This is a genomic window from Streptomyces sp. NPDC017202 (genome assembly GCF_044331705.1).
In the GTDB taxonomy this organism is placed as follows: Bacteria; Actinomycetota; Actinomycetes; order Streptomycetales; family Streptomycetaceae; genus Streptomyces.
The window spans coordinates 57,672-114,767 of record NZ_JBIRNP010000021.1 but is presented as its reverse complement, the minus strand read 5'-3'; the positions used below and the strand labels follow the sequence as shown (position 1 = coordinate 114,767).

The 57,096-nt window shown below is 74.6% G+C and carries 46 protein-coding genes and 1 pseudogene (2 of these 47 running past the window's edge); 31 read left to right on the top strand and 16 right to left on the bottom strand.

The window, feature by feature from the left end; all coding sequences use genetic code 11:
* Positions 1–529, top strand: the 3' portion of a protein-coding gene (locus ACH4N1_RS29280; protein ID WP_398101839.1) for a glycerophosphodiester phosphodiesterase. It extends 233 nt beyond the left edge of the window; only the last 529 of its 762 coding nucleotides appear in the window; its start codon lies beyond the left edge, outside the window; the stop codon is at positions 527–529.
* Positions 530–571: 42 nt separating this feature from the next.
* Here ACH4N1_RS29280 and ACH4N1_RS29275 read toward each other — a convergent pair whose 3' ends face one another.
* Positions 572–1,111, bottom strand: a complete 540-nt coding sequence (locus ACH4N1_RS29275; protein WP_398101836.1) for a GNAT family N-acetyltransferase — start codon at positions 1,109–1,111, stop codon at positions 572–574.
* Between the two features lie 69 nt (positions 1,112–1,180).
* Here ACH4N1_RS29275 and ACH4N1_RS29270 point away from each other — a divergent pair, with 69 nt between their 5' ends.
* Both ACH4N1_RS29270 and ACH4N1_RS29265 read left to right on the top strand, forming a co-directional pair.
* The gene (locus ACH4N1_RS29270) at positions 1,181–1,573 is read left to right on the top strand and encodes a VOC family protein (protein ID WP_398101833.1); all 393 of its coding nucleotides are present in this window, start codon (positions 1,181–1,183) and stop codon (positions 1,571–1,573) included.
* Between the two features lie 73 nt (positions 1,574–1,646).
* Entirely contained in the window at positions 1,647–2,411 is a 765-nt protein-coding gene (locus ACH4N1_RS29265; RefSeq protein WP_398101830.1) for a VOC family protein, read from the top strand.
* Between the two features lie 162 nt (positions 2,412–2,573).
* Here ACH4N1_RS29265 and ACH4N1_RS29260 read toward each other — a convergent pair whose 3' ends face one another.
* Both ACH4N1_RS29260 and ACH4N1_RS29255 read right to left on the bottom strand, forming a co-directional pair.
* Positions 2,574–3,158 carry a MarR family winged helix-turn-helix transcriptional regulator gene (locus tag ACH4N1_RS29260; protein WP_398101889.1) on the bottom strand — a complete coding sequence of 195 codons (585 nt, stop codon included), beginning with the start codon at positions 3,156–3,158 and terminating at the stop codon, positions 2,574–2,576.
* Between the two features lie 209 nt (positions 3,159–3,367).
* Complete coding sequence (locus ACH4N1_RS29255) at positions 3,368–5,086, bottom strand: FUSC family protein (RefSeq protein WP_398101827.1); 1,719 nt, start codon at positions 5,084–5,086, stop codon at positions 3,368–3,370.
* Between the two features lie 176 nt (positions 5,087–5,262).
* On the opposite strand from ACH4N1_RS29255, the gene ACH4N1_RS29250 reads away from it, so the two are divergent.
* Together ACH4N1_RS29250 and ACH4N1_RS29245 are read left to right on the top strand one after the other, a co-directional pair.
* Positions 5,263–5,856, top strand: a complete 594-nt coding sequence (locus ACH4N1_RS29250; protein WP_398101824.1) for a DUF5134 domain-containing protein — start codon at positions 5,263–5,265, stop codon at positions 5,854–5,856.
* A 277-nt stretch (positions 5,857–6,133) separates the two neighbouring features.
* Positions 6,134–6,805 carry a phosphatase PAP2 family protein gene (locus ACH4N1_RS29245; protein WP_398101821.1) on the top strand — a complete coding sequence of 224 codons (672 nt, stop codon included), beginning with the start codon at positions 6,134–6,136 and terminating at the stop codon, positions 6,803–6,805.
* A gap of 381 nt (positions 6,806–7,186) precedes the next feature.
* On the opposite strand, the gene ACH4N1_RS29240 is transcribed toward ACH4N1_RS29245, so the two are convergent.
* Complete coding sequence (locus tag ACH4N1_RS29240; protein ID WP_398101818.1) at positions 7,187–7,447, bottom strand: DUF2630 family protein; 261 nt, start codon at positions 7,445–7,447, stop codon at positions 7,187–7,189.
* 323 nt (positions 7,448–7,770) lie between these two features.
* On the opposite strand from ACH4N1_RS29240, the gene ACH4N1_RS29235 reads away from it, so the two are divergent.
* The gene (locus ACH4N1_RS29235; RefSeq protein ID WP_398101815.1) at positions 7,771–8,544 is read left to right on the top strand and encodes a TetR/AcrR family transcriptional regulator; all 774 of its coding nucleotides are present in this window, start codon (positions 7,771–7,773) and stop codon (positions 8,542–8,544) included.
* Here ACH4N1_RS29235 and ACH4N1_RS29230 read toward each other — a convergent pair.
* On the bottom strand, positions 8,532–10,034 hold the full coding sequence (locus tag ACH4N1_RS29230; RefSeq protein WP_398101812.1) for an LVIVD repeat-containing protein: 1,503 nt from the start codon (positions 10,032–10,034) through the stop codon (positions 8,532–8,534). The two genes, ACH4N1_RS29235 and ACH4N1_RS29230, sit on opposite strands and share 13 nt — an antisense overlap.
* 200 nt (positions 10,035–10,234) lie before the next feature.
* Between ACH4N1_RS29230 and ACH4N1_RS29225 the strand changes: the two genes are divergently transcribed.
* Both ACH4N1_RS29225 and ACH4N1_RS29220 read left to right on the top strand, forming a co-directional pair.
* Positions 10,235–10,876 (top strand): DUF305 domain-containing protein, encoded by a 642-nt coding sequence (locus tag ACH4N1_RS29225; protein WP_398101809.1) that lies wholly within the window; start codon positions 10,235–10,237, stop codon positions 10,874–10,876.
* Positions 10,877–11,172: 296 nt separating this feature from the next.
* Positions 11,173–12,573, top strand: coding sequence for a nucleobase:cation symporter-2 family protein (locus tag ACH4N1_RS29220; protein WP_398101806.1), 1,401 nt, complete (start codon positions 11,173–11,175; stop codon positions 12,571–12,573).
* On the opposite strand, the gene ACH4N1_RS29215 is transcribed toward ACH4N1_RS29220, so the two are convergent.
* A complete protein-coding gene (locus ACH4N1_RS29215) occupies positions 12,493–12,846 on the bottom strand; it encodes an ArsR/SmtB family transcription factor (RefSeq protein WP_398101803.1) in 354 nt (117 codons plus the stop codon). The two genes, ACH4N1_RS29220 and ACH4N1_RS29215, sit on opposite strands and share 81 nt — an antisense overlap.
* Before the next feature lie 119 nt (positions 12,847–12,965).
* Here ACH4N1_RS29215 and ACH4N1_RS29210 point away from each other — a divergent pair, with 119 nt between their 5' ends.
* Positions 12,966–14,045: an NADH:flavin oxidoreductase/NADH oxidase gene (locus ACH4N1_RS29210; protein WP_398101800.1), complete on the top strand. Its 1,080-nt coding sequence runs from the start codon at positions 12,966–12,968 to the stop codon at positions 14,043–14,045.
* Between the two features lie 223 nt (positions 14,046–14,268).
* Here ACH4N1_RS29210 and ACH4N1_RS29205 read toward each other — a convergent pair whose 3' ends face one another.
* Complete coding sequence (locus ACH4N1_RS29205; RefSeq protein WP_398101797.1) at positions 14,269–15,657, bottom strand: PHB depolymerase family esterase; 1,389 nt, start codon at positions 15,655–15,657, stop codon at positions 14,269–14,271.
* Between the two features lie 316 nt (positions 15,658–15,973).
* On the opposite strand from ACH4N1_RS29205, the gene ACH4N1_RS29200 reads away from it, so the two are divergent.
* From ACH4N1_RS29200 to ACH4N1_RS29185, 4 genes and pseudogenes are all read left to right on the top strand, one after another.
* Positions 15,974–16,780: a pectate lyase gene (locus ACH4N1_RS29200; protein ID WP_398101794.1), complete on the top strand. Its 807-nt coding sequence runs from the start codon at positions 15,974–15,976 to the stop codon at positions 16,778–16,780.
* A 339-nt stretch (positions 16,781–17,119) separates the two neighbouring features.
* Positions 17,120–17,686: pseudogene (locus ACH4N1_RS29195) on the top strand (DNA alkylation response protein); the annotation flags it as partial.
* A gap of 160 nt (positions 17,687–17,846) precedes the next feature.
* Positions 17,847–18,890 carry a medium chain dehydrogenase/reductase family protein gene (locus ACH4N1_RS29190; protein WP_398101791.1) on the top strand — a complete coding sequence of 348 codons (1,044 nt, stop codon included), beginning with the start codon at positions 17,847–17,849 and terminating at the stop codon, positions 18,888–18,890.
* 281 nt (positions 18,891–19,171) lie between these two features.
* The gene (locus tag ACH4N1_RS29185; protein WP_398101886.1) at positions 19,172–19,753 is read left to right on the top strand and encodes an SRPBCC family protein; all 582 of its coding nucleotides are present in this window, start codon (positions 19,172–19,174) and stop codon (positions 19,751–19,753) included.
* Positions 19,754–19,768: 15 nt separating this feature from the next.
* On the opposite strand, the gene ACH4N1_RS29180 is transcribed toward ACH4N1_RS29185, so the two are convergent.
* Positions 19,769–20,341, bottom strand: coding sequence for a hypothetical protein (locus tag ACH4N1_RS29180; RefSeq protein WP_398101788.1), 573 nt, complete (start codon positions 20,339–20,341; stop codon positions 19,769–19,771).
* A gap of 278 nt (positions 20,342–20,619) precedes the next feature.
* Here ACH4N1_RS29180 and ACH4N1_RS29175 point away from each other — a divergent pair, with 278 nt between their 5' ends.
* From ACH4N1_RS29175 to ACH4N1_RS29160, 4 genes are all read left to right on the top strand, one after another.
* Complete coding sequence (locus ACH4N1_RS29175; protein ID WP_398101785.1) at positions 20,620–21,705, top strand: WD40/YVTN/BNR-like repeat-containing protein; 1,086 nt, start codon at positions 20,620–20,622, stop codon at positions 21,703–21,705.
* 73 nt (positions 21,706–21,778) lie between these two features.
* Positions 21,779–22,456: a uracil-DNA glycosylase gene (locus ACH4N1_RS29170; RefSeq protein ID WP_398101782.1), complete on the top strand. Its 678-nt coding sequence runs from the start codon at positions 21,779–21,781 to the stop codon at positions 22,454–22,456.
* Positions 22,453–23,460: an N-acetylglucosamine kinase gene (locus ACH4N1_RS29165; RefSeq protein WP_398101779.1), complete on the top strand. Its 1,008-nt coding sequence runs from the start codon at positions 22,453–22,455 to the stop codon at positions 23,458–23,460. Before ACH4N1_RS29170 ends, ACH4N1_RS29165 begins: the two co-directional genes overlap by 4 nt.
* Positions 23,461–23,618: 158 nt before the next feature.
* The gene (locus ACH4N1_RS29160; RefSeq protein WP_398101776.1) at positions 23,619–24,548 is read left to right on the top strand and encodes a sirohydrochlorin chelatase; all 930 of its coding nucleotides are present in this window, start codon (positions 23,619–23,621) and stop codon (positions 24,546–24,548) included.
* A gap of 303 nt (positions 24,549–24,851) precedes the next feature.
* On the opposite strand, the gene ACH4N1_RS29155 is transcribed toward ACH4N1_RS29160, so the two are convergent.
* Entirely contained in the window at positions 24,852–25,889 is a 1,038-nt protein-coding gene (locus ACH4N1_RS29155) for a lactonase family protein (protein WP_398101773.1), read from the bottom strand.
* Between the two features lie 184 nt (positions 25,890–26,073).
* Complete coding sequence (locus tag ACH4N1_RS29150; RefSeq protein WP_398101770.1) at positions 26,074–27,567, bottom strand: FUSC family protein; 1,494 nt, start codon at positions 27,565–27,567, stop codon at positions 26,074–26,076.
* Between the two features lie 269 nt (positions 27,568–27,836).
* On the opposite strand from ACH4N1_RS29150, the gene ACH4N1_RS29145 reads away from it, so the two are divergent.
* Positions 27,837–28,313 (top strand): Lrp/AsnC family transcriptional regulator, encoded by a 477-nt coding sequence (locus ACH4N1_RS29145; RefSeq protein WP_366058413.1) that lies wholly within the window; start codon positions 27,837–27,839, stop codon positions 28,311–28,313.
* Positions 28,314–28,544: 231 nt separating this feature from the next.
* Positions 28,545–28,736 carry a hypothetical protein gene (locus ACH4N1_RS29140; RefSeq protein ID WP_398101768.1) on the top strand — a complete coding sequence of 64 codons (192 nt, stop codon included), beginning with the start codon at positions 28,545–28,547 and terminating at the stop codon, positions 28,734–28,736.
* Positions 28,737–28,748: 12 nt separating this feature from the next.
* Here ACH4N1_RS29140 and ACH4N1_RS29135 read toward each other — a convergent pair whose 3' ends face one another.
* On the bottom strand, positions 28,749–29,537 hold the full coding sequence (locus tag ACH4N1_RS29135; RefSeq protein WP_398101765.1) for a LysR family substrate-binding domain-containing protein: 789 nt from the start codon (positions 29,535–29,537) through the stop codon (positions 28,749–28,751).
* 58 nt (positions 29,538–29,595) lie between these two features.
* Here ACH4N1_RS29135 and ACH4N1_RS29130 point away from each other — a divergent pair, with 58 nt between their 5' ends.
* The 9 genes from ACH4N1_RS29130 to ACH4N1_RS29090 all read left to right on the top strand — a co-directional run bounded on the left by ACH4N1_RS29130 (position 29,596) and on the right by ACH4N1_RS29090 (position 45,367).
* The gene (locus ACH4N1_RS29130) at positions 29,596–29,991 is read left to right on the top strand and encodes a DUF5997 family protein (protein WP_366058415.1); all 396 of its coding nucleotides are present in this window, start codon (positions 29,596–29,598) and stop codon (positions 29,989–29,991) included.
* A gap of 188 nt (positions 29,992–30,179) precedes the next feature.
* On the top strand, positions 30,180–30,569 hold the full coding sequence (locus tag ACH4N1_RS29125; RefSeq protein WP_363090272.1) for a cold shock domain-containing protein: 390 nt from the start codon (positions 30,180–30,182) through the stop codon (positions 30,567–30,569).
* Between the two features lie 264 nt (positions 30,570–30,833).
* Entirely contained in the window at positions 30,834–31,688 is an 855-nt protein-coding gene (locus ACH4N1_RS29120; protein WP_398101761.1) for a DUF4132 domain-containing protein, read from the top strand.
* Positions 31,685–36,736 carry a hypothetical protein gene (locus ACH4N1_RS29115; protein WP_398101759.1) on the top strand — a complete coding sequence of 1,684 codons (5,052 nt, stop codon included), beginning with the start codon at positions 31,685–31,687 and terminating at the stop codon, positions 36,734–36,736. The genes ACH4N1_RS29120 and ACH4N1_RS29115 overlap by 4 nt, the downstream gene beginning before the upstream one ends.
* Positions 36,737–36,771: 35 nt before the next feature.
* Complete coding sequence (locus tag ACH4N1_RS29110; protein ID WP_398101884.1) at positions 36,772–37,941, top strand: AAA family ATPase; 1,170 nt, start codon at positions 36,772–36,774, stop codon at positions 37,939–37,941.
* Positions 37,938–41,537: a DUF5682 family protein gene (locus ACH4N1_RS29105; RefSeq protein ID WP_398101881.1), complete on the top strand. Its 3,600-nt coding sequence runs from the start codon at positions 37,938–37,940 to the stop codon at positions 41,535–41,537. The genes ACH4N1_RS29110 and ACH4N1_RS29105 overlap by 4 nt, the downstream gene beginning before the upstream one ends.
* The gene (locus ACH4N1_RS29100; protein WP_398101757.1) at positions 41,534–43,447 is read left to right on the top strand and encodes a hypothetical protein; all 1,914 of its coding nucleotides are present in this window, start codon (positions 41,534–41,536) and stop codon (positions 43,445–43,447) included. The genes ACH4N1_RS29105 and ACH4N1_RS29100 overlap by 4 nt, the downstream gene beginning before the upstream one ends.
* A gap of 125 nt (positions 43,448–43,572) precedes the next feature.
* The gene (locus tag ACH4N1_RS29095) at positions 43,573–44,118 is read left to right on the top strand and encodes a DinB family protein (protein WP_398101754.1); all 546 of its coding nucleotides are present in this window, start codon (positions 43,573–43,575) and stop codon (positions 44,116–44,118) included.
* 475 nt (positions 44,119–44,593) lie between these two features.
* A complete protein-coding gene (locus tag ACH4N1_RS29090) occupies positions 44,594–45,367 on the top strand; it encodes a hypothetical protein (protein ID WP_398101751.1) in 774 nt (257 codons plus the stop codon).
* A 184-nt stretch (positions 45,368–45,551) separates the two neighbouring features.
* On the opposite strand, the gene ACH4N1_RS29085 is transcribed toward ACH4N1_RS29090, so the two are convergent.
* Entirely contained in the window at positions 45,552–47,777 is a 2,226-nt protein-coding gene (locus ACH4N1_RS29085; RefSeq protein WP_398101748.1) for a hypothetical protein, read from the bottom strand.
* A gap of 393 nt (positions 47,778–48,170) precedes the next feature.
* Between ACH4N1_RS29085 and ACH4N1_RS29080 the strand changes: the two genes are divergently transcribed.
* Positions 48,171–49,355, top strand: coding sequence for a type III polyketide synthase (locus tag ACH4N1_RS29080; protein ID WP_398101745.1), 1,185 nt, complete (start codon positions 48,171–48,173; stop codon positions 49,353–49,355).
* Positions 49,356–49,661: 306 nt separating this feature from the next.
* On the opposite strand, the gene ACH4N1_RS29075 is transcribed toward ACH4N1_RS29080, so the two are convergent.
* Together ACH4N1_RS29075 and ACH4N1_RS29070 are read right to left on the bottom strand one after the other, a co-directional pair.
* The gene (locus ACH4N1_RS29075; protein WP_398101742.1) at positions 49,662–51,806 is read right to left on the bottom strand and encodes a SpoIIE family protein phosphatase; all 2,145 of its coding nucleotides are present in this window, start codon (positions 51,804–51,806) and stop codon (positions 49,662–49,664) included.
* Positions 51,807–52,109: 303 nt separating this feature from the next.
* Entirely contained in the window at positions 52,110–52,532 is a 423-nt protein-coding gene (locus ACH4N1_RS29070; protein WP_398101739.1) for a secondary thiamine-phosphate synthase enzyme YjbQ, read from the bottom strand.
* Positions 52,533–52,752: 220 nt separating this feature from the next.
* Between ACH4N1_RS29070 and ACH4N1_RS29065 the strand changes: the two genes are divergently transcribed.
* Positions 52,753–53,838, top strand: coding sequence for an NAD(P)-binding domain-containing protein (locus tag ACH4N1_RS29065; protein ID WP_398101736.1), 1,086 nt, complete (start codon positions 52,753–52,755; stop codon positions 53,836–53,838).
* A gap of 15 nt (positions 53,839–53,853) precedes the next feature.
* On the opposite strand, the gene mltG is transcribed toward ACH4N1_RS29065, so the two are convergent.
* Both mltG and ACH4N1_RS29055 read right to left on the bottom strand, forming a co-directional pair.
* Positions 53,854–54,711, bottom strand: a complete 858-nt coding sequence (gene mltG / locus ACH4N1_RS29060; protein ID WP_398101733.1) for an endolytic transglycosylase MltG — start codon at positions 54,709–54,711, stop codon at positions 53,854–53,856.
* Between the two features lie 78 nt (positions 54,712–54,789).
* A complete protein-coding gene (locus ACH4N1_RS29055) occupies positions 54,790–56,601 on the bottom strand; it encodes an ABC transporter ATP-binding protein (RefSeq protein WP_398101731.1) in 1,812 nt (603 codons plus the stop codon).
* A 99-nt stretch (positions 56,602–56,700) separates the two neighbouring features.
* Between ACH4N1_RS29055 and ACH4N1_RS29050 the strand changes: the two genes are divergently transcribed.
* Positions 56,701–57,096 carry the 5' portion of a MarR family winged helix-turn-helix transcriptional regulator gene (locus ACH4N1_RS29050; protein WP_398101729.1) on the top strand. Its footprint extends 54 nt past the window's final position, so 396 of the gene's 450 nt are visible here — the first part of the coding sequence; it begins with the start codon at positions 56,701–56,703; the stop codon falls past the right edge of the window.

Genomic DNA, 57,096 nt, shown 5'->3' with positions numbered 1-57,096 from the left:
GCTCGGCGAACGGGTGCCGGTCTTCGAGGAGGTCCTGGCGGCGGTGTCGGTGCCCATCCAGGCCGAGATCAAGGACGTGCAGGCGGCGCGGGCGCTCGCCGAGGTAATGCGGGAGCGGGACCTGGTGGAGCGGGTGGAGGTGTCCTCGTTCCACGACGAGGCCGTCGCCGAGATCGCCCGGCTGGTTCCCGGCGTGCGCACGGCGCTCATCGACAGCCTCCACCCCGTCCGGGCCGATCCGGGCGGGCAGACCCCCCACGGCCTCGGCATCGCGGAACGCGCGGTGGCCGCCGGCGCCGCGACCGTGTGCCTGAAGCTGCGGCGGCTCACCCTGGAGATCGTCGAGGAGGTCCGCGGGCACGACCTGCGGATCATCGGCTGGGTGGTCAACACCCCGGACCAGCTGCGCCTGGCCCGGGCCTTCGGACTGGACGGCGTGACCACGGACCGGCCGGAGATCGCGGACGCCGGCCGGTCCGGGAGGGGGGACACCGGCCGGCTCGGGAGCGGGAACACCGGCCGGCCGTAGCTCCGGCGCCGTCGGGCACCCCGCCGTCTCACGGCCCGGGGCTCATCCGAGGGGCTTGACCAGCAGTTCGAACTGGAGGTCGTCGCGCTGCGGGATGCCGAAGCGCTCGTCGCCGTAGGGGAACGGCGTCATCCGGCCGGTACGCCGGTAGCCGCGCCGCTCGTACCAGGCGATGAGGTCGTCGCGCACCGAGATCACCGTCATGTGCATCTCGGTGACGCCCCATTCGGCGCGGGCCCGGCGCTCGGCCTCCTCCAGCACCGTCCGGCCGAGGCCGCCGCCCTGGACGGTGGGGCTGACCGCGAACATGCCGAAGTAGGCGTACTCACCGCGGTGTTCGAGCTGGCAGCAGGCGACGATCCGGCCGTCCCGCTCCACCGTGAGCACCCGGGCGTCGGGCGACTTGATGATCTCCCGGACACCCTCGGGGTCGGTGCGCTGCCCTTGCAGGATGTCCGCCTCCGTGGTCCAGCCGGCCCGGCTGGCGTCCCCGCGGTAGGCCGACTCGACGAGCGCGACCAGCGCGTCCACGTCGACGTCTGCGGCGTCACGGAAGCTGACGTCGGTGGCGGTGGTGTCCATGCGGGGTTCTCCGGATCTGTGGCGCGGCTGGGCACCGCCGAGCCTAACCGTCGCCTACGCTCCGGATGCATGGTGCATGTACTCAGCAGTCGAATCCTGCTCCGCCCCACCGATCCCGAGCGCTCCCGCGCCTTCTACGGGGAACAGCTGGGCCTCGCCGTGTACCGCGAGTTCGGTACGGGCCCGGAACGGGGCACCGTCTACTTCCTCGGCGGCGGGTTCCTGGAGGTCTCGGGGCGGGCTCAGACCCCGCCGGACCCCGCCGTACGGCTGTGGATGCAGGTCCCCGACGCGGCGGCGGCCCACGAGGAGCTGACGGAGGCGGGGGTGGAGATCGTCCGGCCGCCGGTGAAGGAGCCGTGGGGTCTGGTCGAGATGTGGATCGCCGACCCGGACGGGACGCCGATCGTGCTGGTGGAGGTGCCGGCCGACCATCCGCTGCGGTACCGGCCGGGCACCTGACCTCAGCGGATGCCGGGGAGCGGGCCCGGGTCTAGCGTGCTGAGGGGGTGCTCCCTCTGCCGGAAGGAACGCCATGAAGCTCGACGTGCCCGTGCCCGGTGGGCCCTGCTGGGCCGAGCTGGGCACCGACGACCTGGCGGCCGCCCAGCGGTTCTACACGGAGTTGTTCGGCTGGCGGTGCGAGACCGATCCGAGGGAGGAGGCGGGCGGCTACACCGTCGCGCACCTCGGGGACGCCGACGTCGCCGCGCTCACCCCCCTGTACCAGAAGAGTCAGCCGGTGGCCTGGAACGTGTCCTTCGGGGTCTCGGACGCCGACGTCACCGCGCGGATGATCGAGGAGGCCGGGGGCAAGGTGCTGGTCGGCCCGATGGACGTGTTCGACATGGGCCGTTTCGTCGTCGCCCTCGACCCCGGCGGCGCCGCCTTCCAGCTGTGGCAGGCGCACGCCTTCCCGGGGGCCGGCCTGTTCAACGCGCCCGGCTCGCTGGGCTGGGTGGAACTGCTGACCCGCGACACCGCGCGGGCGGAGGCGTTCTACACCACCGTGTTCGGGTGGACCGTGGCCACCTCCGAGTACTACACGCGGTGGGGTGTCGGCGGCCTCGACTTCGGCGGCATGATCGCGATGGACGACAAGTTCCCGCCCGAGGTGCCGCCGCACTGGCTGCCGTACTTCGCGGTGGCCGACGTGGACACCGCGGCCGCGACGGCCGGACGGGCGGACGGCACGGTGCTGATGGAGCCGACCTCGGTGCCGGACGGCCCGCGGATCGCAGTGCTGCGGGACCCGCGGGGAGCGTTGTTCGGCGTGTACCGGGCGGGCGACGAGCGCTGAGCCCGGCACGCCGCAGCGGGGCAGCCGCGGCGTCGGCCTCGGCCTCGGTGCGGGCGTCGGTCGCGGCGTCGGCCTCGGCCTCGGTGCGGGCGTCGGTCGCGGCGTCGGCCTCGGCCTCGGTGCGGGCGTCGGTCGCGGCGTCGGCCTCGGTCCCGGCTTGGGTCAGATGCGCAGCGCCTGCATGTGCCCCTCCAGCCGGCTGAGCAACTCCCCCAGCAGTACCGCGAGTTCGCCCTGCCGGTCGACGTCCAGGGCGGACAGTACGGCGCTCTCGTAGGCGAGTTGCTCGGGCATGATGCCGTCGACCAGCGCGCGGCCGGCCTCGGTGAGGCGGAGGTGGGCGACGCGGCGGTCCCGGGCGTCCCCGCGGCGCTCGACCAGACCGCGTTCGGTCAGGTGCTTGACGCGTTTGGTGACGGCGGCTCCGGAGGAGAACGTCTCCCGGACGAGTTCGCCGGGGGTCAGTTCGTGGCCGGTGCGGCGCAGCGCACCGAGCAGATCGAACTCCGCGCGGGTGAGCCCGGCACGCCGCAGCGGGGCGTCCTCGGCCTGCTGAAGGAGCGCGGCACAGCGGTTGACCCGCCCGATGATCTCCATGGGTGCGGTGTCCAGCTCGGGCCGCACGGCCTGCCACTGCCGCACCACGGAGGCGACGGTGTCACCACGGGCCGCGGCCCCGCGGGGGTCCGTGCCGTCCCCGGCGTCGGGCTGCCGACGTGCCCCGGTCCCCGGACCGGCAGCGGGCAGCCGCGCGGCTGCCCGGGCCGGCGGCTCCCGCACGTCGCCGCCTTCACCGGCCGGTTCCCCCCGAGCGGCACCGGCCCCGGCGGGACCGGCGGGACGCCGCCGGGTCGCACCGGCACGGCCCCCGCCGGCCTCCCGCCCCGGCGTCTCGTCGTGCCCGCCGGTCGGCCCACCCGCGTCGTCCCCGTCCACAGGCTGTCCCTGCGTCGCCGTCATGGCCGTACGTCCTCCGGTCTCGCCTCGTTGTGCCCGGTCAGGTGGAGTCCCTGACGCCGGACCGTCGCGGCGAGCGTACGGTGTCCGTTCTGTTCGGCCGTGACGACCCGCTCCTGCGGCAGGGCACGCTGCCACCACTCGCCGCTCGCGGCGTCGGCGGTGGCGCGCAGATCGACCAGTGCGGCGGCGAGGCCGCGGCGGGCGGACTCCAGTGCCGCCGGGGCGGGGTCCGGCCGGGCGAGGAGGCGGGCGGCGGTGTCGCGGGCGCGCTCGGCGGCCGTCAGGGCGTGTTCGAGGCGGTCGCCGGAGCGGCGGTTGGTGACGGTGACGGCGGCGACGAAGCCGACCAGCGCGCCGACGAGGGTGTCCACGACCCGTTCGGTGATCAGCGTGCCCGTGTCCTCGTACCGGGCGAACTCGGTGATGAGCAGTGCCATCGGGGTCACGCAGACGCTGCCGAGCCAGTAGTTGCGGCTGATCAGCGCCTCCGCGCCGAAGTTCAGGGCGAGGCAGACGAGGACCAGGGCGGCCTGGTGGAGGTGGGCGAGCGGGACGATCGCGGCGAAGGCGAGGACGCCGACGAGGTTGCCGACGACGCGCTGGACTCCGCGGCTCCAGGTGAGGGTGACGTTGGCCTGGTAGAGGGAGGCGGCGGTGACCAGGGCCCAGTAGGGCCGGCCGACACCGAGTGCGAGGGAGGCGTAACCGGCCAGGGCGCAGCCGAGGGCGGTGCGCACGGCGAGCGGGGAGAGGGGGCCGAGACGCCGCCACAACGACGTTCGCGGCGCGGCCAGTTGGCTGTCCACCCCGAGGAGCTCGTCGTCGTCCACCAGGTCGTCGGGGCGCGGGACGGCCCCCGTGCCGCGCAGTGCGCGGGCCCAGTCGCGCAGTCGTACCGGGTCGGTGTCGGCGGGCGCGGCGAGGGCCACCTCGGCGCGGACCACGAGCCGCTCCAGCGCGCGTCCGGTGTCCCCGTCGCGGGCCGACAGCAGTGTCTGCCACGCGGCGTGCACGGCGGCGGCCGCGGCGGCGCGGGTACGGGCGTGCCCCTCGCCGGTGCCGCGGGTGGCGGCGTACGCGGCGGCGGCGTTCAGCGCCTGCGCGGTGGCACGGCGCTCCGGGCCGTGCGGACGCAGCAGGCCCGGCGCCATGCCGACGGTCCAGGACCACGCGCCCGCGAGGAGTGCGAGACCGAGGTGGCCGGGGATCCGACCGAGGGTCTGCGGAGCGAACAGCGCGGCGGAGCTGATGAAGGTGAGGATCACGTTGCCGGGCGGCCCGATCCGGGTGGCGTCGCAGAGTGTCTTCTGCGCGGCCGCGAGGAGGGCGCCGACGGTGACGAGGACGACGGCGTCGGTGGTGAGGGCGGCCGCGAGCAGTGCGACGGCGAGCCCGCCCGTCATGCCCAGCACCACCAGGGCCAGGACGCGGGCGCGGGCGGCGTAGGGGCGGTTGTGGGCGTACAGCGCGCACAGGGATCCGGCCATGGTGTACATCGCCAGGTCGAGGCGGCCGAGGGCCAGCAGGATCAGGTTGGGCGGGGCGACGGCGGCGACGACGCTGACCGCGGGCTTGAACCAGATGTCGGAAGGGCGCCCGAGCCTCAGTACCCCGGCCAGCGGGAGACGGACACGGGAGCCGGTCCGGTGGCGGGGACGGGGGGCGGGACGGGGGTGGCCGCCGGGTCGCTGGGGGGTCGTGCTGCTCGAACTCACTCTCATCAATTTAGCAGGTGTTTTACCTGTAAATGACATGCCGTGACATCGTCGGGCCGCCCCTCTCACCCTCTGCGCTCCGTCGAATGCTCCCCGTGCACCTCCTTGCGCTCGCGTGCGCACCGCGTGCCGCGGGCATCGCCTTCCTGGACCGTCCGTCGAGCGGGGAGGTACGCGTGCACGGACCGGCATCGCCCGGCTGGCTGCTGGTCGCCGTGTGTGCGGCCACCGGCGCCTACTGCCTGCTGCGGATGCGGAGCAGTGACGAGAGGCAGCGCCGGGCCGCGGGCGACGAGGCGCTGATGGGTTTCGGGATGGCCGTGATGGCCGTGCCGGGCACCGCGTTCACCCCGCCGGCATGGGTCTGGCCGGTGTACGCGACGGTCTTCGGCGGGGCCGCGCTGCGGGCCCTGTGGGCGGCCCGGACGGGCTCGCACCACCTGCACCACCTGGTGGGCGCCGCGGCCATGGTCTACATGGCGGCCGCGATGGCGGCGTCCCCCGCGGCGGGCCACGGGCACGGCGGCTCCGGGGTGCCCGCGCTCACGGGCGGCCTGCTGGTCTACTTCGCGGCGTACGTCCTCGTCTCCGGTGCACGGCTGCTGCCGGTGGCCGGGGTGCCGGGCGGCGCCGGCACGGTCGCGGGGGGCACGAAGGCGGGGAACGGTACCGGGGGACGTGCCGTGGCGTGGGGCGACCGGCCCGAGCTGGCGCGTGCCTGCCGGCTGTCGATGGGGATCGGGATGCTGGCCATGCTGCCGGCCTTCTGAGGCGCCGGCCCCGCGGGGGAGGACCGGGGCGCGTTCGGCCCCGCCCCCGGCCCGCGGGCCCACGTTTCGCGGCGGATGCACCGGCTGCCGACGGACCCGGCCCGGCTCACCGCGGCCCGCCGGCTGCGGCTGACGGCGGCGGCTGACGGCGGCGGCCTCACCGGCCCGGTGCCTCCGGCACCGGTGACGCCGGCGCCGGCGCCGCGGGCACTCGGCCGAGACGGTCCGGCCGGCGGGTGGTTGGCTTGGCACCCCGCAGTTCGGCAAGGATCACTTCATGCACCATCACTCCGTCGACTCCCCGCCCGCCCCGTCGCCGTACCGCACCGCCGTCCGCACGGCGATCGCCCTGGGCCTGTGCTCGCTCGTGCTGCTGATCCTGGTGGCCGCCCGGTGGCACCCTCTGATCTCCGCCGACGGAGACATCTCGCGCACGACCCACCGCTGGGCGGTCGCCGATCCCGACGTCACCCACGCCAGCCGCATCCTGACGGACTGGGTCTGGGACCCGCTGACGATGCGACTGCTGTGCGCGGCGGTGGCCGTGTGGCTGGTGTGGCGCCGCTCGGCGTGGTGGACGGCGGTGTGGCTGATCACGGTGTCGGTGGTCGGCACCGCTCTGCAACAGGGGCTCAAGGCCGCGGTCGACCGCGAGCGCCCGGTCTGGACCGACCCCGTCGACTCCGCCCACTACGCGGCCTACCCCTCCGGCCACGCCCTCACGGCCACCGTGGTCCTGGGCCTGCTCCTGTGGCTCCTGCACCGCCACGGCGCGGGCCCCGTCCTGTGGCGTACGGCGGTGGCGGTGGCCGTCGTCTCGGTGGCGGGCGTCGGACTGACCCGCGTCTGGCTGGGGGTCCACTGGCCCACGGACGTCCTCGGCGGCTGGCTCCTGGGTGCGATGCTGGTGTGCCTGGCGATCGCGGCGCACGTGAGGTGGCGGCCGTGACCCGCCGGACGGCCGCGGCCCCCGTACGGTGACGGCCGTGCGCGTGCCACGGCCCGCGAGGGCGTGCGCGTCCGTGTGTTCCCGGACGCGGACCCTCCGGAGGCGCACCCCGGGGACCTGCCTCTTTCCCGCGATCGACTCCACGGCTTCCACCGTGCTGTCCGACTTCTCCGGCACCTTCTTCCGCATCGAGTCCGCCGAGTCGTGACTGCGGGCCGTGCTCGACGCGACCGGTGCCGGGCCGACGGTGTCGAGCTGCCGGTGCCGATTCGCCGGAGGGCGAGCCGCTGGAAACGGCTCGGGCGCCGGAGGAGGCCGGTGTGCCGCCCGGCGGGGCCTTCCCGGTGCGGATGCCCGAGGAGCCGGCGGCCCCGTGGTGGGTCAGCCCCGGTAGCCCTCCACCTGCGACGAGGACCGCACCCGCGCCTCGTCCGGGTTCTCCCCGAACTCGGCCTTGGCACACCGCTGGCGCAGCAGGTCCCCGCACTGGTCGAGGGCGCGTTCCGGTTCGCCGAGCCGCTGGTGTTCGGTGGCGTCGTCGATCCGGCCGGCCGCCAGGTCCTCCCGCAGCCTGCGCTCGTCCTCGACCATCGTCGTGATCCGGGTGAGGATCTCCCGGTCCTGTCCGCTGCCGGCTGCCATCGCGGTGCGCCCTCTCCTCGGCTCGGCACTGCCGCCCACTGCAGGGACGGCCGGGTCGTGAGGCGACCGGTGGAGCGAGGGGGTGCGCGGAGAGTACGGAACCGCGGAGCGAAATGGAGGGAGAGGGAGGGAGATGAAGGGGAACCGAAGGGCGAGACCCCAGAAAAGGTGCCTCAGGAAACCATCGGGCGGGAAGTGCGCCCACTCTGGACGATCCCCCGCGTCGCCCAGAGCAGGCGGCTCCCGGCGCGCCTCCGCAACGGAGCCGGCCGGGCTGCGTTGAGTATAGTTGGCTGGCAGCCAGTCAACGCAGGAGTTACAGGATGTCCCCGCGCAGCGCCTCGGTCAATGAAGAATTGCGTCGGCGTTCCCGGGAGCGGCTCCTCCAGGCGGCCGTAGAGCTGGTCAGCGAGCGCGGGTACGAGGCGACGACGCTCGGCGCCATCGCGGACCGGGCGGGATCGGCCCGCGGTCTGGTGTCGTACTACTTTCCGGGCAAGCGCCAGTTGGTGCAGTCGGCCGTGCACCGGCTGATGCACCGCACGCTGGAGGAGGCGCTGGAGCGCGAGCCGCGGGTCGAGGACGGCCGGGAGCGGATGGCGCGGGCCGTCGACGCGATCCTGGGGCTGGCCCGGGACCGGACGGTGCTGATGCGCCAGCACATGGCGGGACTGCTCCAGGCGGAGGGGTTCGTGCAGTGCCCCGAGCAGCGGCGGCTGGCCGAGCTGCTGCGGGACACCGTGGTCCGGCACGGCTCGTCGGACGTCGACGCCGATTACCCGATGCTGCGCTCCCTGCTCATGGGCGCCGTCTACGCGATGGTGCTGCCGAACGTGGGAATGCCCCTGACGCCGCTGCGGGCCGAGCTGTTCACGCGGTACCGGCTGGACTGGGCCCAGGGGGTCCCGCCGGACACCGAGGCGCCCGGCGGGACGTGTGACACCGATTTCTCACGCTTCTTCGCGACGGGCCGGCCGACCGCGTCCGATCCGGGGCCCGCGGATCCGCCGGATCCGCCGGAACCGGCGGACCGGACGGGGCCCACGGAACAGACGGAGCCCGCGGGCGGGCCGAAAGCCGTCGATCAGTCGAAGTAGTCCGGCTGCGTCTGGACGTTCAGCTCACGCAGTCGCACGTGCTTCGCCGGGTCCGTGCGCCGGTCGTCGATCTTCAGCACGTCGAAGCCCTTGGCGATGTCGTTCGAGTAGATGTAGCCGTTGTAGTAGTACGCCGACCAGGGGCCGGCGGTCGTCAGCCGCTCGGTGTCGACCGGGCCGCGCTCGAAGTAGGCGATCTCCTTCGGGTGGGCGGAGTCGGTGAAGTCCCAGACGGAGACGCCGCCCTGGTACCAGGCCTGGACCATGATGTCCTTGCCCTTGACCGGGATCAGCGAGCCGTTGTGCGCCACGCAGACCTCGGTCGGGGCCTGGGGACGGTCGATCTTGAAGTAGCTGCGGAAGACGAGCTTGCGCTTGTCGCCCTTGCCGGCGATGTCGTAGATGCCGTCGGCGCCCTTGTCCGGGCCGATCTCCGCGGTGCAGGTGGCCGCGCCGCCGCCGCCCAGCTCGTCGGTGAAGACGACCTTGTTCGCCTTCTGGTTGAAGGTCGCCGAGTGCCAGAACGCGAAGTTCACGTTGTCCTGGACCTGGTCGATGACCTTCGGGTTCTCCGGGTCCTTGATCGAGAACAGGATGCCGTCGCCCATGCAGGCGCCCGCCGCCAGGTCCTTCTCCGGCAGCACGGTGATGTCGTGGCATCCGGTCGTCTTGGAGACGCCGGGGTTGGTGGGCCCGCCCGGGTTGCCGCCGCCGTCCGGCCCCTCACCCGGGAACAGCACCGGGAAGTTCACGATCGCGGCCTTCTCCGGCGCCTTGCGCGGCACCTTGATGATCGAGATGCCGTCGTGCGGGGGCTGGCAGTCGGGGTAGGCCGCGTTGGGCGAGTACGACGAGACGTAGACGTAGACGTTCTTGCGCTCGGGCACCAGCGTGTGGGTGTGCGAACCGCAGGCGGTCTCGACGGCGGCGACGTACTTCGGGTTCGCCTTGTCGCTGATGTCGAAGACCTTCATGCCCTCCCACGAGGACTTCTCGGTCGCGGGCTGCGTGGTGCTGTTGCAACTGCTGTCGCTGCGCGAGGAGTCGGTGGACAGGAACAGCAGGTCGCCGGAGACGGAGACGTCGTTCTGCGAGCCGGGGCACAGCACCTGGGAGACCGTCTTCGGGGCCTTCGGGTCGCTGATGTCGAAGACGCGGAAGCCGTCGTAGTTGCCGGAGAAGGCGTACTTGCCCTGGAAGGCCAGGTCCGTGTTGGTGCCGGGCAGCAGGTCCTTGGGGATGTTGGCGAGGTGCTCGATGTTGGCGGAGTGGACGATCTCGTCCTGGCCCGGTATCTCGCCGTCGGCGATCGCCTCGGCCACGTCGGCCTGCGCCTTCCGGGACACCTCGCGCTCCACGGCCGGGCCGTCCCCCGGGTCGGGGGTCGCGGCGGCCGGCACCGCCGAGAGCAGCGTGGCCAGGAGTCCGGCACAGGCCGCGACAACTCCCAGCCGTCTGTGCCGCGTTCGGGATTCGTTCAACAGGGTCACTGCGTCCTCCCTAGTCGCCGTCCGCAGGGAACGGTTCACGGTCCCCCGAAGTATCGTCTTCATCATGCACAGATCAATAGTCGGCAACGCACTTGTCATGAATGTTTTCGATCAGTGAGGCGCAGACTCGTACCAGGACGGTCCCGGATCGTCCGTCCGCCCATGGCCGGTTCTGAACTCGCCAGCACCTGGAGGTCGTTGTGCCCGTCCGCCGTGCGTCCCTTGCCGCAGCCGCGCTGTTCGCCCTGGCCCTGACGGGCTGCGACGCCGGGTCGGACTCCGGGTCGGGCGCGGCCGCCGGGCCGTCGGTGATCGTGCCGGGGAAGCCGGGGGAGCCCAACCGGACGCTCTCCGCGCAGGACGCGGCGGAGCAGCGCGTCGACGACGACACCCCCAACCGTGCGGACATCGACTTCGCCCGGATGATGATCGAGCACCACCGCCAGGCCCTGGAGATGACCGGACTCGCCGCGGAACAGGGCGAGTCGGCGAAGGTCAAGGCGCTCGCCTCCCGGATCACCGCCGCACAGGGCCCGGAGATCGAGGCCATGGAGAGCTGGCTGGCGACCTACGACGAGGAGGGCGGCGGCGCGGGTGGCGGACACAAGCACGCCACGATGCCCGGGATGGCGACCGAGACGCAGCTGAAGAAGCTGCGGGCGGCGAGCGGCAAGGCCTTCGACCAGCTCTTCCTGACCTTGATGATCACTCACCACGAGGGGGCCGTCACCATGGCCGCGGACGTCAAGGCGCAGGGGAACAACGTACGGATCGAGGAGATGGCCGACGACGTCGTCGCGGAGCAGACGACGGAGATCACGCGGATGCGCGCGATGCTCTGACGCCCACTTCGCGGGAACTCCGCCGCACGGCGTGCCGGGCGGGCCGGGGCGGCACGGGGCGCCCGACCGGGGCGGGACGTGGCGAAGCTCCCGGACCGGGCCGCGCTACGCCGCGCCGCACTGCGCTCCGGAGCGGGGCCGACGCGGATCGGTGTAAGGGACACACAGCGGCAACGTCCGCGAAATCAACAAACTGTTCAAGCCTCGTACGGTCTCGTGCTGTCCGGATGTCGCCCCTCCACTCCCCCACACCCACACCCACACCCCCCGTCTCCCGCCGCCGCCCTGGAGTGCCCATGGCCACGACCACGCCCGTTCATCCCGTCGACGAGGTGCCACCCGCACGGCAGTTGGCCGCATTCGGCCTCCAGCACGTGCTCGCGATGTACGCGGGCGCGGTCGCCGTGCCGCTGATCGTGGGCGGCGCGATGAAGCTGTCACCCGCCGACCTGGCGTATCTGATCACCGCCGATCTGCTGGTGTGCGGCATAGCCACGCTCGTCCAGTGCGTGGGCTTCTGGCGCTTCGGCGTACGGCTGCCGATCATGCAGGGCTGTACCTTCGCGGCGGTGTCGCCGATGGTGCTGATCGGAACGACGGGCGGCGGGCTGCCCGCGATCTACGGCTCGGTGATCGTGGCCGGGCTGGCGATCGTGCTGCTGGCGCCCGTGTTCGGCAGGCTGCTGAGGTTCTTCCCGCCGCTCGTCACCGGCACGGTCATCCTGGTCATCGGTGTCTCCCTGCTGCCGGTCGCGGGCAACTGGGCGGCGGGCGGGGCCGGTTCGGCGGACTTCGGGGAGCCGGAGAACATCGCGCTCGCCGCGTTCGTGCTGGCGGTGGTGCTGGGCGTGCAGCGGTTCGCGCCGGCCTTCCTGAGCCGGATCGCGGTGCTGGTCGGCATCGTGGTGGGTCTCGCGGTCGCCGTCCCGTTCGGTTTCACCGACTTCGGCGGGGTCGCCGACGCCGACTGGGTCGGCATCAGCACGCCGTTCCACTTCGGGGCTCCCGTCTTCGAGGCGTCGGCGATCGTCTCCATGCTGGTCGTGGCGCTGGTGTCCATGACGGAGACGACGGGTGACTTCATCGCGGTCGGCGAGATGACCGGCCGCAGGGTCGACCCGCGCTCCCTCTCCGACGGCCTGCGCGCCGACGGCCTGTCGACCGTGCTGGGCGGCGTCTTCAACACCTTCCCCTACACGGCGTACGCGCAGAACGTGGGGCTGGTGGGCATGACCCGGGTGCGCAGCCGCTGGGTCGTGGCCACCGCCGGCGGAATCCTCGTCCTGCTCGGCCTGCTGCCCAAGCTGGGCGCGGTGGTGGCGGCGGTTCCGGCGCCGGTTCTCGGCGGTGCGGGCCTCGTGATGTTCGGGACCGTCGCGGCGAGCGGGCTGCGGACGCTGGCCGAGGTCGACTTCGAGGGCAACCACAACCTGACCGTGGTGGCCGTGTCGGTGGCGATGGGCGTGCTGCCGGTGGGCGTACCGACGGTCTACGAGAAGTTCCCCGACTGGTTCCAGACCGTGATGAACAGCGGTATCAGCGCGGGCTGCGTGACCGCGATCGTCCTGAACCTGCTGTTCAACCACCTTCCCCGAAGGGGTGGTCCGAGCGCCGGTTCACCCCGCGCGAAGACGCCGGGCCTCGCGGTCGGCGGCGTCGAGGACGGTGTCGAGAAGCCCCGGGAAGAGGTCGTCTAGGTCGTCCTTGCGCAGGCCGTTCATCTTGGCAGTGCCCCGGTAGACCTGCCGGAGGACGCCGGCTTCGCGCAGCACCCGGAAGTGGTGCGTGGTGGTCGACTTGGTGACCGGCAGGTCGAAGTGGGAACAGGAGAGCTCGTCGCCGTCGGCGGCGAGCTCCCGCACGATCCGCAGGCGCATCCGATCGGAGAGCGCGTGCAGCACGGCCTCCAGCCGGATCTCCTCGCGCGCCGGATGCGGAAGATCACGGCTGCTCACTGCGGGGGAGGTCACGGCGGCTCCACTTCGTCGGGAATCCCCATGGTACGAGATCCATCGTAGTTTGACACTCGACGTACTACGATGCCTATCGTATAAGTCGACCACCGGCCCCGTGACGAATGGAGTCCGCCGTGAGCGCGCTCTTCCAGCCCTACTCCCTGCGCGACGTGACGATCCCCAACCGGGTGTGGATGCCGCCCATGTGCCAGTACTCGGCCGCCCCCGAGGGCCCGCTGACCGGCGTCGCCACCGACTGGCACCTCGCGCACTACGCGGCCCGCGCGACGGGGGGCACCGGCCTGATCATCGTCGAGGCCACCGCCGTGTCCCCGGAGGGCCGCATCTCGCCGTACGACCTCGGCATCTGGAACGACACCCAGGTCGAGGCGTTCCGGCGGATCACCCGGTTCCTCGTCGGGCAGGGCACCGTCCCCGCGATCCAGCTCGCCCACGCCGGCCGCAAGGCCTCCACCGACCGGCCCTGGAAGGGCGGGGCGCCCGTGGGGCCGGAGGCGCACGGATGGCAGCCGGTGGGCCCGAGCCCGGTCCCCTTCGCCGCGACCCACCCGGTGCCGAGCGAACTGACCGCTCATCACATCGCGGAGATCGTGGGCGAGTTCCAGGACGCGGCGCGGCGTGCTCTCGCCGCCGGCTTCGAGATCGCCGAGATCCACGGCGCCCACGGCTACCTGATCGGCAACTTCCTCTCCCCGCACTCCAACCACCGCACCGACGAGTACGGCGGCTCCTACGAGAACCGCACCCGGTTCGCGCTGGAGGTCGTCGACGCCGTACGGGCCGTGTGGCCCGACGACAAGCCGCTGTTCTTCCGCATCTCCGCGACCGACTGGCTGGAGGAGGACGGCTGGACCCCCGACGAGACGGTCCGCTTCGCCCGTGAGCTGCACGCGCACGGCGTGGACCTGCTCGACGTGTCCACCGGCGGCAACGCCTCGGGCGCGCACATCCCGGTCGGTCCGGGCTACCAGGTCCCGTTCGCCGCGCGGGTGAAGGCCGAGACGCCGATGCCGGTCGCCGCGGTGGGTCTGATCACCGACGCGGGACAGGCCGAGAAGATCCTGGTCAACGGCGAGGCCGACGCGGTGCTGCTCGGCCGCGAGCTGCTGCGCAACCCCTCCTGGGCACGGCAGGCGGCCCGCGAGAGGGGCGCCGAGGTGCGGGTGCCCGACCAGTACCACCGGTCGGTGTGAGCCCTGGGCCCGGGTGCCCCGGGCACCGCGGCGCTCGTGGCACCCGGCGCCGCGGCGGTGAAGACACGGGCCCGTCTCCCGTCGGCGAACAGCCTCACCACGCCGTCGGCCGTCCTCCGCGCCCCTCCGTACCGCCGGGGGCGGGGCCCCGGTCGCGACGACGTGGCGTCGCCGCGACCGCTCTCCCGCCCCCGGACTCACGCACCGCCCGCGGCGAGCGGCATCAGCCCGGTGCGCACTGCGTCCCGTTCAGCGTGAAGGCGGAGGGCGCCCGGCTGTCGCCCGTGTGGCTCGCCTGGTAGCCGAGGGTGACGCTCGCATTCGGCGCGAGCGTGCCGTTGTACGACGCGTTCGTGGCCGTCACCGCCCCGGAGGCCGGGGTGTAGGTGGCGCCCCAGCCGTTGGTGACGGTCTGTCCGGCGGGCAGGGTGAAGCCGAGCCGCCAGCCGTTCACCGTCGAGGTGCCGGTGTTGGTGAGGGTCACCGAGGCGGTCAGACCGGTGTTCCACGCGCTGGTGGACACGGTCACCCTGCAGGAGTCCGTGGGCTGGGGGTCCGGTCCGGGCCCGCCGCCGGCGTCCAGGCCGAAGAAGGTGAGCACCCGGGCGGCCATGCCCCACGCGTAGAGGTTGTGGCCGACGCCCTGGAGACTGATGGCCTCCACCGGGGCCCGGTCACCGGTGCCGCCGTAGCGGGTGCGGGTCCAGCCGGTCTGCGGCGAGTCGGTGGCGGACGGGGTCTGGCCGATCCCCCGCACCTCGGTCCACTGCTTGATCTCCTCGCCGAAGTTGGGGTAGCGCAGCACGTCGTCCTCGGTGCCGTGCCACAGCTGCATGCGCGGCCGGGGCCCGGTGTAGCCGGGATGGGCGCCTCGCACCAGGTCGCCCCACTGCTGCGGGGTGCGGACGACGGTGCCGCCGGAGCAGGCGCTGTTCCATTCGGAGCCGTCGGTGGTGGCGAAGCAGCCGAACGGGACCCCGGCGAACGCGGCGCCCGCCGCGAACACGTCGGGATAGTCTCCGAGCAGGACGTTGGTCATCATCGCGCCGGAGGAGATGCCGGTGGCGAACACGCGCGAGGTGTCGGCGGAGTAGGCGGCGCTCACCCAGTCGATCATCGACTTGATCCCGACGGGGTCGCTGCCCCCGTCACGGCGGAGCGCCTGCGGCGAGGAGACGTCGAAGCACTTGCTGCTCCGGGTGACGGACGGGTAGACGATCACGAAGCCGTACCGGTCGGCGAGTTGGGCGTACTCGGTGCCCGAGTGCATGGCCGGGCCGGAGCCCCCGCACCAGTGCACGGCGACGAGGACGGCGGGGTGGGCGGTGACGCCGGCCGGCGCGTACACGTACATCCGCAGGTCGCTGGGGTTGGCGCCGAAGCCGGTGACCTCGGTGAGGATAGCGGGCGGGACCGCCGCCGGCACGGAGGGCGGCCGGGCGGAGGCGGTGGGGGCGGCGAGCAGGACGCCGGTGAGCAGGAGCAGCACCGCGAGTACCGAACGCAGCGCTCTCCTGAGGGATTCGGGGGTGATCACGCCGGTCCCTTCTGTTGACGGCTCGTCGTGCACGGAAGGAGGGTTCAGCGGGCGGAGTTCGTCCGGACCCCGCATAGTGGCATGGACATGCCTTCCATGGAAGCGCTCCCACGGCCTCGTTCCGCAGAGCCCCACCGGTCGGCCGTCACCGTCGGACGACTTCCGCCGTCTTCTGCGCGGGGCGTTGACTAGAAAGCGCTTGCCCTCTACGTTCCGTTCAGAAGTGTGGACGAGCCGCTCGCCGTGACCCGCGAGGCTCCACGCTGCTCGAGCAGTATGTTCAACATCAAGAACAGAGTTCACATATACGAATCACGTGTCGTTCCGGCGACGTCCGGCGCGACCACCGGAGAACTTCGACCATCCCCCACCTGGAAGAAGGCATCGGGACATGACTTCCCCAGCACACACACGCCCCCGCGGGCGCGCCCTGACGGGCTCACTGGCCGCCGTCGGCCTCGCGGTTGGCATGATCATGGCTAGTGGGGCGCTCACTCCGGCGAGCGCGGCCACCTGGCCCACCGCGAACGGCAGCCAGGCCGTCTCCGCCACCATCTCGGTCTCCGGCACCAAGGACTACGGGATGAAGCGCCTGTACGGCACGGGCGACCTGGGCAGCGGCAGCCAGGACGAGGACCAGGGCCCCATCCTGGAGCTGGCCGCCGGCGCGGTCCTCAAGAACGTCATCATCGGCGCCCCCGCGGCCGACGGCATCCACTGCAAGGGCAGCTGCACGCTCCAGAACGTCTGGTGGGAGGACGTCGGCGAGGACGCGGCGACCTTCCGCGGCTCGTCGTCGTCCAACGTCTACAACGTCGTCGGGGGCGGGGCGAAGGAAGCCAGCGACAAGGTCTTCCAGTTCAACGGCGCCGGGACGCTGAACGTCTCCAACTTCGCCGTCAAGAACTTCGGCACCTTCATCCGCTCGTGCGGCAACTGCTCCACGCAGTACAAGCGGACGATCAACCTCAACACCATCGAGGCCACCTACAAGGGCGGCAAGCTCGTCGGCATCAACACCAACTACGGTGACAGCGCGACCCTGCGGGGCATCACGATCGTCGGGGACACCAGCAAGAAGATCGTCCCCTGCCAGAAGTACATCGGCAACGACGACGGCGACGAGCCGACGACGAACGGCTCGGGCCCCGACGGCACGTACTGCAAGTACTCCAGCTCGGACGTCGTCTACAAGTAGGCCGAGCATCCCGCAGACCGGGCGTTCCCCCCACGGGCGGCCGGAGGAGGCGCCCCGCACGCGCCCCCTCCGGCCGTCACGCGCGTTCGCACGCGTTCACGCGTGCGAACGGCCATCTCCCGTTGGAACCCGACGCGGGCGGCGCGCAGCGCGGCGCCGGGCCGGTTCGCCGGCGGCAGTTCGGGGGGGCAGGGCCGGGTCGGCGAGGAGGTGGCGCACGACGGCCGCGAAGGCGGTGAAGCGGTCGGCGGGCCGATCGGCCCGCTCGAGGTGCGCGAGCAGGGCCCGGCCCCGGGCGGCCCACTCCCCCAACGACCTCAGAAGCGCCGCCAGTTCCCCGGCGGAGGTGTCCGGGCGGCATGCGGCGACGCGGGCCAGCGGGTCTTCCGGCGGATCGCGACGGCCGTCGGCACGTACCGGGTCGTCGAGCGGGAGCCGGCCTGCCCGGCGGAGGCCCTGGAACGCCTCGGCGGCAACGGCCACGGGGAGGAGTCCGGCACGCCCCGGCACCACCGTGAGGCTCCCCCCGCCGTCGATCCGGGAGGGCTCGGGCAACGTCAACGCCCTCGACACCTCGGGGCATCGGCCCGCGAACCCGCCACCGCGGACGTCTTCTTCGCCGAACTCGCCCTGGCCCACGGGGCGGATGCCCGGCCGAACGCGGCGACGGCCGGGCTCAGTTCCGGGCTCGGCGAGGTCACGCGGGCGGGAGCCCGGCGGCTCGTGGAGCGCACGGCCCTCACCCTCCCGGCGCCCTTCCTGGTCCGGCACGTGCCGCCCGCGGTCTCCGACGCCTTCCGCGCGACCCGGCTCGGCGACGCCCGGGGGCACCCCTTCGGCACCCTGCCCGACGGCGCCGGCCTGGACGGGACGCCGGGGCGGGCGCCGTCGCCCGCCGACGGCTGACGGCTGACGGCTGACGGCTGACGAGGGTCCGGGGCCCAGGGGCAGCGGAGGCCGCACGGGGGCAGCTTCAGTTAGAGGGTGTCACGAAAGCGATTGACACCCCCCTTCGCATGAGTTACAACTTATAACGAACACGAAAGCACGTAACTCAGCGGACCGCATGGAGGTCGTCGTGAACGCCGAAGAACTCGTCGAGGTCGTCCTGCCCGGCAAGGTGGAGCCCGAGGGGCTGCACCTGCGACACGGCGTCGTGCCCGCCCCCGGCCCGGGACAGGTCGTCGTCCGGATGGAGGCGACCGGGATCTCCTTCGCCGAGCAGCAGATGCGGCGCGGCCGGTACTACGACCAGCCGCCGTTCCCCTTCGTGCCCGGCTACGACCTGGTCGGCACCGTCCTGGCGTCCGGCGCGGGCGTCGAGCCGGGCCTCGCCGGCCTGCGGGTGGCCGCGCTGGTGAAGGTCGGCGGCTGGGCCAGCCACGTGCTCGTCGACGCGGCGGACGTGGTGCCGGTGCCCGCCGGGGTGGGCGCGGCGGAGGCGGAGACGCTGGTGGTCAACGGCATCACCGCCTGGCAGATGCTGCACCGCAGGGCACGGGTCCGCGCGGGCCAGACCGTTCTGGTGCACGGGGCCAACGGCGGTGTCGGCTCGGTACTGGTCCAGCTCGCCCGGGCGGCGGGCGCCAGGGTGATCGGGACCGCCTCCGCCCGCCACCACGCCGCCCTGCGGGACAAGGGCGTGGAGCCCGTCGACTACCGCACCGACGACGTCCCCGCGCGTGTCCGCGCCCTCGCCCCCGGCGGGGTGGACGCCGTCTTCGACCACGTGGGCGGCCCCGGCATCGTCGACTCCTGGCGCCTCCTCGCCCCGGGCGGCACGCTCGTCTCCTACGGCAGCGCCTCCACCCGGGACGACGAGGGCTCGGGCCGGCTCCCCGTGCTCAAGCTGCTCGGCCGGGTGTGGCTGTGGAACGCCCTGCCCAACGGGCGCCACGCCTTCTTCTTCAACGTGTGGGCCGGACGGGCCCTGTCCCGCGACCGGTTCCGGGCCCGGCTGCGCGCCGACCTCGCCCAGGTCTTCGCCGCCCTCGAGCGCGGCGAGGTCACCGCCCAGATCGCCGCCCGGCTGCCGCTCGCCCAGGTCGCCGACGCCCTGCGGCTGGCCGAGTCCGGGACCGTCGCCGGGAAGGTCGTACTCACCCCGTAGCAGCCCGGAAAGACCCTGCTCACCCCCTAGCAGCCCGCACCCGCGGCCGAGCGCCGCCGCCGTCCGCCCGGACGGCGCGCTCCACCGTCGCGCGACCGCCTCGGGCACGCGGCGCCCCACCCGATCCACCGAACGAAGGAAACCCCGTGATCAGCACGCGTTCCAGGACCTCGACGAAGTCCCGGGCCCCGCTCCAGGACCAGCCGCCGTCCTCCGCCACGCGCTCCCGAAGGGGCTCGCGCCGGGCCGCCGCGGTCGCCGTCCCGCTCGCCCTCGCCGGTGTGCTCGGGACGACGACCGCCCCGGCCGCCGAGTCCGCGCGGTCGACCCCGTCGGCCCCCGCCCGGACCGCGCACCGGGACGGGTGCCGCGGGCAGGGCGTGGACGACTCCGCCCTGATCCGGTACGAGTCCGACATCGTGATCGACGCGCCGATGAGCACCGTGTGGAAGCTCCAGACCGACGTGGAGCGCTGGCCGTCCCGGCAGCCCCCCGTCACCGGCTCGGAGCGCCTCGACACCGGCCCGCTGCGCCGGGGTTCGCGGTTCCACTGGACGACGCCGGTGCCCGCCACCCCGACGACCCCCGCCACCACCCTCGGCATCACGTCCACGGTCCAGGAGATCCGGCGGGGGCACTGCGTGCTGTGGCGCGGCCCGGCGGTCGGCGAGGGGCTGCGCATCGACGAGGGAATCCACCTGTGGACCTTCACGAAGGTCGGGGGCCGCGTCCACGTCCACACCGAGGGGACCTGGACCGGCTCCCAGGTCGAGGCGGACGTGCCCACCGCCACCGCCGCTCTCGGCGGGGGTCTGGAGACATGGCTGCACGACCTCAAGGCCACGGCCGAGGCGCGCTCCTGACGCCGGACGGCCCGCTCAGCCCGCGGGCCGTCCCCGCACCGCGTCGAACAGGGCCCACTCCACGGCCCAGCGCTCGATCCGACGGCGCTCCAGCCGGCCGCGCAGGTACCGGCCGCCGGCGCACGGCAGGACCCCCACGGTCACGCCCGCCAGGCCGCCGACGAGCCAGGCCCGCACCCGGGCCTGGGCGGCGGTGGCGGGCTCCGTGACCGGACGGCCCCGGCGGTCCGTCCACACCGTCACCGTGGTGCCGGCGGCGCTGCCCGGAGCCACCCTGACCTGACCGGTGCGGGCGGAGCCGTCGGGCGCGGTCCAGCCGGCCTCGGCCCAGACCCGTTCGCCGGAGTGCGCGGTGGCCCTTCCGGGCGCCCGCTCGGTGAGGCGTCCCGCGACCGGCCGCCACTCGGCGCGCTCCCGGGCCAGACCCTGCTCGACGGAGCGGGCGGCCGTCCAGCCGGCCAGCACGCCGCACACGACGGTCAGCACCCAGGCGCCGAGCACCACCCAGGCCTCCACCGTGTCGGAGCGCCGTTTGAGCGGATTGCGCCGCCAGCGCCACAGCCACACTCCCGGACCACGGAACGCCATCGAAGGCTTCCTCCTCATGAGCGCGTGAACATCCCGGCCGCCCTCCCATACGGGCCCGGCGGTCCGGATGCTCAGGACGAGTCCTCCGTCCCGACGGTGCCACGGACGCGGCGGGCGCGCGGGACTCCCGCCGAAGGTGGCCGACACCTTGCGGTCCCGGACCGTCGCCGCCGCGGTGACCTGCGGCGACGGCCGCTCCAGGGGTGACTGTCAGTGGCCGGGTGCAGACTGGCCGGTGGCTGGGACAAGGACGTCACAGCACAACGGAGGTGACCGGCATGACCGAGGTACTGCTCGCCGTGGGCACGCGCAAGGGCCTGTTCATCGGACGGAGGCGCGGGAGCGGCTGGGAGTTCGACGCGTCCCCCTGCTTCAACGCACAGGCGATCTACTCGGTCGCGATCGACACCCGGGGCGGCCGCACGCGGCTCCTCGCCGGCGGGGACAGCGCCCACTGGGGCCCGTCGGTGTTCCACTCCGACGACCTCGGCCGGACCTGGACCGAACCGGCGAAACCGGCCGTCAGGTTCCCCCAGGACACCGGGGCTTCGCTGGAGCGGGTGTGGCAGCTGCACCCGGCCGCCGGCGAGCCGGACGTGGTGTACGCGGGCACGGAACCGGCCGCGCTGTACCGCTCCGAGGACCGCGGGGAGAGTTTCGAGCTGGTCCGTCCGCTGTGGGAGCACCCGACGCGCTCCCGATGGGTGCCGGGCGGCGGCGGTGAGGGCCTGCACACGGTGCTCACCGACCGGCGGGACCCACGGGCGGTGACGGTGGCCGTGTCCACGGCCGGCGTGTTCCGCACCACCGACGGCGGCGCGAGCTGGGCGCCTTCCAACTCCGGTGTCTCCGCGGTGTTCCTGCCGGATCCGAACCCGGAGTTCGGCCAGTGCGTGCACAAGGTCGCGCGGGACGCGGCCGACCCGGACCGGCTGTACCTGCAGAACCACTGGGGGGTGTACCGCAGCGACGACGCGGGCGCCCACTGGACGGACATCGGCGCCGGCCTGCCGTCCACCTTCGGCTTCGCCGCCGCCGCGCACCCCCACCGCGCGGACACGGCGTACGTCTTCCCCATCAACGCCGACGCGGACCGGGTGCCCGCCGACCACCGCTGCCGGGTCTACCGCACGACGGACGCGGGCAAGAGCTGGGAGCCGCTGTCGGCCGGTCTGCCGCAGGAGGACCACTACGGCACCGTGCTGCGCGACGCGCTCTGCACGGACGACGCGGACCCGGCGGGCGTGTACTTCGGCAACCGCAACGGCGAGGTGTTCGCCTCGGCCGACGACGGCGACAGCTGGCGGCAGTTGGCCTCGCACCTGCCGGACGTGCTCTGTGTGAGGGCCGCGGTGGTCGGATGAGGCCGACGGGTGAAGCGCGGGGTCCTGGCCACCGGTTGATCGCCGCCGCCCGTACGGCAGTAGGGTGACGCCCGTGGCACCACGACCCTTGCATGAGATCGTCGAACCGGGCTGGGCGAAGGCCCTCGAACCCGTGGCCGGACGGATCGCCGAGATGGGCGACTTCCTGCGCGCGGAGATCGCCGCCGGGCGCACCTACCTCCCCGCCGGGCCCAACGTCCTGCGGGCCTTCCAGCAGCCCTTCGACGAGGTCCGCGTCCTGATCGTCGGACAGGACCCCTACCCGACGCCGGGCCACGCGGTGGGCCTGTCCTTCTCGGTGGCACCCGAGGTACGGCCGCTGCCCGGCAGCCTCGTCAACATCTACCGGGAGCTGAACACCGACCTGGGACTGCCCCAGCCGTCCAGCGGCGACCTGACACCGTGGACGCGGCAGGGGGTGCTGCTGCTCAACAGGGCGCTCACCACGGCCCCGCGCAAACCCGCGGCCCATCGCGGCAAGGGCTGGGAGGAGGTCACCGAGCAGGCGATCCGGGCGCTCGCCGCCCGCGGCAAGCCGCTGGTGTCGATCCTGTGGGGCCGCGACGCCCGCAACCTGCGTCCGCTCCTCGGCGACCTGCCCTCGGTGGAGTCGGCGCACCCCTCCCCCATGTCGGCGGACCGGGGCTTCTTCGGTTCCCGGCCGTTCAGCCGGGCCAACGACCTGCTGATCCGGCAGGGCGGTCAACCCGTGGACTGGCGCCTGCCGTGACCTCCCCCGCGGTTCCGGAACCCTCTCCCGGCGTCCTCGCCGTGGACTCGGGCGGTTCCGGACTGCGGGTGGCCCTCGCCACGCCCGACGGCGGCGCACCCGTCGTACGGTCGTCACGAAGTCCCGTGCGCACCGGCGCGCGGGGCATCGACCCCGAGCATCTGATGGCACAACTGGTGCCCATGGTGCGGTCGTTGGTGGCGGAGACCGGAGTGTCCCGGCCGGTCACGGCGGTGGTCGGCGCCGCCGGTCTCGCCACCCTCGGCGGCGCGCTGCGGGCCGAACTGCCGGGCGCGCTGGCGCGGGAGTTCGGGGTGGGCACCACCGCCCTGGCCGCCGACGCCGTCACCGCCTACGCCGGCGCCCTCGGCACCGGGCCGGGCGTCGTGCTGGCCGCCGGGACCGGACTGATCGCGATCGGCACGGACCTGACGTCCTGGCAGCGCGCCGACGGGTGGGGTCATCTGCTGGGCGACTGCGGTGGCGGCGCGTGGATCGGGCGGGCCGGCCTGGAGGCCGCCCTGCGCGCCCACGACGGCCGGTCCGGCGGTTCCGCCGCCCTCCTGGCCGGCGCCGAGGAGCAGTTCGGACCGGTGCCGGGTCTGCCCGGTCTGCTCTACCCGCGCCCCGACCGCGCCGCCGTCCTCGCCGCCTTCGCGCCCCGCGTGGCCGCCTGCGCGCCGGCCGACCCGGTCGCCGCGGACATCCTGCGCGCGGCGGCCCGGCACATGGCCGACTCGGCCGCCGCGGTCTGCCCGCCGGACGCCGGACCCCGCCCCCGCGTCGCCGTCACCGGCGGCCTCGTGGAACTGGGCGACCCCCTCCTCGTACCGCTGGCGGAGGAACTGGCGCGGCGGCTGCCGTACGCCCGGCGGGTGGCGGCCGCCGGCGATCCGCTGGACGGCGCCGTCCGCATCGCCCTCGCGCTCACGGCCGGCACGCTCGGCCTGCCGGTCGACGGGACCATGCTCTGCGTGGCCCCGCGGGTGAACGGCGCGTCATGACGGAAAAGGGGAATTGAACCCTTCAGGGGCAAGTCGCCCGCAACACACGCCGATCACTTCTGATCCGTACGTAACTCATCAGACAAAACCGGACGGATACCGCTCACCTGCACCCTCCCCGAACAGGGGAGCCCAGGAAGCCAGTAACATGCGGCGCCATGAGCTCCCCCACTGGGCCCGCGTCCGGCCTCCCTGTACGAATGCCGCGCCCCCGCCAGCCCGGGCGGCACCGCCGACCCGAGCCCCTGGCGGCTCCCGAGGGCGCGCCCGCGCTCGTTCTCGCGGTGCCGGGTACGCCGAGCGCCGCCACCCGCGGCCTCGCCGAGGAAGTCGTGAGCATCGCCCGCTCCGAGCTTCCCGGCCTCGACGCGCGCATCGGGTACCTCGACGGGGACGACGCCGAATTCCCCAGCCTCCAGTCCGTCCTGGCGCACGCCGCCGACGAGCGCACCGCCCGCTACGAGCAGGCCCTCGCCGCCGGGGTGGACGCCAAGGAGCCCGACGGCCCGGTCGCCGTCGTCGTACCGCTGCTGGCCGGGCCGGACAGCGCGCTGCTGCGCCAGGTCCGCCAGGCCGTCATGGAGAGCCGCGTCGCGGCCGACCTGACCGACGCGCTCGGCCCGCACCCGCTGCTCGCCGAGGCGCTGCACGTGCGGCTGTCCGAGGCCGGTCTGGCCCGCGCCGACCGCGCCCGCCTGTTCACCGTCGCCACGGCCGCGGACGGCATCATCCTCGCCACCGTGGGCGGCGAGGAGGCCGTGCAGGCCGCCGGCATCACCGGCATGCTGCTCGCGGCGCGCCTCGCCGTGCCGGTGATGGCGGCGGCCCTCGACCAGGAGGGTTCCATCGCCTCCGTGGCCGAGCAGCTGCGCGGCTCCGGCTCCCAGCAGCTGGCCCTGGCGCCGTACCTCATCGGTCCGGAGATCGACTCCACCCTGCTGGAGGAGGCGGCCAGGGAGGCGGAGTGCGCGTCCGCCGACGCGCTCGGCCCGTACCCGGCCATCGGCAAGCTCGCCCTGGCCAAGTACACGACGGCGCTGGGGATCGCGCCGCAGCAGCCGCAGGGCACGCCTGCCCGCCAGTCGTAAGTGACGCGGGCGCGAGCCCGTACGACCTGCACGGACGCCGAAAGGGCCCGCTCCCGACCGGGGAGCGGGCCCTTCGTCGTGCCTGCGGGCCGGGGTGCGGAGCCGACGAGTGGGCCCCGGGCTCCTGGCGGGTTCGGGGAATAGGGTCTTTCGTTTGGATGAGGCCGGATCAGGGAGCGGGGTCCGGTGCCGTTCATCGCAAGGCGGAGGAGGGAGTCAGGGCGGAGCCCTGGCGACCGACGACAACGCGGCGAGGGGCGGCACCGGGGCCCGCGAGCCCGGCATGATCCAAACCGAGAGGCCCTAGCCGAAGACCACGCAGGACGCCGCCGGCACCGGGATCGAGCCGCCGCGGCGGGGCAGGCCGGTCGACGGGTCGAGGGCGAACCAGGTCACGTCGCCGGAGTGCTCGTTGGCGACGTACAGGAAGCCGGCGGACTCGGTGAGCGCCCGCGGCCAGCGGCCCGCGCAGGGCACGGTGCCGATGAGGCGCAGTGCCTCTCCGCCGCCCTCGACGGCGAACACCGACAGCACGTCCTCGCCGCGGGTGGCCGTCCACACGAACCGTCCGTCGGGCGAGACGACGATGCCGGACGGGTGGGCGTCCCCGGCGGGCGCGCCCGGCAGCACGGGCACCTCCGCCAGCGGCTTCAGCGAGCCGTCCGGGGCGTCCCAGCGGCAGACGGTCACGGTCGGGGTGAGTTCGTTGACGACGTACGCGTGGCCGCCGTCCGGATGGAAGGCCAGGTGACGGGGGCCGGAGCCGGGGCGCAGGGCGAACTCCCGGTGCAGGACCGGCCTGCCGTCGCGGAGGTCGCACACCCGCACCGAGTCCGTCCCGAGGTCCACGCTGACCAGCCGGCGTCCGCTCGGGTCGGCCTGGACCTGATGGGCGTGCGGCCCCTGCTGGCGCGGGGTGTGGGGGCCGGAGCCGCTGTGGTGGAGCACGCCGGAGGGCACCGGGGCGAGGGTGCCGTCGGGCCGGACGGGCACGGCGGTGACACTGCCGGATCCGTAGTCGGCGGTCACGACGTGGCCGTCGAACACGGTGAGGTGGGTGGGACCGCCGCCGACCGGCACGGCCGGTCCGGCCTGCTCCGGGACCTCCCCGGCCAGGCTGTACGCGGCCACCGCGCCCTCGGCGGTCTCACTGACGGCGTAGAGCGTGCCGCCGCCCGGCGACAGGGTCAGGTACGAGGGATCGGGAAGGCCGTCCACGCTGCTCAGGACGGTCAGTGCGCCGTCGCTCGGGTCCACGGCCGCCGCCACGATCCCGGGGCCTCCGGCCGCCGTGAACGACCCGATGAACGCCCGCCGGGGCCGCCTGCCGACGTCTGCCACCGCTGTCCCCTCTCGTGCCGCCGTTGTCCGGGGTGACGGTAGCAGCCGATGACGTGCGGTCTAGACCAAGGCGGTGCGGATGACACGGCAGCGTGCCGCGGGGTTTCGCCGGGCGACGCGAGCCGTGGTCGGGGCCGGAACGCCGGCCTGCCGGGCGTGGCGGGGGAGGCGGCGCCGCGGACGTTCAGGCTCCCACCAGCGGTGAGCCCGACGGGGTGCGCAGGGGGTGGGCCAGTTCCGCCAGGGCTCGTTCCAGGCCGTGCAGGTGGGCCAGGGCGGGTCCGGCCGCGGAGGGGGGCTCGGCGGGGGTGAGGTGTTCCGTGCCCCCGTCGGTCAGGGCCTCCACCGCGGCCTGGACGCGCCAGCAGGCGGCGGCGAGGCGGGCGTCGTGGGAGGCCTCCGGGTCGGCGGCGACGGCGACGAGTCCGCGGACCTCGCGTGCGCAGTCGTCGAGCAGGTCGAGGACGCGGCGGGCGCGTGCCTTGCGGCCGAGCATCGGGTTCAGCGGGTGGGTGAGCGGGGCGACGGAGAGCCGGACCCGGCCGAGGAGCTGTTCCAGTTCGGCGACGCGCGCGCCGGGGTCGGCGGCGGGGTCGCCGGCGAGGCGGGCGGCGGCTTCGGCGGTGCCGGTGTGGACGCAGCGCAGCGCGCGCTGGATCCAGGCGTCGGTGACGGCGTGGGTGGTGACGGGGAGCACGAACAGCACCGCCAGCCCCGCGCCGAGCGCGCCCACGCCGGTCTCGGCGAGGCGGACCGCCAGCAGGCCGGGGGTGAGCACGCCGAGGAGCCCGTAGAGCAGTTCGGCGAGCAGGGTCACCCAGAGCATCATCCAGGTGTAGGAGACGGCGGCCGTGTAGAAGATGCCGAAGACGCAGACGGCGACGAGGGCGGCCGTGGGGGCGCCGGCGCCGTGCACGGGGGCGGCGACGAGGAGGCCGAGGCCGATGCCGATCACCGTGCCGAGCACCCGGCGGAAGCCGCGTACCAGGGTCTCTCCGCGGGAGGTGGTGTTGACGAAGATCCACCACGTGGCGCCGACGGCCCAGTACCAGCGTTCCCCGGACACCGACTGGCCCACGAGGAGCGCGAAGCCCGCGCCGGCCGTCGCCTGGACGGCCTGCCGGGTGGTGATCCGGGCGAGGCCCCGGCCGCCCGGCGGGGCGGGCACGGCGGCCGGGGGCAGGCGGCGCTCGTAGCACCACAGGCCGAAGCGCACGGCCGCCGCGCCGAGGACGGAGAGGACGACGGCCGCGGCCAGCTTGGGGAGCCGTCCCCCGGTCGCGTGCAGGAACTGGGCGACGAAGAACATCATGAACGCGAACACGCCCAGGCTGTGGCCGCGCGGCCCCCACCGGCGGGCGTACACGCCCGCGCCGGTGACGGCCAGGAAGGTCAGGTCGCGGGCCAGGGGCTGGTCGTGCAGGAGGGCCGCGGCGGCCAGGACGGGCAGGCCGACGGCGGGCAGCAGCGCGGTGGTGACCGCCTGGCCGCGCACGGTGGCGTCGGTGACGGTGAACAGGGCGAGCAGCGCGGCGAGCCCGCCGGTGACGGCACCGACCAGGGAGTGCCCCGCCAGGCCGCAGAGCACGACGGCCAGCCCGATGCCGAGGACGGCCCGCGTGGCGAACCGCAGCCGCACCCGCCCCGGATCCGGAGCCGTGAACACCCTCTTCAGCACTTCTCGCCCCCAACGGTCAGCCGTGAACACCGGCATGAAAAAGGCGCCGCGGGATCCGCAGCGCCATCGACGGCACCATGACAGCATCCGTGCCGCCGCTGGCTCAAGTGGCCGGAAATCGACTGGTCCATTGGCCCACCGACTGCTCCTCAGGGAGGACCATGGAAGGGCCAACGGACCAGGAACGGCCGGTCCGCCCGGAATGCGCCCGCCTGGGCCATTGGTACAGTCGTCCGCGATCACCGATGAACACGAGGAGTCCGGGCACCATGGCCGTCGACCAGCTCGACACCCGCATCCTGCGCCTGCTGCTCGAGCAGCCCCGCACCAGCGTGCGGGAGTACGCGCGCATCCTCGGCGTGGCTCGCGGCACGCTCCAGGCCCGCCTCGACCGGCTGGAGCGCGAGGGCGTGATCACCGGCTCGGGCCCGTCCCTCTCCCCCTCCGCCCTGGGCCACCCCGTGCTCGCGTTCGTGCACATCGAGGTCACCCAGGGCCACCTCGACGACGTCGGCGACGCGCTGGCCGCCGTGCCGGAGATCGTGGAGGTGTTCTCGATCACCGGCGGCGGTGATCTCCTCACCCGGGTGGTGGCCCGCGACAACGCCCACCTGGAGGACGTGATCCAGAAGCTGATCAGCCTGCCCGGCGTGGTCCGCACCCGCACCGAGGTGGCGCTGCGCGAGCGGGTGCCGTACCGCCTGCTGCCGCTGGTGGAGTCGATCGGCCGCACGGTCGGCGGCTGACGGCGGCGGCTCCTCGCCGATCCCGTCCGCACCGTTGACACCCTCCGCCGCCCCCTCTGCCGCCCGGTCGATCTTCCGCACACTGTCCGTGGTACCGAACACCGTGGACCTCGGAGGAGCAGCACATGGCACCGCCCCTCACCAGACGGACCCTTCTGCGGAACGCCCGCGTCCCCGGCGGCCTCGTCCCGTACGCCGGCCCGGGTCGTCTTCGGCGGCACCGACTCGGGGGTGGCCGACCCCGCGAGGGCGGACGGCACCACGCTGCTCGACGAGGTCTGGGCGAGGGCGGCCTTCGGCGGGAAGGGAGCGCTGGTGGGCCGGGTGCGGAGCGTGGCGGCCGCCTGGGTCGCCGCGGGGCTGCTCGGGCGGGCCGACGGGGAGCGGGGGGACACCGCGCGGAGCGCGACCTTCGTGCCGTGACGCCCGGTACCGCTACGAGCGGCGGCGGGGCCTGCCGCCGGTGCCGCGCCGGCCGCCGCCGCCCTTGGCGCCACCGGCGCGCCCCCGGGCGGCTCCGCCCGAGCCGGTCTTTCCCGAGCCGGCCTTGCGCGGGGCGCCGCCGGTCCTCGGCTTGGGACGCTCGGCCTTCGGCTCGGCCGACGGCGGCTGGGCCCGGCCACGAGTGCTGTTGACCGTGCGGCCGCGGACGATGCCGATGAAGTCCTCGACCAGGTCGGTGGTGGCGTCCTGCGGCCAGGCGAGGGCGACGCCGGACTGCGGGGCGTCGACGAGGGTCCGGTAGGTGAGGTCGCGGCGGTGGTGCAGCCGGGCCAGCGACTGGGGCACGACCAGCACGCCGATGTTCGCCGCGACCAGCTCGATCGCGTCGGCCGTGGTCGCCGGGCGCTCGAAGGCGGGCTCCCCCGGGAGCCGCTCCCAGTCGAGGACGTCGTCCAGCGGGTGGACGACCACCTCGTCGGCGAGGTCGTCGAGCGTCACCTCGTCGGCCGCCGTGATCACGTGGTCCTTGGGGACCACGACCACCGTGGTCTCGGTGTAGAGGGGGATCGCGCTGAACACCGTACGGTCCACCGGGAGCCGGACGAAGGCCGCGTCGGCGGTGCCCTCGCGCAGCATTGCGGGAGCCTCGGCGGGCGTCGCCTGAAGGAGGACGAGGGGGACGTCGGGCAGGCGCTCCTGCCAGGTCCGCGCCCACTTGGCGGGGGTCACTCCGGGGACGTACGCGAGCCGGAACGAGGGGGAATCCGCCGAGTCGGTCATCCCGCCAGGTTACCGGCTGTGGTCGGCGGCCCGGTTCGCGGCCGATACCCTGGACGGCATGACGTCGCACCAGAGCACCCAGACGATGAAGCCCGCGACCGCGGCGAAGAAGCTGGGTGTGTACCTCCCCGCCACCCCCGCCGAGTTCCAGGAGGGTGTCGTCACGCGCGCCGAGCTGAACGAGCTCCAGGCGAACCCGCCGGAGTGGCTGCGCGCCCTGCGGGAGAAGGGCCCGCACCCTCGTCCGGTGGTGGCGGCCAAACTCGGCGTGTCCATCGCCGGACTGGCGCGCGGCGGCGTCACGGAGGCGCTGACCACCGAGCAGATCCAGGAGATCAAGGACGCCGGGCCCGAATGGCTGGCGAAGGAGCGCGCGACCCAGGCCGAGGTCCGCAAGGAGGCGGCGCGCCTGCGGCAGCGCGACGCCGAGAAGGCCGCCGGCGCGGAGTCCTGACCCGCTCGCCGGGAAGACCGCCGACCGGAACCCGCTCGCCGGGAAGGCCGCCGGCCGGAGTTCCGATCCGCCTCCCGTACGGCGTCGGAGCCCGCCCCGTGCGCCGTGGTGGTCGCCCCCGACCGTCGGGGTGACTACGATCTGGTGAGGTTCACCGACGTGGGTGTGCGAGGTCGCTGGGGGTTGGGATGGTTGCTGGTCGTGTAGTGCGCTTCGACAGCCAGCGGGGTTACGGGTTCATCGCGCCCGACGACGGCGGTGAGGACGTGTTCCTGCACGTCAACGACATGCTGATGCCCGAGTCGCAGGTCCGCCGGGGCATCGTCGTGGAGTTCGAGATCGAGGACGGCGAGCGCGGCCCGAAGGCCTCCGGGGTACGGCTCGCGCGCGGGGCGGACGGCAAGCCGCTCGCGGCCGACGACGACGTCCTGTGCGACGTGCTCAGCACGGAGGAGTTCACCCGCGACGTCACCGAGGCCCTGCTGACGGCGGCGCCCTCGCTGACCGCCGAGCAGATCCTCCAGGTGCGCTCCGGGCTGGCCCAGTTCGCGAAGAACCACGGCTGGGTCGAGGGCTGACCTCCCCCGCCGGCCCCCGCCGGTGCACCTCCCGTGACCGGCCCGTGGCCGCGTGCCGCCCGTTTCCGCTTCCCCTTCTTCCGCTTCCCCTTCCACCCGGTGGTTCGAGGGCGTGCGGTGCGGCGGCCGTCTCGGCGGCGGTGATCGAGGCACCCGGTCCCGGGAGAACGGTCGCCGGAACGCCGGCCACTCGTCGCGGACCCGTTGTCAGTGGCCTGATCTAGAGTTCCCGTCACTTGATCACTGCGGGTGCGGGAGGCACACATGGGGTGGGTGTCGGCCGGCGGCTACGAAGTCGCCCTCGACGACGGCAAGGTGGTGTGCCGCAACGCGGCGGGGCGACGGCTGAAGTCCGTGCCGCCCAAGATCGCCGACGATCCGGCCGTGGTGGGCCTGCGTCAGCTCGTCGAATGGCTGGAACGGCACGAACAGCGGTGCCTGACCGACGTCGAGCGCTGGATGGTGCGCTCGCTGCCGGTGCCGTTCGCCGTTCTCGCGCGGGTGTGGCCCGACCCGGCGTGGCAGGCCGCCCTGCGCGACCTCGTCGTCACCGGGGAGGACGGCGAGGTGGCCGGATTCCTGCGGGACGCCGACCCCGAGCGCGGCCTCGGCCTCGTCGACCTCGACGGCGACACCGTCCGCATCACCCCCGGCCTCGTCCGCCTCCCGCACCCGGTGCTCCTCGAAGACCTGGAGGACCTCAGGGAGTTCGCCGTCGAACTCGGCGTCGAGCAGCGCGCCCAGCAGCTGTTCCGCGAGGTCTGGCACCGGCCCGCAACGCTCGACGCGGAGGGCACCTCCGTCGAGGAGTACGCCGGCGGCGCCTTCAAGGAACTGCGCTTCCTGCACGGCAGGGCCGCCCAGCTCGGTTACCGCGTGCGCGGCGGCAACGCCGTCTGCTCCGTCCTGGAGGACGGCCGGGGTGTCGAGGCCCGGGTGTGGATCGGCGACTACGAGGGCTACGAGGAGACGGAGACCGGCCCCCTCACCTTCACCGACCCCGCCGGCCGGGCGCTGAGGCTCGGTCAGGTGGGGCCGGTGGCCTGGTCGGAAGGCATGCGCATGGCGGCCTCGCTGTACGCCGGGCGGAACATCGAGGACGAGGAGCAGGCGGCATGACGACGTACGACGAGACGGCTTCCGCGGCGCTGCTCGACGCCGGCGCGATCCTGCCGCCGGGCACGACCGGCCGGGAGGACGCCGACGTCCTCACCGTGCGCACGTACACGCACCCCGCCCTGGACGAGCGCAGGATCGTGCGGCTGGTGCCGGGCACGCTCGGCGAGGCGGAGGACCTGGCGCTGGACTTCCTCGGCCTGGTCCGGGAGCCGGAGACGCCGCAGGTCGGGCAGATACGCCGGGAGACGCTCGGCTTCCCCGCCTGGGCCCTGGTCAACGACCCGGCGAACGGCCACCACGCGCTGGCCCTCGTCAAGGACGTCGAACGGCTCGCACGGCAGGCCAAGTCCCGCCCCGGCCACGCCAAGGAGGGCTTCGAGGCGCTCGGCGAACGGCTCGGCCGGGCCGTGCCGCACTTCCTGCCCACCTTCTACGAGCAGGCCGCCCGCGTCTTCCTCCAGCACGAGAACACCACGTACGCCGCCGCGTTCTTCGGCAAGGCGCGCGAGGCCGAGCGGGTGCACGCGCTGGCCGTCGACGAGGAACGGCAGCGCGCCGTGTTCCTGGAGTTCGCGTTCGCCGGGGCGCTCACGGTGAAGGCGCTCAAGGAGCACGTCAAGGCCCTCGCGGCGCGCCTGAGCCCCGCCGACGCCTGGAGCCAGTTCCGGCAGCTGACGGTGGAGCGCTGCGCGGCCGGCATGCCGCCGTACGCCTCGCTCCCGCAGGACGCGCGCGGGCTGATCAAGGCCGCGGGCCTGGACCGGGTCGGCGAGGAGTGCGCGCTGGTCGCCGACCTGATCGCCTCCCCGGCGGCGGTCCGGGCGCCCGCGTCCTTCTGGAACACCTACCGGGCGACGCTGGTGCTGCTCGCCCGGGAGCAGCCCGCCGTGCGGGCCCGGCTGCTGGAGATCATGCCGGCCGGCCTGGGCCGCGCCACGCGTGACGACGAGTTCTGGCTGGACCTGCTCACCGAGTGCGGCGCGGACCTGCTGCTCACCGGGGAGACCGATTCCGACGTCGACGCGGCGGACTGGCTCAGCCGCTGGTCCCTGCACCGCAAGCACGGCAGCTCGGTCAGCGGCCGGTCACCCGCCACCCTGGCGCTCGTCCGGCGGATGGCGTCGCGGCTGCGCGAGGGCGGCCGGCCCGTCGACCTGTTCACCGGCCGCTGGCACGCCGGCGCCGACCTTGACCTGCTCGACCTGTGCCTGGCGGAGGACGTGCCGCTGACGGACCCCGGTACCGGCCAGAACGTCTTCCTCCCCCTGAGCCAGTGGCTGAAGGACGAGGCGCCGGGGCGGCGGGACCTGACGGCCCTCGCGGCGCACCCGCGCCACCGCCGGCTGCTGTACCTGTCCGTCGGCACGCTCAGCGGCCACCGGCCGGACACGCAACTGCTGGAAGGGCTGGCCGGTCATCCCGTGCTCGCCGACGTGCTGCGCGAGTGGCTGCGGGACGCGGCCGGGGAGCTGACCGCCGCGGCCGGTCTGCCCGCCGCGCGCGCGGCGCTGGAGAAACTGCGGCCGTTCCGCACGGTCGCGGCCCGGGTCGCCCCCGCCGCCGTCGCCGAGGTCGCCGCGCACGAGGTCGCGCCGCTGCTCGGCCGCACGCTGCGCGCCGGCATCCCGGACGAACTGGTCTGGCCCGCCCTCGAAGAGGCGCTGAAGCGGCTCGACGCCGAGACCAGGCGCGACCGTGACGACACCCTGCGCGTCGAGGAGGCCTGGCCCGCGCTGATCCTCTCCCGCAGGCACAAGGTGATCGTCGTCGGCCCCGAGGACATCCTCCTCGAACACGACCTGCGGCTGCCCGACGGCCTGGACCGCTGGCAGCGTCCGTCGTTCCGCTTCACGGACGGCGAGCTGCTGGTGACGTGGCCGCAGGGCGGCAAGCAGTTCGGCTACTGGTCGGCCCACCCCTCCGACACCTTCCCCCTGGGCGGCGAACGGGTCCCCCACTGGTACGGCGCCCACGACGCCGGCGAACCCTCGATCCCGCTGCCGGGGGGCGGCCGGGCCACCGGCGGCCGCACGCTGCACACCGGTGACACCGTCCTGCCGCCGAGCCGCCGCATCCTCGGCGACGGCACCTCGTACTGGCGTCAGGGCCGGCAGGGGCGCAAGCAGGTGTGGCTGGAGTACGACCCGGCCACCGGTACCCACGGGCGCGCCTCGCTGCCCGCGTTCCTGCGGTCGGGCATCACCGACGAGTCCACGCTGCTCCAGCAGCACTGCGTGGTGCTGCCGCTCCAGCCCGGTCTGGAGCGCAGCCCGTTCGGCACGGACGGCACGGTCCTCGGACGCTGGGTGCGCGAGGAGGGCGAGGGCGACGGGGCCCGCGTCACCGCCGGCACGCCGGACGGGCGCACGGTCTCCCTGCCGAAGGGCCGCGACGGCGTCGCCCGCGGCGTGCCGGTCGGCGCGCTGCGGCTCCCCGGAGGGGCCGAGCCCGTCGTCGTCGCCCTGCACCGGCAGATCGCCTTCCACACCGCGGACGACACCTCCGCGTCCGGGGAGTCGGGGCGGGTGACCCCGCTGGAGCGGGGCGGCGAGTTCGCCGCCGGTACGCGGCTGGTCCCGCCGATCGACTTCTGGCACGCGCTGCGGCCCCGGGACGAGGCCGCGTCGGCGGTGCTGCGGGCGCTCAGCGACGAGCAGGCGGCCGTGGTGCTGCGCACCGGCGCGCAGGCGCTCGCCGAGCACGCCGCGCGCGTGGCGGCGGCGAAGGCGGGCTCGGCCGGGGGGTCGACGGCAGCCACGACGGGAACGTCCTCGGTGCCGAACGACGCCGCCGACGGCACGTCCGTCCTGCCGGCCGCGGACGAGGTCCTGCGCGAGGCGGTCTCCCGTTGCCTGCCCGGTCTGCGCGAGCGGCGCCTGCTCATCGGGGTCTCCGCGCTGGTGCGCGCGGTGCTGCGGCTCGCGGAGTCGACCGCCGCGTTCGTGGCTCCTCCGGCGGAGCCGAAGCCGGTGCAGCGGCGGCGCGTCGAGGGCATGTTCGGCGACTACAGTCCCCGGCACGCGGACGACCAGACGCTGCGGGAGGCCACCGTCGGCCTCGCCGACCAGCAGGGCTGGTGGGGCGGCGGGCAGCAGTGGAGCGCCGTGCGGCAGATCCGCGCCGTCAACCACGTGCTGTCCGGCAGGCCCGCCGACGGCCGGCCGCTGCCCGAGCGCTCCCGGTCGACGGGGTCCGCGCAGGGATGGCGGAGCGACGAGTTCACCGTCCCCGGCATCGGGATGCTGTGGCCGTCCCTGCTCGACGTGCTGCGGCCCCTGGCCTACCGTGCCGCCTCCCCGGTCCTCTCCGACGCGCACCGGGAGGCTCTCCTGGTGCTGTTCGACGTGATCGCGGACGGGCGGCTGGCCGCGGCCGACGGCGCCGCTCTGCGGGAGGTCGTGCTGAGCGAGCCGCAGGACAAGCACGAGCGTCTGGGGCAGGTGCTGCGCCGCGACGGCCGTACGGTCGTCGTGCTCGGCTGCCGGCAGGTCGACCGGGAGAAGGGCCGGGTGCACTGGCTGGCCCTGGACCACGACCCGTCCGGGACGTTCGGCGCGATCGCCCACTTCGTGCTGGAGCGGGAGACCGCGCACCCGCCGGTGTTCCCCGCCGACGCCCTGGCCGCCGTCACCGGGCTGATCCGGGACAAGGGCCCCGCGCCCTGGCAGCCGGAGGCGCCGCACGCGCTCGTCGCCGCGACGGGGGGCGGGCTCGGGCCCGTGCAGTCGGCGCTGCTGCTGGCCGGCAAGCCGGTGCAGGTGGCCACGGACCTGCTCGCGACCATTGACCTGAAACCCCGTCAGAAGACCTTCGGGGACGGCCTGCTGACCTCCTTCCGGCTCGGTGACGGGTCCGCCCTCGTCGGCGCCCTGCTGCCCGACGGCCCCGGCGACCTGTGGACCGCCGGTCCCGACACGGCGGCCGCGGGCCGGATCTGGCAGGAGCGGTTCGGCGGGTTCGTCCGGCTCCCCGAGGACATCGCCGCCGATCTCGAACTCGCCGGGGTCTCCGCCGGTGCGGCCGAGGACGTGCTCAACCCGACGCGCACGCCCTGGATCAGCCGCACCACCGTCCAGCGGCCCGGCAGGAACGGCGACCTCGTCCCCGACGACGCGCGGGCGCTGCCCGGCCGCCACCACCTGTCGAACGCCGTGGCCTCCCTGGCCGGGCTCGCCTACGCGCTGCCGTACGGCCATCCGCTGCGCGCCGCCCTGCCCGAGGGGCTCGCCGCGGTGCGCCGGCGCCTCACGGACCCGGGACTGCTGCTCGACCTCGACGTCACCTGGGCGGAGAAGGGCATGACCGCCCCGGCCCTGCGCAAGGCCTACGGTCTGCCCGCCACCGGCGGCGGTGACGCGGACGGTCTGACCCGGCTGGGCGACGCGCTGGTGCTGCGCCCCTGGTACCAGGACCAGGAGGCGGTCCTGGTGCGGCCGGCCGGGCTGAGCGGGCCCGACGACGCCGTGTTCGGACTCCTCGAAGGGCTGGCCGGACCGGGGCGCGGCGGCGGCCTGCGCGCGCTGCGGGCCGTCCTCGGCGACGACCTGGCCCGTGCGCTCGCCGCCGGCACCGGTCCCGAGGAGGCCGGCGGGCACGCCCAGGACCCGACGGCCACCGTGCCGGAGCTGGTCGCGGAGGTCGCCGGGGCGCACGGCCTGAGCGAGGACGCGGCGGCGCTGTACCTCCAGCTGCTCGCCCTGCCCGACCCCACGGACCGCAACTGCGCCCGCTGGACCGGCTGGAAGCCCGCCCGGACGAAGAAGGCCCGTGCGGAACTCGCGACCACCGACCTGGTCGTGGAGGCCAAGCGGCCGCGCGCCGGACGCACCCTCTTCCTGCCCTGCGGCTGGCGCGAGCCGAAGGCGCCCGCGCTGCCGGTCGAGGTGTGGAAGGAGGGCCTGTACCCGGTGGGCGAGCGGGCCCGTGCGATGCCGCTGATGCCGGTGCCCGAGCTGTTCGCCCGCGCGTGGGACCGCGTCCGCGCCGGCGACGCCCCGGCCTACGAGGAACTGACCACCCGCGCCACCCGCAAGGGCCGCCGCCGATGACCACCGTCCCCCCGCACCTGGAAGAAACCGCGCCGATGACGACCACCCTCTCCCCCGCCCCGGCCCGCCAGGTCGTCCCGCCCGAGGACCGGCACGCCACCGAACTGGCCTTCCTCGCCGCGTACGACGACGGGCCGCGTCCGCCCGCCTGGCGGCTGACCCCGCGGGCGGTCGTCACGTTCGTCATGGGCAGTGACGGGCGGGCCCTGAAACTGCCCGACGGTGCCGAGGCGGCCGACGGGGTGCCGCGCCGGCTCGTGGTCGAGGGCAAGTTCGTGGGCGACCGGGCCCTGGTCGAGCGGTGCGTGGTGACCCTCGCGGGCGAGCGCGGTCTGCTGCTCGTCGGCGAGCCCGGTACCGCCAAGTCCATGCTGTCGGAGCTGCTGTCGGCCGCCGTGTGCGGCACCAGCGGCCTGGTCGTGCAGGGCACGGCGGGCACCACGGAGGACCAGCTCAAGTACGGCTGGAACTACGCCCTGTTGCTGGCGCAGGGCCCGAGCCGGCAGGCGCTGGTGCCCTCGCCGGTGCTGACCGCCATGCACCGGGGCGGCATCGCGCGGGTCGAGGAGGTCACCCGCTGTCTGCCCGAGGTGCAGGACTCCCTCGTGTCGCTGCTCTCCGAGCGGCGCATCGCGGTACCCGAACTGGCGGGCTCCGAGGACGCGTTGGCGCATGCGGCGCCCGGGTTCAACCTCATCGCCACCGCCAACCTGCGCGACAAGGGTGTCTCCGAGATGTCCGCGGCCCTCAAGCGCCGTTTCAACTTCGAGACGGTCGGCCCCATCCCGGACGTCGACGCGGAGACGGCGCTCGTGCGCAGCCAGGCGCGGGCGTCGGTGGAGCGGGCGGGGGCGCCGTTCCACGTCGACGACGCGGTGCTGGAGGCGCTGGTGACGGCCTTCCGGGATCTGCGCGAGGGCCGGTCGGCGGAGGGCTGGGAGGTGGAGCGGCCGTCCACCGTGATGAGCACCGCCGAGGCCGTGTCCGTGGCGGGGGCCCTGGCTCTGGCGGCGGCGTACTTCCCGGGGGACCGTGACGTGCTCGGCCTGCTGCCGGGGCACCTGCTGGGCGTGGTCCGCAAGGACGACCCCGCCGACGCGGCCCGGCTGCGCGGCTACTGGGACGGTCCCGTCCGCCGCCGCGCGGAACAGGGCTCCGCCACCTGGCGCACCCTGTGGGACCTGCGCACGGTTCTGGAGGGCTGACGGCCGTGTCCCTCTCCCGCCTCTCCACCCCCCACGGGCCGGGCGCGGCCGGATCCGGCCCCGGCCGGGTGGCATCCGGTCCCCGTCCCGGTTCCGTGCCTCCCGAGGAGGCCCTCGCCGCCCTGACCGGCCCGGCGGCGCCCTACCTGGTGGGCGTACGGCATCACGCGCCCTCCCTGGCCGTGGCGGTGCCCGCGCTGCTGGACGCGGCGGAACCGGACGTGCTGCTCGTCGAGCTGCCGGCCGAGATGCAGGAGTGGCTGCCGTGGCTCGGGCACGAGGAGACGCGGGCCCCGGTCGCGCTCGCCGCCGCCCCCGCCGACGGGAGGGGCGGCGCGGGGCCGGCGTTCTATCCGTTCGCGGACTTCTCGCCCGAGCTGGCCGCCGTGCGCTGGGCGAACCGCCGGGGTGTGCCGGTGGTCGCCTGCGACCTGCCGCTCGCCGACCGGGCGTGGGAGGCGGGCCGGGCCGCCGCCCCGACGCCGGGTGCGGGCGGTCCCGGGCTGGCCGCCGCGCTGCGGGCCGGGGTGAGCGGCCGTCCCGGGGACGATCTGTGGGACCGGCTCGTCGAGGCCACCGCACCCGGTTCGCCGCCGGAGGCCCTGCGCCGGGCGGCCCTGCTCACCGGCTGGGCGCTGCGCGAGGACGCGGCCGCGGCGGGCGGCGTGCCCGAGCTGGACCTGCGGCGGGAGCGGTGGATGCGGGCGTGCGTCGCGCGGGCCACCGCGCACGGGGAGCGGGCCGCCGTGGTGGTCGGGGCCTTCCACGCCCCGGCGCTGGCGGGTGGACAGCCGAAGGAGGAGGCGGCGGAGGCCGATCAGGCCGCAGCCGGCCCGGACCGCCCCGCGTGGACCACGTCCCTCATCCCCTACACCTACGCCCTGCTGGACGAGCGGTCCGGTTATCCGGCGGGCATCCGGGACCCCGAGTGGCAGGACATGGTCCTGCGGGCCGCGGGCGTTCCCGAGGCGCTGGAGGAGGCGCTGACGCGGGCCGCCGTCCGCGTCTGTGCCGAGCTGCGCCTCCTCGGCCACCCGTCGGGTCCGGCCGACGCGCGGGAGATCGTCCGGCTCGCCTCCGATCTGTCCCGGCTGCGCGGGCTGCCCGCGGCGGGCCGGGGTGAGCTGGTGGAGGCCGTGCAGACGGTGCTGACGCAGGGCGAGCCGTACGGGCGGGGGCGGGCCGTGGCGCGGGCGATGGAGCGGGTGCTGGTCGGCACCCGCACCGGGCGGCCCGCGCCGGCCGCGCCGCGCTGCGGTCTGGCCCCGGCGGTGGAGGGCGAGGTGGCGGAACTGGGCCTGCCCGGACCGGCGGACGGGGTGCCCGGTGCGGCGCGGGACCTGCGTCTGGACCCGCTGCGCTCCGACCTCGACCGGCGCCGTGAGCTGCTGCTGCGCCGGCTGGCGGTGTGCGGGGTGCCGTACGGGGAGGCGAAGGAGGTGGTCGGCGCGGGGGGTGCCGAGGCGCTCACCTCGCGCTGGGAGGTGCGCTGGACGCCCGCGACAGCGGCCATGCTGACCGCGGCCGGTGTGCGCGGGGTCACCGCCGCGCAGGCCGCCGAAGGGGTGCTGCGCGAGCGGCGGCGTGCGGAGGAGGACGAGGGCGGGCCGACGGCGGCGCAGGCTCTCGACGGGCTGGCGCAGGCCGCCGAGTGCGGTCTGACCGGGCTCGCGGACGAGCGCCTCGACGACCTCGCCGAGGCGCTCCCCGGCGCCGGCACCCTGCCCGAGCTGCTCGCCGGGCTGGCCCTGCTGGACCGGCTGCGGGCCGGGCACGTCCCCGGCCTCGGCGCCGACGGGGACCGTACGGCGCGGGCGGCCGGCGTGGCCGAGCTGCTCACGTCGGCGGCGGTGCGGCAGGTGGACGGCCTGACCGGTTCCGAGGACCTGGCGGACGCCCGCGCCCTGCTCGAACTGGCCCACCGCGCCGACCTGTCGGGCGGCATCAGGCTCACCGATGCCCTCGGCCGGCTGGCGGCCGACGGGTCCCCGCTGATGCGCGGCGCCGCGGGGGCCGTACGCGTGCTGCTCGGGCAGGAGGATCCGCGGGGGTTCGGGGACCGGGTGGCGTCCTGGGTCGACGGGGCCGTCGACGCCGACTCGCGGGCCGCGCTCACCGCGCGGCTCGGCGGGCTGCTGACCGCCGCCGGTCCCCTGCTGGAGGCGGCGGCGCCCGCGCTGGAACCCCTGCTCGACCGGGTGTCGGAGCTGCCCGACCGGGAGTTCCTCGACCGGCTCCCGGCGCTGCGCGGCGGCTTCGACGCCCTCAGTCCCGCGGCCCGCGACCGTCTGCTGGCGGCCGTCGAGGAACGCCTGGACGTCTCGCACGTCGCGGACACCGGCGGTGTCGACCCGGCCGCGCTCGCCGCCTGGACGCGGGCGGACCTCGCCGGCCGCGAGACCCTGCGGACCCTGGGGCTGCTGCCCGCGCTCGCCGCCGCGCAGGCGGAGGTGCCCGCCGGGTCGCCGGGGGCTCGGGCCGAGGGCGGTCTGCTCGCCCCCGGTGACCGCTGGCGACTCGTCCTGGGCCGCGGGAAGGACCGGCTTCCCTCCTCGGCCGCTTCGCTCGCGACCGCGCTGGACGAGCTGTACGGCAGCGGACGCGGGGAGGGCAGCAGGGGCGGCCTGACCGGGCGCGGCCCGGGCGGCGGCCGGGAGGTGCCCTACCCCGGCGTGCGGGAGTGGTCGCGGGAACTGGCGATGCTGTTCGGTCCGGGCATCCGGGAGGAGGTGCTGGCGGCGGCCGCGGCGGCGGGCCGGAAGGACGTGCTCGCCGAGCTGGACGCGGACAGCGTGCGCCCCTCGGTCGACCTGCTGCGCACCGTGCTGAGCCACGCGGGCGGTCTGCCCGAGGCCCGGCTGGCCGCGCTGCGTCCGCTGGTCCGACGGCTGGTCGAGGCCCTGACCCGGCAACTGGCCACCCGGCTGCGGCCGGCCCTGCACGGCACGGCCCTGCCGCGCCCGAGCAGACGCCCGGGCGGCGGCCTCGACCTGCCGCGCACCCTGCGCGCCAACCTGGCGACCGCGCGCCGCGCCCCCGACGGCACGGTCCGGGTCATCCCCGAGCACCCCGTGTTCCGCACCCGCGCGCGGCGGTCCGCGGACTGGCGGCTGATCCTGGTCACCGACGTGTCCGGGTCCATGGAGGCGTCCACGGTCTGGGCCGCGCTCACGGCGTCGGTGCTGGCCGGGGTGCCGACCCTGTCCACGCACTTCCTGGCGTTCTCCACCGAGGTCATCGATCTCACGGGGCACGTCGAGGACCCGCTGTCGCTGCTGCTGGAGGTCAGCGTGGGCGGCGGCACGCACATCGCGGCGGGACTGCGGCACGCCCGTGAGCTGGTCACCGTCCCCTCGCGGACCCTCGTCGTGGTCGTCAGCGACTTCGAGGAGGGCCATCCGCTCGGCGGGCTGCTCGCCGAGGTCCGCGCGCTGGTCGGGGCGGGCTGTCACGTCCTGGGCTGCGCGAGCCTCGACGACACGGGCCGGCCCCGCTACTCCACGGGCGTCGCCGGTCAGCTCGTCGCCGCGGGCATGCCCGTGGCCGCCCTCAGTCCACTCGAACTCGCCCGCTGGGTAGGGGAGAAGATCGCATGACTCCGGACCTGTCCGCGGAACACCCGGGCCCGGAAGGAACCTCGGGGCGCCCCGGCCCGGAAGGGTCCTCAGGCCACCCGAAGCCAGCAGGCGCCTCCGGTCACCTGGGCCCGGAGGGGACCTCGCCTCACCCGGATCCGGAAGGGGCCTCGGACCGCCCGGGCGGCGGGCTGCCCCCGGTCGCCCCGTCCGTCACCGCCGAGCTGGTCGGGGCGCTGTCGCCCCGGCTCCGCAAGCGGCTGGACGCGGGGGTCGCCAAGCTCGCGGCCCGTCCGGTGGTGCGCGACGGCGACCTCGTGCGGATAGCTGTCGACGACGACACCGACCTCGAACTGCGCGCCCCCGGTGGGACGGTGACCAGCACGGACGCCATCCGCTGCGGCTGCCTGCTGGCACCGGACTGCCTGCACCGCGCGGCCGCCGCCTCGGCGGCTCCGGTCGCCGAGGACACATCACCGGCCGCGCCGGCCGGCGAACCGGCGGACACGGCGAGGGGGTCGCGGGAGGACGCCGGACCCGGACCCGGGCCGCAGTCCGCCGGGCCCGAGGAACGCGCCGCCGCCCGTGCGGTGTTCGAGGCGGCGGCCGCCGTCCTGGAGGCCGGCACCGACGGGGCCGGCGCCGTGCTCCAGTCGGAGCTGCTGCGCGCCGCGCACACCGCGCGCCTCGCGGGTCTCCCCCGCGCCTCGGCCGCCGCGGTCTCCGTGGTCACCGGGGTGCGCGCGGCCCGTTCCGCCGACCCGGCCCACCGCCTCGACGACCTCGCGGACGCGCTCCGCGGCCTCCTGGCCGTGGCGCACCGCCTCCCCCGCGCCACGGGCGCCGACCTGGCCGAACTGCGCGGCACGGCACGGCAGCCGTACCGTCCCGACGGCTCGCTGCGGCTGTACGGCCTGTTCTCCGAGCCGGTCCTCACGGCCACCGGTTACGCGGGCGCGGTCACCTGGACCGCGGATGCCGACGGCCGCCTCTACACGGTGTCCGACGTGGCGCCCGGCGGTCCCGGCCGTGCGACCGGTGCCGCCGACCGGGCCGTCCGGATCGGCGACACCTCCCTGACGCACCGTGAACTGGCGCGCGCGGGCCTCGCCGTGTCGGGCGCGACCGTCTCGCCGACGGGACGTCTCGGCGCGGGGGCGGGCGTGCGGGCGGTGCGCGCGGCCGGCGCGTCGTGGCGCGGCGAGCCGCTGGACCGGCTGTGGGCCGTACCCGTCGCCGATCAGGTGGGGCGGGCCCTCGGGGGCGGTCATGATCTGCTGTTCCTCGAGGTGACGCTCCGGGGAGCGGTCCGGGAGGCGGCGGGCGACTGTCTGCTGGCGGACTGCGCCGGCGTGCCGCTGCGGCTGGCGGTGGCCCATGACGCGCCCGCTCTGCCGTACCGCGAGAATCTGCGTCTGCTGGCGGCGGCCGGGGGCGGCCGTGTGCGGGTCGTGGCCCGGCTGGCGCCCGGGCCGGTTCCCCGTGCGCTGCTGCTGGCCACCGAGCACCCGAGCGACCCGGCCGCCCGGGTGGACCTGGGGCTGGACCGGCTCCAGCACGCGGATCTGCCCGCGACGACGCCCGGGGGCGGGATTCCGGCTCCGGCCCCGGACGTGGACGAGGCACCGCTGCACCTGCTGCGCCGACGGGTCCACCAGGCCGTGTCGGGGGGCCGCCGGGTGCTGGCCTTCCCGGGCGGCGCGGCGGGCGACGGGGCCCGGCTCCGCCGTATGGGGCTCGGCACGGCGGGTGACCTCCTCGACGCGTTGCACGCCGCCGCGGCGGACCGCGCCCGTGACGCGTTCGGGCGGCTGCTGCCGTCGGACTCGGGGCGTTTCGCGAGCGCGTGGCTGGCGGCGGCGCTGTACACCGGCGAGGTCGAGCGGGCGCTGTGCGCACAGGCGTGGGGGGTGGCCGCGCTCCCGGCGTGAGGGCGATCCGCGGACCCCGTTCCTCCAGATCCGCGGCCCCGTCCCTTTAGGACAGGACCTGACCTGTATCCCTCCTAACGTGGTCCACGAACGCGGAACACACCTCTCGGAGACGGAGACACGCCATGTCCCTGAACAGCACCGCCCCGCTCGCCCCGGCCCTCACCGGGGAGCGCGCCGACCTGCTGGAGACCCTGGCCAAGCACCGCGGTTTCCTGCGCTTCACCACCAACGGCCTGACCGACGAGCAGGCGGGGCTGCGCACCACCGCCGGCGAGCTGTGTCTCGGCGGGCTGATCAAGCACGTCACCTCGGTCGAGCGGACCTGGGCCTCCTTCATCGTGGACGGTCCGTCGGCGATGGGCGACTTCGACGACATGACCGAGGAGGACTTCGCCCGGCGCGCCGACGAGTTCCGGATGCTGCCCGGCGAGACGCTGGCGGGGGTGCTGCGGGAGTACGCCGAGGTGGCCCGCCGTACCGACGAACTGGTCGCGTCGCTGCCCGACCTCGACGCGGCGCACCCGCTGCCGTCGGCCCCGTGGTTCGAGCCGGGCAGGCACTGGTCGGCCCGCCGGGCGCTGCTGCACGTGATCGCCGAGACCTCCCAGCACGCGGGGCACGCCGACATCATCCGCGAGTCCCTGGACGGCGCGAAGACCATGGGGTGAGCCGGTCGGGCGGCTTGTCGGTCAGGAGACCCGGAAAAGGTGCCCCTGCCAGGGCCCGAGCTCCACGAAGTGGGGCTTTCCCCCGAGGGGGGCGGGTCGTGGGAGGAGGAGGATCCCGACCACGTGCCGAGGGCCCCGCCCGCGTCGGGCACGGGTGGTGGGGATCGGGTCGGTGCCGTCGGGGGGACACCCGTGAGGCGGGCGGGTGCCGGTGCGGGCGCCTTGCGGGGACGTCCGTGCGGGCGATGCGGGCGCGCTCGGAGGCGGGTCCCCGGCTGCCCGCCCCACCGTCGTGGTGGGGCAGGCCCCACCTCCGGTCCGGTGGGTTGCTCCCTCGTGTCGGGGAGAGGAACACGGCATCGTTCGACGCGGCGGTTCCGCAACGGGGTTGACGCCCAAGTGGCCCGAGCGCCCGGGTCCGCGTGCCCGTAGGCCCGATCACCAGCAAGTCCGATCACCCCGGAAGGAACCCGCGATGACGTCGCCCGTCCTGTCGAAGCCCCGGCCGAAGGCCCGGCCGGAACCGCGGCGGCAGTCGGCGCCGGAGCCGCCGCGCACGGGCGGCCCGGCCGGCGCAGGGCCCGTGGTGGCGGCCGCTCCGTCGACGACGCCCGGCCCGCTCGCCGCCTTCGTGCGGTTCGCGGCCTGCGGCGGCGGGGTCGGGCTCCTCTCCGGCGCCGCCGTCCCGCTGGTGGCCACGCTGATTCCCTGGGCCCTGGCGAACGCGGTGCTCACCGTGGTCTCGACGCTGGTGTGCACCGAGTTGCACGCCTTCTTCACCTTCGGCACCGGACGGCGCGCCGGGTGGCGCCGTCACCTGCAGTCCGCCGGTTCGGCGACCGCCGCGTACGGGGTCACCTGCGCCGCGGTATTCGTCCTGTACGCGGTGCGGTCGTCGCCCGGTCTGGTCACTCAGCAGGCCGTGTACCTGGGCGCCTCCGCCCTGGCCGGCACGGGGCGCTTCGTGGTGCTGCGCATGTTCGTGTTCGCGGACCGCGCACGGAGCGGGACGGCCGAGGTCCCGCGGGACGGAGCGGCCACGCCGGCCGCGGCCGTTCCTGCCCCGGCCGCTCCTGCACCGGCTGTTCCTGCCCCGGCCGCTCCTGCCCCGGCTGTTCCTGCCGCTGTCAGGCCGACCGCGGCCGCCGCATCCGCCCCCAGGACGCCCGTCGTCAAGCCGTCCGCCGTCAGGCCTTCCGCGCCCGGGTCGGCCGTCGTCACGCGGCCCGTCCTGGCCGCCGCCTGCTGAACCGCGCCGAGGCTCGCCGTGCCGACGGGCCGGGGCCGGGATCCGGTCGGCGCCGGTCTCCCCGAGCGCGCTGCGGACCTGTCGTACGGCGTCGGACTCGCCCGGCACGTCCTCGTGCCGGGCGGCTCGTCCAGGGCATCGGGAGGCCCCACCGGACGGGCGGACCCACCATGGTGACCGTGTGTCAGCCCCGGCCGGATGTCGGTGCCGCCTGCCCCGGCGGCCCGGACGGCGCCGCGTCCGCCCCGTCCGTCGCGTCCGCCCCGTCCGCTGTGAGCGCCGTGAGCGTTTCGCGGGCGCGGGCGGCCAGTTGCTCGTCGGCGCGGATGATCCGGTTCTCGATCCCTGCGGTCACCACCCGCCGGTCGCCCCTGGCCAGGCGTTCGACGCGGTGCAGGTGTTCGCCGGTCAGGGCGGCCCGGCCCAGCGCCGACAGTGCCTCGAACGCGCCGGCCGCGTCGACGTCGGACTCCGCCGCGTCCAGCACCTGCCCGGCCAGCGCGGTGCGCTCCAGCGGGCCGCGCAGTTCCTCCTCGGGGAGCGCGGCCAGCAACGCGAGGACCGCGGCCGGTGCGTGCCGTGGGGTGGCGAGGAGGTCCTCCAGCGCCGGGCGCAACGGCCGGGCCGCGGGCCCCAGCCGGACCGCGAGGCGCGCCGTCCGCAGGGCCGTCCACCGGGTCCAGGGGCCGCCGTCGGCTCTGATGACGGCGTCGAACACCGGGACCGCCGTGGCGGCGTCCCCCGTGATGTCCCAGAGTGCGGCGGCGAGTTCCGCGAGGGCGTCGAGCAGGGGGAACGACCGGCCTTCGGGCCGTTCCCGCAGGGCGTCGCGCATCGCGGGCACGAGTTCCCCCGCGGCCTCCCCGAGACCGGTGACGAGCCGGGCGGCCTCCCGCAAGGACCGTCCTTCGCCGGTCAGTTCGGCGCGTATCGCGGCGAGCAGCGGTCCGCTCTCGCCCGTCAGGCCGTGCAGAGCATGCGCCGCGGACAGCCGCCCCCCGTCGGGACCGTGCAGGGCGGCCGCGCGCAGGGCCTGCGCCGTGCGGTTCCGGGGCTCGCCGTCGGGCGGGCAGACCGCCGCCAGCGCGGTGGGACCGGCGAGCGGGATCCTCGGCAGCGCGTCGAGCAGTTCGGGGACGGCGGAGGCCGCCCGTCGTCCCCAGGAGGCGAGCAGCAGAGCGAGGTGGATGGGCTCGTTCCCCTTCGACCCGGGGTTGGCGAGGCGCCGTCGGACCGCGTCGAGCAGCGCGGCGTCGTAGGGGAAGGGAGTGCTGACGGCCGTACCGGGTGCGCGGGCCCCGGCGGCCTCGGCCAGCGCCAGGGGGCGCTCCGGCAGCCGCTCGGCGAGCAGCGGGGCCGCCAGGCCGGGGGCGGCCGTCACCAGTACGGCGAGCGCCCGGTCGGCGAGGTCTCCGTCGCCCGCGGCGAGCCGGGCGAGTGCGCTGCCGGCGGCGCCCGCCTGCTCCGCGACCTTGCCGAGCAGGGTCACCACACCGTGCGGCGGCTCCGGTTCGTCGAGCAGCGGGAGCAGCGCGGGCAGCAACCGCGCGGGCGCGGAACGGGACACCATGCACGCGTGGTCCGCAGCCCACACGGCTTCGGCGCGTACGTCCGGCGCCGGAACGCGCAGGGCGTCCGCCAGCAGCTCGAAGGCGGCCTCCCGGTCCTCGGCCGTGCCCCGCCGCAGCAGCGCGCCGACCACCGCCTGGAGGGGCTCGCACTGCTCGAACGCGGAAACCAGGCCTTCGGCCGGCAGCGCGGCGAGTACGGCGTCGTGCTGCCGGGTGTCCCAGGGCAGGTCCGCCGCCAGGCAGGCGAGGACGGCGGTGACGCGCAGCCGGGCCGGACCGTCCGGCGCGAGGGCGGCCAGGGCCGTCGGGGCGCCCCGTGCCGGGTCGAGCCGGACCAGGGCGGTCACCAGCTCCGCCCGGACCACCTCGTCGGGCTCCTCCTCCCACCGTCGGCGCAGCACGGGCCAGGCCTCGACGGGAGCGGCGGTGTGCCCGGCCGCCCATACGGCGGCCTGCCGCACCCGCGACTCCCCGGCGCCCGTCAGGCCCAGGACGGAAGGGAGTTGACCGGCGACCGCCGCGCGGCAGGCGCCCGGTGCCACCCCGTGCTCGTCGGTGCTCTCGGCGATGCCGCCGAGCAGGACGAGGAGGTCGGCGCTGCGGTGGCCGGCCGCCGCGAGACGCGCGAGGAACGGCACCGCTTCGGCGGTCGCCCGGTAGACGGTGCCCTGGTGGAGGATGCTGCCGTACAGCTCGTCCAGGGCGCCGTCCGCGGTGTCCGGGTCGTCGCCCGCGAGGGAGCGCAGGAGGGCGGGCAGGTCCTCCGCGCTTCCGTAGGCGTGGTCCAGTTCCGGCCAGGGACGGTCGTCGAGTCCGGCGAGGGCGAGCGTGTGATCCATGGGCGGATCCTCGCAGAGCGGCAGAGCGCCGCCGCCACCGCCCGGAGTGCCGCGGAGTCAGGGGCCGGCCGGCGGTACGGCTCGTCGCGGGGAACATGCCCTGGGCACGACCTGCTCGGCTCGGTGACCGGTCACCGTCGACTGACGGCAGGTCAGACAACACCCGGGAACCGCCTCGGGGTACGCCCCGGCGGTGTGTGCGGCGTCACGCACTCCGACACCGCCTAAGTCGTCTGCATCACAGCGGAAATGTCCCTTTATCGCCCATGCTCGAGGCAGACACCGGCTTCCGAACTGGAGCCCCCCGGCGACGTCTTGGGCGCCGCATCCCGAAGTGACCCATGACACAGCGCTCGTGACACTCCCGCTCGTTCTCCTGGAAGGTGACCCACCATGACCGCATACCTCTGTCCTCCCGCCGTCATACATGGCGAACACGCCGTGCGGACCAGCCAGATCGTGGCGGAGGTGCGCGATCGGCATCCGCATGCGGCGTGGGCGCCGCGCATCGACGGCATCGCGGCAAGCACGGGCATCGAGACCCGCGGGTGGATGCTGCCGCTGGAGGCCGCCGTCGCGCCCGGCAACGGCGGCGGTCTGCCGGCCGTCGGCGCGGGGCCGGCCCAAGAGGCCTTGGCCCACGCCGGTTTCGCCCAGCAGGACGTGGAGCGGGTGATCGCCGCCCTGGAGGCGATACCCGGGCCGCAGACCGTCCAGGAGCGCACCGCGCCGGCCTGGGAGGCCGTGCAGTCCTACGGCGAGCGGGCGGCGCGCGGGGCCCTGCAGATCGCCGGGCTGGAGGCCGCGGACGTCGACTGCCTGATCACCAGTCACTCCACCACCCCGGCCCTGCCGGGCCTGGACGTCTCCCTGGCCAACACGCTCTCGCTCCGCAGCGACACGCTGCTGCTCCCGGCCACGCAGTGGGCCTGCATCGCGGGCACCCGCTCACTGGCGCTGGCGGCGGACCTCGTGGCCGCGGACCCCGACCGGGTGGTCCTGGTCGTCATCGCGGAGGCGCTCAGCACGACCTACCAGCCCGCGGACGACACCCTCGAGTCCCTGATCGTCCGGTTGTTGTTCGCGGACACCGCCGTCGCCGCGGTGGTCACGGGTCGCCCGCGGCGCGAGTCGGTGCTGCGACTGGACTCCGCCTGGCACCACACCCTGCCCGGCACACAGGACCTGCACCGCCTGGAGACGCGGGCCGACGGCACCCACTTCGTGATGGACCGGCGCGGGCCGCGCGCCGTGCAGGAGACGGTGACCGCGATGTGGGAGTGGCTGGGCGTCCGTTACCAGGACGACCCCGTCTCCTGGCACCCCGACGTGCTGCTGGCGCACCCCGGCGGGACCCGTGTGCTGGAGTACATGGAGCAGACGATGCCCGACTCCTGGCCGTCGGGACTGCTGGACCACAGCCGGGAGAGCTACACCAGCGGCAACCGTGGCGGCGCCGCCGTGTTCGACATCCTGCGGCGGGCGCACGACGCCGGGCAGAAGCCGGGCAGTCGCGCCGTGCTGTACGCGGCGGCGCCGGGCCTCACCGCCACCGCTCTGGAAGGGGAGTGGCTGTAGGGGGCCCGCGCCACCGCAGCGGCGGGTCGTCCGCGGAACCGGCCGCAGCACGTCGCCGTCACCGCCGGGCAGCACCGTGCGTACCGTGGTGCCGGGCCGACGCGCGCGCCGCCCGGGCCGGCACCGCGCTCCGGTACGCCGGCCGGCTTCGGCCCGGTGGCCGCGAGCCGGGCGGTGGCCACCGGGCCGAACGGGGGCCGAACGCAGGGCGGTGGCCGCACGCAGGGCGGTGGCCACACGCTGGGCCGAACGGGTGCGGCAGCTCGCGGAGCACCGCGGTGTCACCGCCCCCTCCCCCTGGCCGCGTCACCGCACGACGGTCGCCCAGACCACCTTGCCGGTCTCCGTCCACCGCACCCCCCACCGGGTGGTGAGCCTGTGCACGATGTGCAGGCCACGACCGCCTTCGTCGAGGAGGCCGCCCGGGCTCAGGCGCGGTCTGCCGTTGCCGGTGTCGCCCACCTCGCACAGCAGGCCGTGGCCGGTCCTGATCAGCCGTACCGTGATCGGACCGGTGGCGTAGCGCACCGCGTTCGTGACCAGCTCGCTGACCAGCAGCGACACGGTGTCCCGGGTGTCGTCCCTGGTGCGCCATTGCCACAGCAGCGCGGAGACCCGCGCGCGGGCGCGGGCGGGCGCGTCGACGCGGGCGGGCAGCCGCCAGGTCGCGGTGTCCCCCTTGCGGTAGCCGACCGTGCGGGCGAGCAGCAGGGTCACGTCGTCTCGTTGGCGCACGGGCGCCAGCACGGAGACGACCTGCCGCGCGGCCTGCTGCAGGGAGTCCCAGGGGTGCACCGTGGACACGGTCTCCGCCAGTCTGCCGATGCCCTCGTCGATCGACATGGCCGGATCCTCCACCAGGCCGTCGGTGTAGAGGGCGAGCAGGGAGCCCGGGGGCGCGTCGAAGGTGTGGAGGTCGAACGGCTCCCGCAGCGCGAACTCGGCGCCGAGGCCGGGATGGGGACGGACCGCGAGCAGGTCCGCCTGCCCGTCCGGCGACACCAGGACCGGCGGGAGGTGGCCGGCGCTGGACAGCGTCACCTGGTGGCTGACCGGATCGTAGAGGACGATGCAGCAGGTCGACCCGAGGGCGCTGTAGCCGGCCGTCAGCCCGGACTCCGCGTCGTCCAGCAGCGTCACGGTCTCGTCCAGGTGCTCCAGCACCTCGTCGGGCGCCAGCCCCGCGGACAGCAGCGCCCGGGCCTCCATGCTCAGCTGGCCCATGGTCGCCGCGGCCCCCAGGCCGTGCCCGACGACGTCACCGACCACCAGCGCGGTGCGCCCGTCCGCCAGGGGAAAGCTGTTCACCCAGTCGCCGCCGACGCCGGCGCTGTCGGGGGTGGCCGGCTGATAGACACTGGCGACCGTGATGGTGTCGCCGCCGGTCCGGGGCAGCAGCCGGCGCTGCAACGCCAGGACCTGCGTGTGCTCGCGCTGGTGCTGACGGGCCAGATCGACGTGATGGGCGGTCCTGGCCACCAGCTCCTGCAGGTCCAGCAACTCGCTGTCGCGGAAGGGACGGTCCGCCCGCCGCCAGACCTCCGCCACGCCCAGCACGACGGGCGGCGTGCCGTCCAGCACCAGCGGGATGCACGCCACGCCCGCCGACCGGTCCCCGGGCACCAGGGCGCGCACCACGCGCGGACTGCCGAGTACCCGCTCGACCGTTTCCCGGTCGGGTATGACGATCGTCTGCGGGGCGTCGTCCCGTCGTACCGCCTGCGCCAGGAGGCGACTCGCGTCGCCGGGGAGATCGTCACCCGGCGTCGCATAGCCGTCGGGCCACGCGCGGTCCGGTACGAGGGCCGCCCGCCGGAGCCGGATGCGCCCCTGTGCCTGCCCGGTGACCCCCTCACCCGTCCACACGGCGAAGTCGAGGTCGACGGCGGCCACATCACCCCAGGCCAGCAGCGACTCCGCCAGCGACTGGGCGGTCTCGCCGATGTCCAGCGACGTGCCGATCGCGGTCTCGGCGGCGTACAGGTGCAGCCTCCTGGCCATGGCGATCAAGGAGACGGTCAGGCCCTCCTCGGGTGCCGCGGCGGGCAGGATGCTCAGGGAGACCACCAGCTCCGACCCGTCGCCACGCCGCAGGCGCTGGATCCGGGCGACGTGCGCCTCACCGGTCTCCAGAACCTGCCGCAACCGCCGGGTGACCGTCGGTACGTCCCCGGCGGGCAGGAGATCGACGAAAAGGCTTCCGGTCTCGGCTTCCAGGCCCGCGAACACGGGGGCGTCCAGATTGCGGCGGGTGACCCTCAGGTCCCGGTCCAGGTTGACCACCCCGAGAATCTGATCCTGTCCGTCGCCTTCCGGGTCGTCGGGCATGCGCCGGGGGGCGGTGCGGTCGTCCTGCTCCTCGGCGGCTGCCGCTCCGCCGCGCGGGATGTAGCGCCCCAGAGCGCTGCTCACCAGCTCGAAGGGCGACGACGGAGACGGTGTGGAGTCCATGCGGCTCTCTCGGCAATCCCCGGCACAGCACCGGGGCCGTACTCGGACCCGTGCGACGGGGCCCCGAGACCCCGGAACGCACACCTCATTGAATAACACCGGGGGTCGCTTCGCCCACACCAGCGGATCGCGCGGTGAACACGGACCGTGAGGGAATGCCGCAGGCCTCGGACGCTGCGCCGGCGGGCGTCGTGCTCGTGGGCGTCACCCGCCACCCGCCGGGAGGTACGGATCGTGACCGGCTCGCCGGCCCCTTCCCGACCCCGCCGGGCCGGCATGCGAGGCCTCCGTCCGGCACGCGCGTCAGCCGAGGAAGCCCAGCCGCACCTGCCGGTCGGCGTTGTCCTTGTTCGTGTCCACGAGGCACACCGACTGCCAGGTTCCCAGCTGCAGGGCGCCGTCCACCACCGGCAGGGTGGCGTGGGGCGGCACGAGGGCCGGCAGGACGTGGTCGCGGCCGTGGCCGGGGCTGCCGTGGCGGTGCTGCCAGCGGTCGTCGGCGGGGAGCAGGGTGTGCAGGGCGGCGAGGAGGTCGTCGTCGCTTCCGGCACCGGTCTCGATGATCGCGATGCCGGCCGTCGCATGGGGGACGAAGACGTTCAGGAGGCCGTCACGGCCGGCCGCCACCTCCCGCAGGAAGGTCTCGCAGTCTCGGGTGAGGTCGACGACCCTCTCCTGTGCGCCGGAGGCGATGTGCAGTACCCGGGTGGTGAACGCATCTGACATGCCTCCATCCTGACCCATCGGCAACCCCGTACACCGGATTCCACAGGCCGGATTCCACGGGCCGGTGTCCGGCCGGCGCGTGACGCAGGCGGCGCATGACACAGGTGGCCCGGTCCGCGAGACGCCCGTCGGCCACGACAACGACCACGGCCACGCCGGTGCGGAGGGGCGCCGACGCGTCCGCGGGAAGATCCACGACCTCGCCACTGTTGGTTCAACCGTGAACGACATGCGTGAGGTCGAGGTCGTCGTCATAGGCGCCGGGCAGGCCGGGCTGGCCGCCGCCTACCACCTGCGGCGCACCGGCTTCGAGCCGGAGCGGGACTTCGTGGTGCTGGACCACTCCCCCGGCCCGGGCGGCGCCTGGCAGTTCCGGTGGGCCTCACTGACGTACGGCAAGGTGCACGGGATGCACGCGCTGCCCGGCAGGGAACTGACGGGCGCGGACCCGGCGCGGCCCTCCTCCGAGGTGATCACCGAGTACTTCACGGCGTACGAGCGCGCCTTCGACCTGCGGGTACGGCGGCCGGTCGATGTGACGGCGGTGCGCGCGGGGACGGACGGGCGACTGCTCGTGGAGAGCACCGCCGGTACGTGGGCGACGAGGACGCTGATCAACGCCACCGGTACCTGGGACCGTCCCTTCTGGCCGCGCTACCCCGGGCAGGAGACCTTCCTGGGCCGGCAGCTGCACACCGCGCGTTATCCGGGGCCCGAGGCGTTCGCCGGGCTGCGGGTGGTCGTGGTGGGCGGGGGCGCGTCGGGGACCCAGCACCTGCTGGAACTCGCCCCGTACGCGGCCGCCACCACCTGGGTGACGCGACGCCCGCCGGTCTTCCGCGAAGGCCCCTTCGACGAGGAGGCGGGCCGCGCGGCGGTCGCCCTCGTGGAGGAGCGGGTGCGGCAGGGGCTGCCGCCGAAGAGCGTCGTCTCCGTGACGGACCTGCCGCTGAACGACGCGATCAGGCAGGGGCTGGCGGACGGAGTCCTCGACCGGCTGCCGATGTTCGACCGGATCGCCCCGGACGGAGTGGAGTGGAAGGACGGGCGGCGGGTGTCCGCCGACGTCATCCTGTGGGCGACCGGCTTCCGGCCCGCCGTGGACCACCTGGCACCGCTGCGGCTGCGCGAGCCGGGCGGCGGAATCCGCGTCGAGGGCACGCGTGCGGTCGCCGACCCCCGTGTGCACCTCGTCGGCTACGGCCCCTCCGCGAGCACCGTCGGTGCCAACCGGGCGGGACGGGCCGCCGTGCGGGACATCAGGCGGCTGCTCGCCGAGCGGGCCGGTGAGCCGGCCGCCGCCTGATGTGCCGCCGTCGGATCAGCGGGCCTTCGACGGACTCGCCGAGGCCCGAGCGCTCTGCTGGACCCTGTTGAACTCCGCGACGTTGCGCTGGTGTTCCTCGTAGCTGGCGGTGAAGCGCGTGTCGCCCGGCTTGACCGTGACGAAGTACAGCCAGTCGCCCGGCGTCGGGGTGATCGCGGCGCGCACGGCCTCCTCGCCGGGGTTGCCGATCGGGGTCGGGGGCAGCCCCATGCGCTGGTAGGAGTTGTAGGGGTTGTCGATGCGGGTGTCCGCCGTGCTCGTCCTGAGCGTGGAGCGGTTCAGGGCGTAGTTGATGGTGGAGTCCATCTGCAACGGCATGCCGCGCTCCAGACGGTTGAAGACGACGCGGGCCACCTTGCCCATGTCCGCCTCGGTGGCGGACTCGGCCTGGACGATGCTGGCGACGGTGACGGCCTGGTAGACGTTCATGGCGTTGCGCTGGGCTCCGGCGGCGACGGGGGCGCCGTTGAACTTCCTGTTCGCGGTGTCGACCATCCGGGCCAGCAGCGCCTGCGGCGTCGGTTTCCCGCCCAGCGGATACGCCGCCGGGAAGAGGTAGCCCTCCGGGTTGCCCTCGGCGTCGGCCGGCAGCTTCAGACCGGCCTTCGGCAGCGATTTCCTGGTGGTGCCGGGCGGCAGGGCGAGGGCCTTGTCGACGGCCTCGTAGATCTGGCTCGCGCGTCGGCCCTCCGGGATGACCAGCGTCGTCGGTCTCTTCTCCTCGGAGCTGTCCATGCTCAGCAGCGGCACGGCCACAGCGGTGCCGGCCGCGACGGCTCCGATCGCGATGAGGACGAGACGGCCCCGGCGCGTCAGTCGGATCGCGCTCCGTGGCGGAGTGTTCATCTGCATGCGGGCACGGTAACCCGCATACCATCACAATCCCGACATGACCGGGCCTATCGTCATCTTGTCATCTCGTCAGCTTTGTCATCTCGTCGGCTCCAGGCGAGCGTCCCGGCGCACCAGCTCGGCGTACCGTCCGTCGCGCTCCAGCAGTTCCTCGTGCGTGCCCTGTTCGGCCAATCGGCCGGAGTCCAGGACCACGATCTGGTCGGCGCTGCGGATGGTGGACAGCCGGTGGGCGATGGTGAGCGTGGTGCGGTCGGCCGAGAGCGCGTCGATGGCCTCCTGGACAGCGTGCTCGGTCCGGGTGTCCAGGGCGCTGGTCGCCTCGTCGAGGATCAGCACCGGCGGGTCGCGCAGGATGGTGCGGGCGATGGCCAGGCGCTGCTTCTCACCACCGGAGAAACGGTGGCCGCGCTCGCCCACGACCGTGTCGTACCCGTCGGGCAGCGCGGCGATGTGGTCGTGGATCTGGGCCGCCCGCGCCGCGGCGTGCAGCTCCTCGTCGGTGGCGTCCGGCTTGGCGAAGCGCAGGTTGTCGGCGATCGAGGAATGGAAGAGGTACGTCTCCTGCGAGACGACGCCGACCGCGCGCGCGAGGGTGTCGAAGTCGAGGTCGCGGACGTCGACCCCGTCGATGGTGACCCGGCCGCCGGTCACGTCGTACAGACGCGGCACCAGGTAGCCCAGCGTGGACTTGCCCGCGCCGGTCGGCCCGACGACGGCGAGGCTGCTGCCGGCCGGGACGGTCACGTCGATGCCGTCGAGGACGGGGGCGACCGTGTCGTCGTCGCCGTCGTAGCGGAACTCCACGTGCTCGAAGCGGACCTCGCCCTTGATCTGGTCGAGGTGGACCGGGTCCGCCCGCTCGGTGATGTCGACGGGCAGGTCGAGGTACTCGAAGATGCGCTGGAAGAGCGCGAGGGAGGTCTGGATCTGCACGCCGGTCGACAGCAGGCTGACGGCCGGGCGGAACAGGCCCTGCTGGAGCGAGACGAAGGCGACGATCGTGCCCAGGGAGGCGCCGGGGCCGCCGAGTTCCATCGTCATGCCGGCCGTCCAGTAGATGACGGCCGGCATGGCCGACATGACGATCCCGATGACGGCCATGCGCCAGCGGCCGGCCATGCTCGACCTCACTTCGAGGTCGACGAGGCGCTCGGACTCGTCGGCGAAGGAGTGGGCGAGGGAGTCGGCCCGGCCCATGGTGCGGCCGAGCAGGATGCCGCTCACCGAGAGCGATTCGGTGACCGTGGCGGCCATTCCCGCCATCTGTTTCTGCCGCTGGGTGGTGATCTTCCGCCGTTCGTTCCCGACGCGGCGGCTGATCCACACGAACACCGGCAGCAGGAGCAGCGAGACGACGGTGAGGCGCCAGTCGAGGGCGACCATCGCGACGATCGTGGCGACGACGCTGGTGAAGTTGGAGACCAGGGAGGTGGCGGTGGAGGTGACGGTCGCCTGCATGCCGCCGATGTCGTTGGCGATGCGGGACTGGACCTCCCCGGTGCGCGTGCGCGTGAAGAACGCGAGCGACATGCTCTGGAGGCGGCCGTAGACGGCGGTGCGCAGATCGTGCATCACGCGCTGGCCGACCGTGGTGGAGATCAGCGTCTGGAGGACGCCGAAGACTCCGGCGAGGACGGCGCTGAGGATCATGCCGAGGGCGAGCAGGCTCAGCAGGCCGGTGCGGCCCTCGGGGATGGCGACGTCCAGGGTCTCCTTCAGCAGGAACGGCGTGGCCACCGAGACGAGCGAGGAGGCGGCGACGAGCAGGCCGACGACCGCGAGCCGCCCGCGGTAGGGACGGAAGAGTTTCAGGATGCGGCGTACCTGCCGGGGGTGTTCCCCGGTGTCGCCGGAGGGGTTCCAGGAATCTGGCGTGTCGGGGTGCATGGGCTCCTACGGGAGGTGAGGCGAGGTGAGCGAGACACAGGGAGCATAGCTCATTGTTACCTATACTCACAATGAGCGGAGTCCTGATATTGTTCCCGCATGACCACCTCCGATCCCGACGGCGCGCTCGCCGAGCAGCTGCTGCGGCTCACCCGTCGGGTGCACCGCATCCAGAAGCACCATCTGGAGCTGTCGGACCTGGGCATCACGCCCGCCCAGTCCCGCCTGCTGCGCACCCTCTCCCATTTCAGCGCACCGCCGCGGATGGCGGACCTCGCCGAACGCCTGGAGGTCGTGCCGCGGGCGGTGACCACACTGGTCGACGGGCTGGAGGCGCACGGCAAGGTCCGCCGGGTGCCCGACCCGACCAACCGCCGGGTGATCCGGATCGAGCTGACCGACGCGGGCCGCGCCACGCTGCGCGAACTGCACCGGGCACGCCGGTCGGCGGCGCGGGAGATCCTGGCCCCCCTCACGGACGTGGAGCGGGCGGTG

Excerpts from the sequence above, each read along its gene's own strand:
- ACH4N1_RS29095 (WP_398101754.1), top strand. The coding sequence starts at position 43,573 with ATGTCCCTGAACAGCACCGCCCCGCTCGCCCCGGCCCTCACCGGGGAG.
- ACH4N1_RS29200 (WP_398101794.1), top strand. The coding sequence starts at position 15,974 with ATGACTTCCCCAGCACACACACGCCCCCGCGGGCGCGCCCTGACGGGC.
- ACH4N1_RS29205 (WP_398101797.1), bottom strand. The coding sequence starts at position 15,657 with ATGCGGGGTCCGGACGAACTCCGCCCGCTGAACCCTCCTTCCGTGCAC.
- ACH4N1_RS29130 (WP_366058415.1), top strand. The coding sequence starts at position 29,596 with ATGACGTCGCACCAGAGCACCCAGACGATGAAGCCCGCGACCGCGGCG.
- ACH4N1_RS29080 (WP_398101745.1), top strand. The coding sequence starts at position 48,171 with ATGACCGCATACCTCTGTCCTCCCGCCGTCATACATGGCGAACACGCC.
- ACH4N1_RS29190 (WP_398101791.1), top strand. The coding sequence starts at position 17,847 with ATGGAGGTCGTCGTGAACGCCGAAGAACTCGTCGAGGTCGTCCTGCCC.
- ACH4N1_RS29055 (WP_398101731.1), bottom strand. The coding sequence starts at position 56,601 with ATGCACCCCGACACGCCAGATTCCTGGAACCCCTCCGGCGACACCGGG.
- ACH4N1_RS29180 (WP_398101788.1), bottom strand. The coding sequence starts at position 20,341 with ATGGCGTTCCGTGGTCCGGGAGTGTGGCTGTGGCGCTGGCGGCGCAAT.
- ACH4N1_RS29075 (WP_398101742.1), bottom strand. The coding sequence starts at position 51,806 with ATGGACTCCACACCGTCTCCGTCGTCGCCCTTCGAGCTGGTGAGCAGC.
- ACH4N1_RS29085 (WP_398101748.1), bottom strand. The coding sequence starts at position 47,777 with ATGGATCACACGCTCGCCCTCGCCGGACTCGACGACCGTCCCTGGCCG.
- ACH4N1_RS29125 (WP_363090272.1), top strand. The coding sequence starts at position 30,180 with ATGGTTGCTGGTCGTGTAGTGCGCTTCGACAGCCAGCGGGGTTACGGG.
- ACH4N1_RS29245 (WP_398101821.1), top strand. The coding sequence starts at position 6,134 with ATGCACCATCACTCCGTCGACTCCCCGCCCGCCCCGTCGCCGTACCGC.
- ACH4N1_RS29270 (WP_398101833.1), top strand. The coding sequence starts at position 1,181 with ATGGTGCATGTACTCAGCAGTCGAATCCTGCTCCGCCCCACCGATCCC.
- ACH4N1_RS29110 (WP_398101884.1), top strand. The coding sequence starts at position 36,772 with ATGACGACCACCCTCTCCCCCGCCCCGGCCCGCCAGGTCGTCCCGCCC.
- ACH4N1_RS29135 (WP_398101765.1), bottom strand. The coding sequence starts at position 29,537 with ATGACCGACTCGGCGGATTCCCCCTCGTTCCGGCTCGCGTACGTCCCC.
- ACH4N1_RS29275 (WP_398101836.1), bottom strand. The coding sequence starts at position 1,111 with ATGGACACCACCGCCACCGACGTCAGCTTCCGTGACGCCGCAGACGTC.
- ACH4N1_RS29090 (WP_398101751.1), top strand. The coding sequence starts at position 44,594 with ATGACGTCGCCCGTCCTGTCGAAGCCCCGGCCGAAGGCCCGGCCGGAA.
- ACH4N1_RS29120 (WP_398101761.1), top strand. The coding sequence starts at position 30,834 with ATGGGGTGGGTGTCGGCCGGCGGCTACGAAGTCGCCCTCGACGACGGC.
- mltG (WP_398101733.1), bottom strand. The coding sequence starts at position 54,711 with ATGCAGATGAACACTCCGCCACGGAGCGCGATCCGACTGACGCGCCGG.
- ACH4N1_RS29115 (WP_398101759.1), top strand. The coding sequence starts at position 31,685 with ATGACGACGTACGACGAGACGGCTTCCGCGGCGCTGCTCGACGCCGGC.
- ACH4N1_RS29235 (WP_398101815.1), top strand. The coding sequence starts at position 7,771 with ATGTCCCCGCGCAGCGCCTCGGTCAATGAAGAATTGCGTCGGCGTTCC.
- ACH4N1_RS29240 (WP_398101818.1), bottom strand. The coding sequence starts at position 7,447 with ATGGCAGCCGGCAGCGGACAGGACCGGGAGATCCTCACCCGGATCACG.
- ACH4N1_RS29145 (WP_366058413.1), top strand. The coding sequence starts at position 27,837 with ATGGCCGTCGACCAGCTCGACACCCGCATCCTGCGCCTGCTGCTCGAG.
- ACH4N1_RS29100 (WP_398101757.1), top strand. The coding sequence starts at position 41,534 with ATGACTCCGGACCTGTCCGCGGAACACCCGGGCCCGGAAGGAACCTCG.
- ACH4N1_RS29070 (WP_398101739.1), bottom strand. The coding sequence starts at position 52,532 with ATGTCAGATGCGTTCACCACCCGGGTACTGCACATCGCCTCCGGCGCA.
- ACH4N1_RS29175 (WP_398101785.1), top strand. The coding sequence starts at position 20,620 with ATGACCGAGGTACTGCTCGCCGTGGGCACGCGCAAGGGCCTGTTCATC.
- ACH4N1_RS29220 (WP_398101806.1), top strand. The coding sequence starts at position 11,173 with ATGGCCACGACCACGCCCGTTCATCCCGTCGACGAGGTGCCACCCGCA.
- ACH4N1_RS29160 (WP_398101776.1), top strand. The coding sequence starts at position 23,619 with ATGAGCTCCCCCACTGGGCCCGCGTCCGGCCTCCCTGTACGAATGCCG.
- ACH4N1_RS29265 (WP_398101830.1), top strand. The coding sequence starts at position 1,647 with ATGAAGCTCGACGTGCCCGTGCCCGGTGGGCCCTGCTGGGCCGAGCTG.